Annotated in this window: 53 protein-coding genes and 2 tRNA genes (2 of these 55 cut by a window edge); 17 read left to right on the forward strand and 38 right to left on the reverse strand. The window is 71.1% G+C overall.

Features of this window, described 5'->3' with window-relative positions:
* The 5 genes from C1A17_RS05015 to C1A17_RS05035 all read right to left on the reverse strand — a co-directional run.
* On the reverse strand, positions 1–964 hold the 5' portion of the coding sequence (locus tag C1A17_RS05015; protein WP_101651298.1) for an inositol-3-phosphate synthase. The gene continues 122 nt to the left of window position 1, outside the view; the window shows 964 of its 1,086 coding nt (coding positions 1–964); its start codon is at positions 962–964; the stop codon falls past the left edge of the window.
* Positions 965–1,149: 185 nt separating this feature from the next.
* On the reverse strand, positions 1,150–2,745 hold the full coding sequence (locus C1A17_RS05020; protein ID WP_101651300.1) for a peptide chain release factor 3: 1,596 nt from the start codon (positions 2,743–2,745) through the stop codon (positions 1,150–1,152).
* A 54-nt stretch (positions 2,746–2,799) separates the two neighbouring features.
* A complete protein-coding gene (locus tag C1A17_RS05025; RefSeq protein WP_101651302.1) occupies positions 2,800–3,477 on the reverse strand; it encodes a LutC/YkgG family protein in 678 nt (225 codons plus the stop codon).
* Positions 3,474–4,967 (reverse strand): lactate utilization protein B, encoded by a 1,494-nt coding sequence (locus C1A17_RS05030; RefSeq protein WP_101651304.1) that lies wholly within the window; start codon positions 4,965–4,967, stop codon positions 3,474–3,476. The genes C1A17_RS05025 and C1A17_RS05030 overlap by 4 nt, the downstream gene beginning before the upstream one ends.
* Positions 4,964–5,794: a (Fe-S)-binding protein gene (locus C1A17_RS05035; protein ID WP_101651306.1), complete on the reverse strand. Its 831-nt coding sequence runs from the start codon at positions 5,792–5,794 to the stop codon at positions 4,964–4,966. The genes C1A17_RS05030 and C1A17_RS05035 overlap by 4 nt, the downstream gene beginning before the upstream one ends.
* Before the next feature lie 72 nt (positions 5,795–5,866).
* Here C1A17_RS05035 and C1A17_RS05040 point away from each other — a divergent pair, with 72 nt between their 5' ends.
* A complete protein-coding gene (locus tag C1A17_RS05040) occupies positions 5,867–6,238 on the forward strand; it encodes a hypothetical protein (protein ID WP_101651308.1) in 372 nt (123 codons plus the stop codon).
* A 13-nt stretch (positions 6,239–6,251) separates the two neighbouring features.
* Here the strand turns inward: C1A17_RS05040 and C1A17_RS05045 are convergent, their stop codons facing one another.
* A complete protein-coding gene (locus C1A17_RS05045; protein ID WP_180953215.1) occupies positions 6,252–7,202 on the reverse strand; it encodes an ArgP/LysG family DNA-binding transcriptional regulator in 951 nt (316 codons plus the stop codon).
* A gap of 91 nt (positions 7,203–7,293) precedes the next feature.
* Between C1A17_RS05045 and C1A17_RS05050 the strand changes: the two genes are divergently transcribed.
* Positions 7,294–7,893, forward strand: a complete 600-nt coding sequence (locus C1A17_RS05050; RefSeq protein ID WP_245873447.1) for a LysE/ArgO family amino acid transporter — start codon at positions 7,294–7,296, stop codon at positions 7,891–7,893.
* Between the two features lie 33 nt (positions 7,894–7,926).
* Here C1A17_RS05050 and C1A17_RS05055 read toward each other — a convergent pair whose 3' ends face one another.
* Positions 7,927–8,655, reverse strand: coding sequence for a DUF3418 domain-containing protein (locus tag C1A17_RS05055; RefSeq protein WP_101651312.1), 729 nt, complete (start codon positions 8,653–8,655; stop codon positions 7,927–7,929).
* Positions 8,546–11,947 carry an ATP-dependent RNA helicase HrpA gene (gene hrpA, locus C1A17_RS05060; RefSeq protein ID WP_101651314.1) on the reverse strand — a complete coding sequence of 1,134 codons (3,402 nt, stop codon included), beginning with the start codon at positions 11,945–11,947 and terminating at the stop codon, positions 8,546–8,548. Before hrpA ends, C1A17_RS05055 begins: the two co-directional genes overlap by 110 nt.
* Before the next feature lie 163 nt (positions 11,948–12,110).
* Here hrpA and C1A17_RS05065 point away from each other — a divergent pair, with 163 nt between their 5' ends.
* From C1A17_RS05065 to C1A17_RS05085, 5 genes are all read left to right on the forward strand, one after another.
* The gene (locus C1A17_RS05065) at positions 12,111–13,037 is read left to right on the forward strand and encodes an AEC family transporter (RefSeq protein WP_101651316.1); all 927 of its coding nucleotides are present in this window, start codon (positions 12,111–12,113) and stop codon (positions 13,035–13,037) included.
* 113 nt (positions 13,038–13,150) lie between these two features.
* The gene (locus C1A17_RS05070; RefSeq protein WP_101651318.1) at positions 13,151–14,290 is read left to right on the forward strand and encodes a TIGR01906 family membrane protein; all 1,140 of its coding nucleotides are present in this window, start codon (positions 13,151–13,153) and stop codon (positions 14,288–14,290) included.
* 167 nt (positions 14,291–14,457) lie between these two features.
* On the forward strand, positions 14,458–15,567 hold the full coding sequence (locus C1A17_RS05075; protein ID WP_425427273.1) for an IS30 family transposase: 1,110 nt from the start codon (positions 14,458–14,460) through the stop codon (positions 15,565–15,567).
* Between the two features lie 230 nt (positions 15,568–15,797).
* Complete coding sequence (locus C1A17_RS05080) at positions 15,798–16,103, forward strand: nucleotide pyrophosphohydrolase (protein ID WP_101651320.1); 306 nt, start codon at positions 15,798–15,800, stop codon at positions 16,101–16,103.
* A 1-nt stretch (position 16,104) separates the two neighbouring features.
* On the forward strand, positions 16,105–17,904 hold the full coding sequence (locus C1A17_RS05085) for a DUF2075 domain-containing protein (protein ID WP_101651322.1): 1,800 nt from the start codon (positions 16,105–16,107) through the stop codon (positions 17,902–17,904).
* 191 nt (positions 17,905–18,095) lie between these two features.
* On the opposite strand, the gene ppk2 is transcribed toward C1A17_RS05085, so the two are convergent.
* From ppk2 to C1A17_RS05100, 3 genes are all read right to left on the reverse strand, one after another.
* Positions 18,096–18,998, reverse strand: a complete 903-nt coding sequence (gene ppk2, locus C1A17_RS05090; protein ID WP_101651325.1) for a polyphosphate kinase 2 — start codon at positions 18,996–18,998, stop codon at positions 18,096–18,098.
* A 146-nt stretch (positions 18,999–19,144) separates the two neighbouring features.
* A complete protein-coding gene (locus C1A17_RS05095; RefSeq protein WP_101651327.1) occupies positions 19,145–21,268 on the reverse strand; it encodes a Cna B-type domain-containing protein in 2,124 nt (707 codons plus the stop codon).
* 36 nt (positions 21,269–21,304) lie between these two features.
* On the reverse strand, positions 21,305–21,535 hold the full coding sequence (locus tag C1A17_RS05100; RefSeq protein ID WP_101651329.1) for a hypothetical protein: 231 nt from the start codon (positions 21,533–21,535) through the stop codon (positions 21,305–21,307).
* A gap of 266 nt (positions 21,536–21,801) precedes the next feature.
* On the opposite strand from C1A17_RS05100, the gene C1A17_RS05105 reads away from it, so the two are divergent.
* Complete coding sequence (locus tag C1A17_RS05105; protein WP_101651331.1) at positions 21,802–22,536, forward strand: SGNH/GDSL hydrolase family protein; 735 nt, start codon at positions 21,802–21,804, stop codon at positions 22,534–22,536.
* 91 nt (positions 22,537–22,627) lie between these two features.
* Here C1A17_RS05105 and C1A17_RS05110 read toward each other — a convergent pair whose 3' ends face one another.
* From C1A17_RS05110 to C1A17_RS05120, 3 genes are read right to left on the reverse strand one after another with little or no spacing between them, the layout of a single operon-like run.
* Positions 22,628–23,431, reverse strand: coding sequence for a response regulator transcription factor (locus C1A17_RS05110; RefSeq protein WP_425427269.1), 804 nt, complete (start codon positions 23,429–23,431; stop codon positions 22,628–22,630).
* Positions 23,424–23,906 (reverse strand): sensor histidine kinase, encoded by a 483-nt coding sequence (locus C1A17_RS05115; RefSeq protein WP_101651335.1) that lies wholly within the window; start codon positions 23,904–23,906, stop codon positions 23,424–23,426. Before C1A17_RS05115 ends, C1A17_RS05110 begins: the two co-directional genes overlap by 8 nt.
* 33 nt (positions 23,907–23,939) lie before the next feature.
* A complete protein-coding gene (locus tag C1A17_RS05120; RefSeq protein WP_101651337.1) occupies positions 23,940–24,500 on the reverse strand; it encodes a histidine kinase dimerization/phosphoacceptor domain-containing protein in 561 nt (186 codons plus the stop codon).
* 211 nt (positions 24,501–24,711) lie between these two features.
* Here C1A17_RS05120 and C1A17_RS05125 point away from each other — a divergent pair, with 211 nt between their 5' ends.
* The 4 genes from C1A17_RS05125 to C1A17_RS05140 all read left to right on the forward strand — a co-directional run bounded on the left by C1A17_RS05125 (position 24,712) and on the right by C1A17_RS05140 (position 26,963).
* Positions 24,712–25,452, forward strand: a complete 741-nt coding sequence (locus C1A17_RS05125) for an ABC transporter ATP-binding protein (protein ID WP_101651339.1) — start codon at positions 24,712–24,714, stop codon at positions 25,450–25,452.
* A complete protein-coding gene (locus C1A17_RS05130) occupies positions 25,449–26,213 on the forward strand; it encodes an FtsX-like permease family protein (protein ID WP_101651341.1) in 765 nt (254 codons plus the stop codon). The genes C1A17_RS05125 and C1A17_RS05130 overlap by 4 nt, the downstream gene beginning before the upstream one ends.
* A complete protein-coding gene (locus C1A17_RS05135; protein WP_146000583.1) occupies positions 26,210–26,623 on the forward strand; it encodes a hypothetical protein in 414 nt (137 codons plus the stop codon). Before C1A17_RS05130 ends, C1A17_RS05135 begins: the two co-directional genes overlap by 4 nt.
* Before the next feature lie 124 nt (positions 26,624–26,747).
* The gene (locus C1A17_RS05140; protein ID WP_101651346.1) at positions 26,748–26,963 is read left to right on the forward strand and encodes a hypothetical protein; all 216 of its coding nucleotides are present in this window, start codon (positions 26,748–26,750) and stop codon (positions 26,961–26,963) included.
* Between the two features lie 3 nt (positions 26,964–26,966).
* On the opposite strand, the gene C1A17_RS05145 is transcribed toward C1A17_RS05140, so the two are convergent.
* From C1A17_RS05145 to mfd, 13 genes are all read right to left on the reverse strand, one after another.
* Positions 26,967–27,596: a response regulator gene (locus tag C1A17_RS05145; RefSeq protein WP_101651348.1), complete on the reverse strand. Its 630-nt coding sequence runs from the start codon at positions 27,594–27,596 to the stop codon at positions 26,967–26,969.
* Complete coding sequence (locus C1A17_RS05150; protein ID WP_101651350.1) at positions 27,593–28,759, reverse strand: sensor histidine kinase; 1,167 nt, start codon at positions 28,757–28,759, stop codon at positions 27,593–27,595. Before C1A17_RS05150 ends, C1A17_RS05145 begins: the two co-directional genes overlap by 4 nt.
* Positions 28,756–29,190: a DUF2871 domain-containing protein gene (locus C1A17_RS05155; RefSeq protein WP_101651352.1), complete on the reverse strand. Its 435-nt coding sequence runs from the start codon at positions 29,188–29,190 to the stop codon at positions 28,756–28,758. The genes C1A17_RS05150 and C1A17_RS05155 overlap by 4 nt, the downstream gene beginning before the upstream one ends.
* 80 nt (positions 29,191–29,270) lie before the next feature.
* Positions 29,271–29,344 (reverse strand) — tRNA-Leu (locus tag C1A17_RS05160).
* Between the two features lie 177 nt (positions 29,345–29,521).
* The gene (locus C1A17_RS05165) at positions 29,522–30,910 is read right to left on the reverse strand and encodes an NAD(P)/FAD-dependent oxidoreductase (protein WP_101651354.1); all 1,389 of its coding nucleotides are present in this window, start codon (positions 30,908–30,910) and stop codon (positions 29,522–29,524) included.
* A gap of 32 nt (positions 30,911–30,942) precedes the next feature.
* Positions 30,943–32,439 carry a S8 family peptidase gene (locus C1A17_RS05170; RefSeq protein ID WP_101651356.1) on the reverse strand — a complete coding sequence of 499 codons (1,497 nt, stop codon included), beginning with the start codon at positions 32,437–32,439 and terminating at the stop codon, positions 30,943–30,945.
* 1 nt (position 32,440) lies between these two features.
* Positions 32,441–33,403, reverse strand: coding sequence for a Ppx/GppA phosphatase family protein (locus C1A17_RS05175; protein WP_101651358.1), 963 nt, complete (start codon positions 33,401–33,403; stop codon positions 32,441–32,443).
* 37 nt (positions 33,404–33,440) lie between these two features.
* The gene (locus C1A17_RS05180; protein WP_101651360.1) at positions 33,441–33,938 is read right to left on the reverse strand and encodes a DUF501 domain-containing protein; all 498 of its coding nucleotides are present in this window, start codon (positions 33,936–33,938) and stop codon (positions 33,441–33,443) included.
* Complete coding sequence (locus C1A17_RS05185) at positions 33,935–34,555, reverse strand: FtsB family cell division protein (protein ID WP_180953217.1); 621 nt, start codon at positions 34,553–34,555, stop codon at positions 33,935–33,937. Before C1A17_RS05185 ends, C1A17_RS05180 begins: the two co-directional genes overlap by 4 nt.
* Positions 34,556–34,702: 147 nt before the next feature.
* Positions 34,703–35,983, reverse strand: coding sequence for a phosphopyruvate hydratase (eno, locus tag C1A17_RS05190; protein WP_101651364.1), 1,281 nt, complete (start codon positions 35,981–35,983; stop codon positions 34,703–34,705).
* Positions 35,984–36,063: 80 nt separating this feature from the next.
* On the reverse strand, positions 36,064–36,843 hold the full coding sequence (locus tag C1A17_RS05195) for a tyrosine-protein phosphatase (protein WP_101651366.1): 780 nt from the start codon (positions 36,841–36,843) through the stop codon (positions 36,064–36,066).
* Positions 36,840–37,640 carry a MazG nucleotide pyrophosphohydrolase domain-containing protein gene (locus tag C1A17_RS05200; RefSeq protein ID WP_180953218.1) on the reverse strand — a complete coding sequence of 267 codons (801 nt, stop codon included), beginning with the start codon at positions 37,638–37,640 and terminating at the stop codon, positions 36,840–36,842. Before C1A17_RS05200 ends, C1A17_RS05195 begins: the two co-directional genes overlap by 4 nt.
* Position 37,641: 1 nt before the next feature.
* The gene (gene mfd / locus C1A17_RS05205) at positions 37,642–41,250 is read right to left on the reverse strand and encodes a transcription-repair coupling factor (RefSeq protein WP_245873449.1); all 3,609 of its coding nucleotides are present in this window, start codon (positions 41,248–41,250) and stop codon (positions 37,642–37,644) included.
* An 82-nt stretch (positions 41,251–41,332) separates the two neighbouring features.
* Between mfd and C1A17_RS05210 the strand changes: the two genes are divergently transcribed.
* The gene (locus C1A17_RS05210; RefSeq protein WP_245873451.1) at positions 41,333–42,022 is read left to right on the forward strand and encodes a rhomboid family intramembrane serine protease; all 690 of its coding nucleotides are present in this window, start codon (positions 41,333–41,335) and stop codon (positions 42,020–42,022) included.
* Positions 42,023–42,047: 25 nt separating this feature from the next.
* Here the strand turns inward: C1A17_RS05210 and pth are convergent, their stop codons facing one another.
* The 5 genes from pth to C1A17_RS05235 form a co-directional block, all read right to left on the reverse strand.
* A complete protein-coding gene (gene pth / locus C1A17_RS05215) occupies positions 42,048–42,653 on the reverse strand; it encodes an aminoacyl-tRNA hydrolase (RefSeq protein WP_101651372.1) in 606 nt (201 codons plus the stop codon).
* Between the two features lie 121 nt (positions 42,654–42,774).
* On the reverse strand, positions 42,775–43,467 hold the full coding sequence (locus C1A17_RS05220) for a 50S ribosomal protein L25/general stress protein Ctc (protein WP_101651374.1): 693 nt from the start codon (positions 43,465–43,467) through the stop codon (positions 42,775–42,777).
* A 244-nt stretch (positions 43,468–43,711) separates the two neighbouring features.
* Positions 43,712–44,683 (reverse strand): ribose-phosphate diphosphokinase, encoded by a 972-nt coding sequence (locus C1A17_RS05225; RefSeq protein WP_101651375.1) that lies wholly within the window; start codon positions 44,681–44,683, stop codon positions 43,712–43,714.
* Positions 44,684–46,132 carry a bifunctional UDP-N-acetylglucosamine diphosphorylase/glucosamine-1-phosphate N-acetyltransferase GlmU gene (glmU, locus tag C1A17_RS05230; RefSeq protein ID WP_101651376.1) on the reverse strand — a complete coding sequence of 483 codons (1,449 nt, stop codon included), beginning with the start codon at positions 46,130–46,132 and terminating at the stop codon, positions 44,684–44,686.
* Between the two features lie 54 nt (positions 46,133–46,186).
* A tRNA-Gln gene (locus C1A17_RS05235) sits at positions 46,187–46,258 on the reverse strand.
* Positions 46,259–46,316: 58 nt separating this feature from the next.
* Between C1A17_RS05235 and C1A17_RS05240 the strand changes: the two genes are divergently transcribed.
* Complete coding sequence (locus tag C1A17_RS05240; RefSeq protein WP_101651377.1) at positions 46,317–46,736, forward strand: hypothetical protein; 420 nt, start codon at positions 46,317–46,319, stop codon at positions 46,734–46,736.
* Positions 46,737–46,886: 150 nt separating this feature from the next.
* Positions 46,887–49,298 (forward strand): DNA helicase PcrA, encoded by a 2,412-nt coding sequence (gene pcrA, locus C1A17_RS05245; protein WP_101651379.1) that lies wholly within the window; start codon positions 46,887–46,889, stop codon positions 49,296–49,298.
* A gap of 79 nt (positions 49,299–49,377) precedes the next feature.
* Here the strand turns inward: pcrA and C1A17_RS05250 are convergent, their stop codons facing one another.
* The 4 genes from C1A17_RS05250 to purN all read right to left on the reverse strand — a co-directional run bounded on the left by C1A17_RS05250 (position 49,378) and on the right by purN (position 52,457).
* On the reverse strand, positions 49,378–49,575 hold the full coding sequence (locus tag C1A17_RS05250; protein WP_101651380.1) for an antitoxin: 198 nt from the start codon (positions 49,573–49,575) through the stop codon (positions 49,378–49,380).
* A gap of 172 nt (positions 49,576–49,747) precedes the next feature.
* Entirely contained in the window at positions 49,748–49,972 is a 225-nt protein-coding gene (locus C1A17_RS05255) for a hypothetical protein (RefSeq protein WP_245873453.1), read from the reverse strand.
* 208 nt (positions 49,973–50,180) lie between these two features.
* Complete coding sequence (gene purH, locus C1A17_RS05260; RefSeq protein WP_101651383.1) at positions 50,181–51,767, reverse strand: bifunctional phosphoribosylaminoimidazolecarboxamide formyltransferase/IMP cyclohydrolase; 1,587 nt, start codon at positions 51,765–51,767, stop codon at positions 50,181–50,183.
* Positions 51,768–51,791: 24 nt separating this feature from the next.
* Positions 51,792–52,457: a phosphoribosylglycinamide formyltransferase gene (purN, locus tag C1A17_RS05265; protein ID WP_101651385.1), complete on the reverse strand. Its 666-nt coding sequence runs from the start codon at positions 52,455–52,457 to the stop codon at positions 51,792–51,794.
* Between the two features lie 27 nt (positions 52,458–52,484).
* Between purN and C1A17_RS05270 the strand changes: the two genes are divergently transcribed.
* The gene (locus C1A17_RS05270) at positions 52,485–52,937 is read left to right on the forward strand and encodes a hypothetical protein (protein WP_245873455.1); all 453 of its coding nucleotides are present in this window, start codon (positions 52,485–52,487) and stop codon (positions 52,935–52,937) included.
* A 38-nt stretch (positions 52,938–52,975) separates the two neighbouring features.
* On the opposite strand, the gene C1A17_RS05275 is transcribed toward C1A17_RS05270, so the two are convergent.
* The gene (locus tag C1A17_RS05275) at positions 52,976–54,187 is read right to left on the reverse strand and encodes a cell division protein PerM (protein WP_180953219.1); all 1,212 of its coding nucleotides are present in this window, start codon (positions 54,185–54,187) and stop codon (positions 52,976–52,978) included.
* Between the two features lie 124 nt (positions 54,188–54,311).
* Between C1A17_RS05275 and C1A17_RS05280 the strand changes: the two genes are divergently transcribed.
* The gene (locus tag C1A17_RS05280) at positions 54,312–55,631 is read left to right on the forward strand and encodes a zinc ribbon domain-containing protein (RefSeq protein WP_101651391.1); all 1,320 of its coding nucleotides are present in this window, start codon (positions 54,312–54,314) and stop codon (positions 55,629–55,631) included.
* Positions 55,632–55,756: 125 nt separating this feature from the next.
* On the opposite strand, the gene C1A17_RS05285 is transcribed toward C1A17_RS05280, so the two are convergent.
* Positions 55,757–56,519, reverse strand: the 3' portion of a protein-coding gene (locus tag C1A17_RS05285; protein WP_101651393.1) for an amidase. It continues 668 nt past the right edge of the window; the window shows 763 of its 1,431 coding nt (coding positions 669–1,431); its start codon lies beyond the right edge, outside the window; its stop codon occupies positions 55,757–55,759.

Genomic DNA, 56,519 nt, shown 5'->3' on the forward strand with positions numbered 1-56,519 from the left:
CCCGGTCGAGGCCGATCTTCGCAGCGCGCACGGCATCGATGATGACGCCGGCGGAGTTCGGGGAGTCCCACACCTCGAGCTTGTACTCGAGCGACACCGGGGCATCGCCGAAGTTGCGCCCCTCGAGGCGGACGAAGGCCCACTTGCGGTCGTCGAGCCAGGCGACGTAGTCGCTCGGGCCGATGTGGACGTCGCGCTCGGTGAGCCGGGCGGAGGTGTTCGACGTCACGGCCTGCGTCTTCGAGATCTTCTTCGACTCGAGCCGGTCGCGCTCGAGCATGTTCTTGAAGTCCATGTTGCCGCCGACGTTGAGCTGGTAGGTCCGGTCGAGGATGACGCCGCGGTCCTCGAACAGCTTCGCCATGACGCGGTGGGTGATGGTGGCGCCGATCTGGCTCTTGATGTCGTCGCCGACGATCGGCACCCCGGCGGCGCGGAACTTCTCGTCCCACTCCTTCGTGCCGGCGATGAACACCGGGAGCGCGTTGACGAAGGCGACCCGGGCGTCGATCGCGGCCTGCGCATAGAACTCGGTGGCGTCCTGCGATCCGACCGGCAGGTAGCACACGAGCACGTCGACCTCGCGCTCGCGGAGCACCGCGGCGACGTCGACCGGCTCCGCGGTCGACTCCTCGATCGTCTCCCGGTAGTAGCGGCCGAGGCCGTCGAGGGTCGGCCCCCGCTGCACCTCGACGCCGGTGGTCGGGACCTCGGCGAGGGTGATCGTGTTGTTCTGGGATGCGCCGAGCGCGTCGGCGATGTCGAGTCCGACCTTGGCCGCGTCGACGTCGAAGGCGGCGACGAACTCGAGGTCGCCGACGTGATAGTCCCCGAAGTTCACGTGCATGAGTCCCGGGATCTGCTCATCGGCGGACGCGCCGCGGTAGTACTCGACGCCCTGGATGAGCGAGGTCGCGCAGTTGCCCAGACCGGCGATCGCGACACGGATCGGATGGTTTGCCACTTGGTCGAACTCTCCTTCTCGGACCTGCACGGATGGGGTGCAGCGCATGGTTGGGGGACCCGGTGCGGGGCCCGGCCGCCGAGCTCCGCACACTTCACGAGGGGGTCTCAGGCACGACACCCCATCCTAGCCCTCCGCGCGCACGCGGACAAAAGGTGTCCGCGTGCGCGCGGACGGCCCCGGGATCAGGACACGACGAGCGGCTCGAGCACGAGGTCGGGGTGGTCCCGTTCGACCCCGGCGAGCCGCCAGCGGTCGGAGAACAGCGCGAGCAGTTCGCCGTCGGAGCGCGACAGCACCTCGACGGAGCGCTCGCGGGCGAGCGTGCTCACGCACTCCGGCGTGGTGCGGCGGGCGAGCGAATACCCCAGCCGCTCGAGCGTGCACGGGGCGTTGAACTCGCCCGCCATCCGGTCCTCCGCGACCTCGAACTGCATGGGGCCGACGGCGCCGACGACGGGCGCCTGGTCCCCCCGCAGATCCGACCGGAGCACCTGCACGACGCCCTCGTGGTCGAGCTGCTCGATGCCGCGGCGGAACTGCTTGTACTTCGAGGAGTCCTTCGCGCGGATGACCATGAAGTGCTCGGGCGAGAACGTCGGGATCTCGGGGAACTCGACCTTCTTCTCGAGGTAGAGCGAGTCGCCCACCCGCAGCGCGGAGGCGTTGACGAGGCCGACGACGTCGCCGGGGTAGGCGCGGTCGATGACCTCGCGGTCGCGGCCGAACACCTGCTGGGCGTACTTCGTCGCGAACGGCTTGCCGGTGGTGGCGTGGGTGACGACCATGCCGCGCTCGAACACCCCGGAGCACACGCGGATGTAGGCGAGGCGATCGCGGTGGTGGGTGTCCATCCCGGCCTGGACCTTGAACACGAAGCCGGAGAACGGCGCGTCGACGGGGCGCGGCTCACCGTCGCGGTCCGGGCGGGCCTCGGCCGCCGGGGCGATGTCGACGAGGGTGTCGAGGAGCTTGTGGACGCCGAAGTTGAGGACCGCCGAAGCGAACATCACCGGGGTCGTGCGACCGGCGAGGAACGACTCCTGGTCGTGGTTCTGCTCCTCGAGGTCGAGCAGCTCCGACTCCTCGACGGCAGTGGTGAACGCCTCGCCCTCGGACTCCTCGGCCGCCTCCGGGTCGAGGGTCTCCTCGCCGGCGATCGTCGCGCCGCCGTCGGTGCGGGTGAATCGGGTGAAGGTGCCGGCCTCCCGGTCGAGCACCCCCCGGAAGTCGCCGGACTGCCCGACCGGCCAGGTGAGCGGGGTCGGGGTGAGCCCGGTGCGCTCGAACACCTCGTCCATGAGGGCGAGCGCGTCGAGGCCCGGACGGTCCCACTTGTTGATCACCGTGATGATCGGGATCCTCCGGTGGCGGCACACCTCGAACAGCTTCATCGTCTGCACCTCGAGGCCCTTGGCGGCGTCGACGAGCATGACGGCGCAGTCGACGGCCGACAGCACCCGGTACGTGTCCTCGGAGAAGTCGGCGTGACCGGGGGTGTCGAGGAGGTTGATCACGGTGTCGCGGTACTCGAACTGGAGAGCGGCCGAGGAGATCGAGATGCCGCGGTCCTGCTCCATCCTCATCCAGTCCGACACCGTGGCCCGCCGTCCGCCCTTGCCGTGGGTGGCGCCCGCCTGCCCGATCACCCGGGCGTGGAGCGCGAGCGCCTCGGTGAGCGTCGACTTGCCGGCGTCGGGGTGGGAGATGACGGCGAAGGTGCGCCTGCGCGCCGCCTCCGCCCGGACGGTCGTGTCATTGATCTGGGCACCGGAATTCACCGGACCAGTGTACGCGCTGCGACGCGCACCCCGCTTCCGGAGGCGGTCGCACGCTCAGTCGTCGATGAGGATGACGTCGAGCGTGCGGGGGCCGTGGACGCCGGCGACTCGCTCGAGCTCGATGTCCGAGGTCGCCGAGGGCCCGGACACCCAGGTCTGCGGCGCCTCGACGAGCCCGCGCTGTTCGATGATCCCCACCGCGGCGGGCACCCGATGGACGATGTCGGAGGTCCGGACCAGGCAGATGTGCCGGTCGGGGACGAGGGTGATCGCCCGCCTGCCGCACTGCGGACCGCTGAGCACGATGGTCCCGGTGTCGGCGACCGCCGTGGTCGAGGCGGTAAGCACCGCGTCGGCCGCGTCGAGGACCTCGACGGCGAGCGGGCGGTCGGCGGAATCGCGCAGCACCTCGGCGTCGACCGCGGCGACGAGGGACTCCTCGAGGTCGGCGGGCACGACGACGCTCCGCGCCCCGGCGAGGAGCGCGGCGATCCGGGCGGGGACCTCGGCGGCGGGCAGGAGGTCCACCCGGGCGTCGTAGTCGACGAGGCGATCGGTGAGCAGCGCGATGAGCTCCGCGCGGTCGAGGTGCGGGCCGGGATCTGCCGGCGCCTGCGCACGGGGCGCAGCGGGTGCGGCGGGCACGACCCCGGAATCGTCGGGGGCGCCGGTGCGGCCGAGGGAGGAGGCGATGCGCGCGAGGACCTCCGCGCGTGCGGACTGCGGGCTCATCGGTCGCCCCTCTCCTTCTTCCACCACGAGCGGAACGACTGCGCCGGCGGCTGCGGCAGCGTGCGCGAGCCGGTCCACTTCCCCGCGATGCCCGGCAGGCTGCGGATGCCGTCGGACCCGGTGAGGAGGTGGACGAGCGGGAGGCTCTTCTCCGCGACCGCCATCCGACGCCCGTCGGACATCACCCAGGAGGCCGCGGTGAGCGCGGCGTCGAGCTGGCCCCGCGGCAGCCGGGTCCGGCGCTCCCTGACCTCGCTGTCCTCGTTGCGCAGGCGCACGAGCAGCTGCGGGATGTCGATCTTCACCGGGCATGCGTCGTAGCACGCGCCGCACAGGCTCGAGGCGTAGGGCAGGGTGCCGTTGGCCCCGGCATCGGTGCCGGTGAGGAGCGGGGACAGGATCGCGCCGATCGGTCCCGGGTACACCGAGCCGTAGGCGTGCCCGCCGGTGCGCTCGTAGACCGGGCAGACATTCATGCACGCGGAGCACCGGATGCAGTGGAGGGCCTGGCGGCCGTGCTCGTCGGCGAGCGCCCGCGTGCGGCCGTTGTCGAGGAGCACGACATGGACGTTCTGCGGGCCGTCGCCGGGGGTGACGCCGGTCCAGAACGAGGAGTACGGGTTCATCCGCTCCCCCGTCGAGGAGCGCGGGAGGAGCTGCATGAACGTCCCGAGATCCGCGTAGCGCGGGAGGATCTTCTCGATGCCCATGACGGTGATGAGGGTCTCCGGCAGCGTGACGCACATCCGTCCGTTGCCCTCGGATTCGACGACGGACAGGGTGCCGGTCTCCGCGATGCCGAAGTTCGCCCCGGACACCGCGACCGGGGTGGACAGGAACTTCCGGCGCAGATGCCTCCGACTCGCCTCGGCGAGCGCGCGCGGGTCGTCGGTGAGGCCGGGGTCGACGTCGTCCATCTCGCGGAGGAAGATCTCGCGGATCTCGCGCCGGTTGCGGTGGATGGCGGGCACGAGGATGTGGCTGGGGCGGTCGTGGCCGAGCTGCACGATGAGCTCGGCGAGGTCGGTCTCGTAGGCGTCGATGCCGATGTCCTCGAGGTGCTCGTTGAGCCCGATCTCCTGGGTGGCCATCGACTTGACCTTGATGACCTCGCGGCGGCCGGAGTCGAGCACGGGCGCATGCTCGGCGATGAGGTCGGCGACGATCGCGTTCGCCTCGTCGGCATCGCGCGCCCAGTGGACGTGCCCGCCGCGGGCGACGACGTTGGCCTCGAACTCGACGAGGAGCTCCGGCAGCCGGTCCATGACCTCGGTCTTGGTCGCCGAGCCGTGGTCGCGCAGCTCCTCCCAGTTCGGCACCTCGGCCACCCGGGCGAGCCGCTTGCCGCGGATCGTCGAGGTGGCGCGGGCGAGGTTCGTCCGCATCTGGATTTTGCCGAGCTCGAGCTCGGCGACCTCGGGGAACGGCGAGTGCTCGACGATGTTCCCCTTGCCGGGAACGGTGGGCATGCCGAGGTGGGTGAGGCTCATCGCAGCGCCGCCTTCCCCTGGACCGCGGGTGTCTCCGACAGGTCGAGGATGAGGGGGTCCTCCCGTGTCGAGGCGAGGATCTGCGCGAGATGGAGGGTCCGCGGGACTCCGGCCTGGGCGGGCATGAGCTCACGGGTGCGGGCCAGCCCTCCCCCGATGTGCATGAGGCACGAGGCGTCGCCGCCGCTGCACACCGACGCCCCCGTGGTGACGAGGGCGGCGACCTTGTCGCTGAGCATCGCGGTGGACACCTGGGGATCCTTCACCGAGAAGGTGCCGCCGAACCCGCAGCACGAGTCCGGGTTCTCCGGCTCGACGACCTCGGCGCCCTCGACGGAGCGGAGCAGGTCGAGCTGGCGCGCGCCCAGGCGGAGCAGCCGCATGCCGTGGCAGGAGTTGTGATAGGCGATCGAGTAGGGGAAGTACGAGCCGAGCTGGGCGGCGGCATCGGTGACCCCGAGGACGTCGGTGAGGAGCTGGGCGAGCTCATATGTCCGGGACGCGACGTCGGCGGCGCGCCGACCGAGCTCGGGATCCCCGTTGTGCTCGGCGATCATCGGGTGCTGGTGCCCGAGGCTCGCGACGCAGGATCCGCTCGGCGCAACCGCGCAGTCCCACTCCTCGGCCTCGAACGCCTCGACGTGGTTGCGCACCACCGGATAGGCCTGCCGGAACTTCCCGGAGTTGATGTGCATCTGCCCGCAGCAGGCCTGGCCCGCGGGGAAGATCACCTCGTGCCCGAGGCGCTCGAGGATCCGGACGGTGGCCCGTCCCACCTCGGGATACATCGCATCCACGATGCAGGTGGCGAACAGTGCGATCCGCACGGAGTCCTCCTCGCTGTCGACGACCAGGCGTGTACAGCACACTATACCGCGGAGACGATACTGTGGGCGCTGATGGACGAGACCGAGTACTCCCGCGTCGCGCGCGACCGCGGCGCCCCCGACCGCTGGCTGCGCAGGCTGCCGCTCATCGCGGCGGGGCTCGGCGCGCTCCCCCTGCTCTGGCTGTCGATCCGGTTCTCGCTGCTCATCGGGCAGATCGGCTTCTACGTCGTCGCGCTCGACGCCGACCCGTGGACGATCACCGGGCTCGTCCTCCTCACCCTCGCCGGGTTCGTCAGCCTGCTCGGCACCCTCGTGTGCCTGTGGGTCGGCTCCCGGCGGAGCACGTGGCGATGGCGCATCGGGTGGGCGGCCGGCGCTCTCGCCTGCGCCGCCCTGCTCCCGGTGAGCTGGCTGCTGTTCGGCCTCACCGGACCCGCCTGAGAGCGGCGGCCCCTCAGCTGCCGGCGTGAGCCGGGCCCAGCGGTCGCAGCGCCTGCGCCGCGTCGACGATCGCGGCCTCGAGCCGGTCGAGCGCAGCTGAGGGCATCTTCCACCGGTGCCAATGGATCGGGACGTCGATGTGCGCGCTCCCCTCGACCGCGAGCGGGACGAGCGGCGAATCGCCGGAGGCGAGCTGGATCTCCGGGAGCATGCCCCAGCCCAGGCCCGCCTCGACCGCGCACCGGAACTCCTCGGAGCTCGGGACGAGGGTGCGCCGACGCGGCCGGGCTGCTCCCCAGAGGGCAAGGAACCGCTCCTGCAGCCGGTCGTCGGGCCCGTAGTCGACCATCGGCATCCGGGTGAGGTCGACTCGCAATCCCGCCGGCGCGCCGGGAACGGCGGGAAACCGCGCGAGCAGCCCGGGAACGGCGACCGCAACGTAGCGCATCGCCCCCAACGGGGTCACCCGACATCCGTGATGCGCCCGCGCGCGGGACGAGGTCGCCCCCATCGACTGCGCCTCCGCGACCGCGCGGTCGGCCCGGTCCTGGTCGGCGATGTCGATCCGGAGCACGGCGTCGGACCAGCCCGCAGCGGCGCGGAACACCGGTCGGAACCACGTGGCGAGCGAATCGGCATTGACGGTGATCCGCAGTTCGAGCACGGCACCCTCGAGCTCACCATCGTCCGCGGCCGCACCGGTGGCGAGGCCGGCTCCCGGCAGGCGCGAGAGCGCCTCGGTCTCCAGCAGGTCGATCTGCCGGGCGAGGCGGAGGATGACCTGGCCGGCCTCGGTGACCGCGACCGGCAGCGAGCGCAGGACGAGGACGCTGCCGACCCTCGCCTCGAGGGTGCGGATCCGCTGGCTCATGGCCGACGGGGTGATGTGGAGGGCCCGGGCTCCCGCCTCGAAGGACCCATGGTCGACGACGGCCCGGAGGGCGGCGAGCTGATCGGCGTGCATGGCACCAGTCTGCACCCATATGAAGCAGATGTGCATTCTGATGATTTTCTTGCGCTTCCCTTCATTCCTGCTCAGCCCTAGAGTCGGGTCCGTGCTCACCCATCTCGTCACCGGTCTGCTCACCGGCTGGTCCCTCATCATCGCCGTCGGCCCCCAGAACGCCTTCGTGCTCCGGCAGGGGATGCGCCGGGAGCACGTCGGCCTCGTCGTCCTCATCTGCTCGGTCGCCGACGCCCTGCTCATGGTCCTCGGCACCCTGGGGATCGGCGCCGTCGTCGAGCGCGCTCCGATCCTCCTCGAGCTGCTCCGCTGGGGCGGAGCGGCGTACCTCCTGTGGTTCGCCTTCACCGCGTTCCGGTCCGCGGCGAGGCCGGAGGGTCTCGCCGCGGGGCGCGGTGAGGTGCGCCTGCGGACGGTGATCCTCACGACGCTCACCCTGACGTTCCTCAATCCCGGGGTCTACATCGACACGATGCTCCTCATCGGGACGCTCGCCAGTCAGCTCGGCGGGGACCGCTGGGCCTTCACCGCCGGAGCGATCCTCGGGTCTCTCACGTGGTTCGCCGCGATCGGCTTCGGAGCCCGCGCGCTCGCACCCTACGCCGCCCGACCGCGGGTGTGGCAGATCGTCGACATCGCGATCGGCATCGTCATGGTGCTCATCGCCCTCCGACTCATCATCGGCCACTGAGACGGTCCTCGCGGACCGCCGGGCGGTCCCGCCTCAGAGCTTCGCGAGCGCCTTCGCGATCCGCTGCTCGGAGACCTTCCCGGCGGTGCCCACCGACGGCGCGAACAGACCCACCCGCAGCTCCTCGGAGGCGAGCAGCACGGCGTGCCATTCCTCTCCCACGGCGCCCAGCCTCTCCGCCCGGCCGAGGTCCGCGACCGCGGGCTCCCTCTTCGTGAGCTTCGCGAGCACCGCGGACTCGCTGCCGCGCACCCGGTCGAGGAGCTGGGTGTCGCGGGAGGGCGCGTCGACGAGGGAGTCGACGCGTGCGCGCGCCGCCCGCACCCACTGCGGCAGCCGCTGCAGCGCCTGCGGGCTCATCCCCGCGATCGCCGCCGGGGTGCCGAACGCGGTGCGCCAGTCCCTGATGTCGGCGAGGTTCGCGAGGATCGACAGCGAGGATGCCTGGGAGACCGCGGAGTCGAGCCCGCTCATCCCGCGGAGCGCCTCGACGAGGGAGGGCAGGAGCGCCTCGGCGCGCGCGGGCAGCCCCGCCTGGACCCTCCGCTCGACGGCGGCATCCGGCGGGGCTCCGGCGACCTGCCCGCTCGCGTCCATCCCCGCGGCCTCGAGCTCGCCGAGCGCGGCCACCCGGAGGAGGGATCGGAGCAGCTCATCGGTGCGCTTCTGGTGCGCGGCGAGCACGAGCTTCTCCTCGGTCCTCAGGTGCCCGCGGACGAAGTCGAGGGCGTCCTCGGCTCCCTCGGCGATGCGGGCGGCCACCGTCCGCCGCGGGGTCGGCGCCTCGGCGGCGGACGAGGGTTCCGCGGCCCGCCCCCCGCCGCGGGGTCGGCGCCTCGGCGGCGGACGAGGGTTCCGCGGCGGGGGGCGGGGTGGGCCCCGGCGCCTGCCGTCCCCGACGCCCGCGCGGGGCGGCCGGACGCGCGGCCTCCGCATGCTCCCGCTGGAGCGCACGGAGGTCGGCGGTCGCCGGACCGACCCGGTCGCCGTGGGCCACCGCGAACTCCATGACGAGGTGGGACGGGATGCGCGCGCGGTCGAAGTCGCCGGCGGTGATGGTGATGGGGACGAGATCGGTGAGCTCCCCTCCCCCGGCGCGGGCGCTGAGCTCGGCGGCGAGGACCTCGGCCATGTCCCCCTCGTAGGGGGTGACGCCGGCGAGGACGGCTGCGGCGACGTCGGGGGCGGGCACGAAGTACCGGCGCTTGGCCTTGGGCAGCGAGCGGATGAGCGCGGTGACGAGGTCCCGGCGCAGTCCGGGGACCTGCCAGGTGAAGGCGTCGGGGTCCGCGGCCGCGAGGCCCGCAGCCGGGATCTCGACGGTGACCCCGTCGGCCGCCGAGCCGGGGTCGTAGGCGTAGCGCAGCCGGGCGGGAGTGCCGTCGGGCAGCTCCCAGTCGAGGGGGAAATCGTCCGCCGCCCGGGAGGACAGCTCAGCGGAGTCGTCGCTGAGCAGGGCGTCGACGCCGATGTCGAGGAGATCCGGCTCGGTGCGGCGCTGGGCCTTCCACCACGCGTTGAAGTGCGCTCCGGACACGACGTCGGCGGGGATCCGGGCGTCGTAGAAGTCGAAGAGCACCTCGTCCTCGGCGAGGAGGCGGCGGTTGCGGACCCGGGAGGCGAGCTCCTCGGCCTCGGCGACGGCGGCCGCGTTGCGGTGGAGGAACGGGTGCCGCTCTCGCCATTCCCCATCGATGAGCGCGTGGCGGATGAACAGCTCGCGGGACGCGGCGGGGTCGATCCTCCCGTAGCCCACCCGCTGATCGCTGATGAGCGTGACCCCGTAGAGCGAGATCCGCTCGTAGGCCATCGCGGAGCCCGAGCGCTGCGACCAGTGGGGCTCGCTGTGCTGGCGCACCGCGAGGGGGCCGGCCGCCTCGACGATCCACTCCGGTTCGACGGCGGCGACGGTGCGCGCCCACAGCCGCGAGGTCTCGACGAGCTCCGCGGCCATGACGACCTCGGGCCGCGCCTTGAACAGCCCCGAACCGGGATAGATCGCGAACCGGGTGCCGCGGGCGCCCTGGTACTCGCGACTCTGCGACCGGCGATCGCGACCGGCGGGCCGGCCCGCCCCGGACCTCTCGCTCCGGCCCTGCTCGGTCCGCACGCCGATCATCGACAGCAGCCCGGTGAGGAGTGCGCGGTGGATCTGGACGGCCTCGTCGTCATAGGGAGGCGGCTGCTTCGGGTCCTTCTCCGTCGGTTCGAGGGGTCGCCAGCTCGATCGTTCGATGTGCACCCCGGCAGAGCCGAGGAGCGAGCGCAGCTGGCTCACGAGGTCCTGCCATTCGCGCACCCGGACGAAGTTGATGAACTCCGCTCTGCAGAGCTTCCGGAACTTCGACGACGACAGGCTCGCCGCCGAATCCTGCAGGTGGTTCCACAGCGTGAGCAGGGCGAGGAAGTCGCTGCGGTCGTGGCGGAACCGGGCGTGGAGGGCGTCGGCCTCGGCCCGGACCTCGGTGGGCCGCTCGCGCGGGTCCTGGATCGAGAGGGCGGCGACGATGACGGCGACCTCTCCCCCGCACCCGGCCTCGGCCCCGGCGAGCAGCATGCGCGCGAGGCGGGGGTCGATGGGCAGGCGGGCGAGCGTGCGGCCGATGCCCGTGAGGCGGATCGCGTCCCCGTCGCGGCGCAGCGCACCGAGCTCGCCGAGGAGGGTCCGGCCGTCGCGGACGGCCTTGGGATCGGGCGGGGTGAGGAACGGGAAGCCGGTGATGTCGGCTTCGCTGCGGGCGAAGCCGAGCGCGCACATCTGGAGGATGACGCTCGCGAGGTTGGTGCGGAGGATCTCCGGGTCGGTGAACTCGGGCCGGGAGTCGAAGTCCTCCTCGGAGTACAGGCGGATGCAGATCCCGTCGCTCGTGCGACCGCAGCGCCCCATCCGCTGGTTCGCGCTCGCCTGCGAGATCCGCTCGATCGGCAGCCGCTGGACCTTGGTCCGGTGGGAGTAGCGGGAGATCCGCGCGGTCCCGACGTCGATGACGTACTTGATGCCGGGCACGGTGAGCGAGGTCTCCGCGACGTTCGTCGCGAGCACGACGCGCGGGTGGGCGTGCGGGGCGAAGACCCGCTGCTGCTCGGCCGAGGACAGCCGGGAGAACAGCGGGACGACCTCCCAGCTGCTCGTCCGGGGGCGCCGGGCGAGGTGGCTGCCGAGCGCCTCGGCGGTGTCGCGGATCTCCCGCTCGCCGGAGAGGAACACGAGGATGTCCCCGGGCGGTTCGGCGAGGAGCTCGTCGACGGCGGCGAGGATCCCCTCGGTCTGGTCCCCGGCGCCGGCCTCGTAGTCGCCGTCCGGCCCCGGGCCGTCGGTGTCGTCGTCGGCGGGCGGGGCGTCCTCGACGAGGGGCCGGTAGCGGACCTCGACGGGATAGGTCCGTCCCGAGACCCGGATGATCGGGGCGTCGTCGAAGTGCGCGGCGAAGGACTCGGGGTCGATCGTCGCCGAGGTGATGATGAGCTTGAGGTCCGGCCGCTCCCGCAGCAGCCGCGCGAGTGAGCCGAGCAGGAAGTCGATGTTGAGGCTGCGCTCGTGCGCCTCGTCGATGATAATGACGTCGTAGGCGGACAGGCGGCGGTCGTGCTGGAGCTCAGCGAGGAGGATGCCGTCGGTCATGACCTTGACGCGCGTGCTGTCGGCGACGTGCGAGGTGAAGCGCACCTGGTAGCCGATCCCGGTGCCGAGCTCGACGTCGAGCTCGTCGGCCACGCGCGCGGCGACGGCGCGGGCGGCGATCCGCCGCGGCTGGGTGTGGCCGATCATCCCGTCGATGCCGAAGCCGAGCTCGAGGCAGATCTTGGGGATCTGGGTCGTCTTGCCCGACCCGGTCTCCCCGGCGATGATGACGACCTGGTTCTCCCGGATCGCGGCGGCGATGGTCTCCCGGTGCTCGCTCACCGGCAGCTGCGGCGGGGAGGAGATCTGCGGGGCGATCGTGCGGCGCGCGGCCCGCAGCCGGGCGGCGCTCTGCGGGGAGGGCCGGTTCGCACGGCCGCGCGAACGGGAGCCGCGGCGGCGGGAGGAGGGGCGCTTTCGGTTCTCGGTCATGTCGGGTCCAGACTACCGTCGGGTCGGCCGTCCCCCGGAGCTGCGGTGTGCTCGCAGGTCGAGCGGCCCGCGCCGCGGGCGCGCCGCGGGTCTAGGCTGGGTCGCGTCGCAGGGGCGCGCCGGCACGGCCGCCCGGGGTCAGCAGTGGACAGGGGGTCGCTTCGTGATCGGGGTGCTCGAGGGGTTCGGCGTCATCACCGTCGTCGTGCTCACCGGCCTGATCCTCGGCCGCAGCGGCGTCCTCGGCCCGTCCGGCCAGCAGGTCATCGCCAAGCTCGTGTTCTACGCCGCGACGCCCGCGCTGCTCTACGTCACCCTCGCCGAGACCGATGTCGGGATGATCTTCTCCTCGGCCCTGCTGGCGACCGGCGGCTCGGCCGTCCTCGTCGCGGTCGTGTGCTTCGCGGTGACGCGATGGCTGCGGCGGCGCTCGCTCGGCGAATCGACGATCAGCGCGATGTCGGTCGGCTACGTCAACATCGGCAACCTCGGGATCCCGATCGCCACCTACGTGCTCGGCGATCTGAGCTACGTCGCCCCGGTCCTCCTGTTCCAGCTCGTCGTCCTCGCCCCGGTGAGCATGGCCCTCCTCGACGCCACCCGGCCCGGCGCCGCCGGCGAATGGTGGAAGGCGGTCCTCGTCGTCCTCCGGAACCCCATCGTCATCGGCGCGGCGGTCGGCGTCGTCTGCTCGGTGGCCGATGTCCGGCTGCCCACCGTGCTCCACGAACCCCTCGGGATGCTCGGCGCGATCGCCGTGCCGGGAGCGCTGCTCGCCTTCGGGATCTCGCTCAAGGACGGCTGGTCGCTGCCCGCACCCGGATCGCGCCGCCAGCTCACGCTCGTCACCGTGCTCAAGCTCCTCGTCCAGCCCGCGATCGCCTGGGCGGTGGGCGGGCCGCTGCTGGGCTATTCGGGCCTCGACCTGCTCGGGATCGTCGTGACCTCCGCGCTGCCGACGGCGCAGAACGTCTACATCTACTCGATGCAGTACAAGCAGTCCGAGCGGCTGGCCCGCGATGCGGTGTTCATCACCACGATCCTCTCGGTGCCGACGATGATCCTCGTCGCGATCCTGCTCGGCGGCTGAGCCGGGGACCGGGACCGGTCGCACACGACCCCGACTCTGCGGAAAGCGGGGCAGTTCGGTCCGCGTGCGTGTCGGTCCGCCGTCCCGCGAGGCCGGGAGCGAACAATGGTGGGGTGGCTACCGATGACTCGAAGAACTCCGATGACCTCCTGTCGCGACGTCTGAGCTCGGGGACGGGACCGTCCTCCGCCGCGTCCGCTGACGATCGGTCATCCGGTTCGCACCTCGAGGACACGCAGGCCTTCGACACCTTCCACGACGATCCGGGCCCCACCCGTGAGACCCCGGTCCGCTCTACCTCGGCACCGGACTCCGCCGGCGCTGCGGCGGGACCCGGCGGCGCGGATCGCGCCCCGGCGGGGTCCGAGAAGCCGTCGCTGCTCTCCGACGAGGAGTGGGCGCTGCTCGGCGGCGGGACCGCCGCCGGCGCGGGCGCCGCTGCCGGAGGTGCGACGGCGACCGCCGGCACGAAGGGTGCGAAGACGAAGAAGGGTCGCTCCGCCGGTGATCCCGACCGCTCGCGCGACGTCGACGTGCCCGGTCGCAGCCGATTCGGCGTGCTCGACGTCATCGGGACGATCTGGATCACGCTCGCCGTCCCCTTCGTCCTCGCCGCGCTCGCGGTGCGCTCCGTGGCCTCGGGCCTGTTCCTCCTGTTCGAGTACCGCTACCGCCCCGGGTTCCCGGCCGACGACTACGGCTTCACCGCCGACGATCGGCTCCACTACGGCTCGTACGCGGTCGACTACCTCAACAACATGGACTCGAGCCGGTACCTCGCCGACGTCGTGCTCCCCAACGGGGTGCCGCTGTTCGCACCGGAGGAGATCGCGCACATGGCCGACGTCAAGTCGCTCATCTCCCTGCTCTACCTCGTCGGCGTCATCGCCGCGATCGTCGGAGTGGTCTTCGCCCTCTACCTCTCCCGGCGCACGGGACCCGGCATGCGCCACGGGATCCGCTGGGGTGCGACGCTCACCCTGCTCGCCGCCGCCGTGCTCGCCGTCCTCGCGGTGCTCGGCTGGGACCGGTTCTTCACCGGCTTCCACGCGCTGTTCTTCGAGCAGGGGACGTGGCAGTTCTACCTCGACGACGCGCTCATCCGCCTCTTCCCGGCCCAGTTCTGGATGGATGCCGGGATCGCGGTCGGCGCGATCATCCTGCTCGCTTCGCTGCTCCTCCTGCTCCTGAGCTTCATCGGGGCCGGATCCCGCCGGAAGGCCAGGAAGGCCGAGCGCGCCGACACCCGCTGAGGGCCCACCGCACGTGGGGTCGGGTGACTTTCCCCTGTCACCCGGCCCCGTCCTCTTCTCTCCCCCGAGAATGCAATTTCCGGCGGTTCCTGTGGGTGGTTTCATACGGTTGTTGCAACGGTGTCCCTGAGTGGCGGGGATGGCTTTGATGATCGTGGGTGATCGAGGTGCCTGGACCCAGATTGACAGTGACGGAACGTGCGCAGATCGAGGTGCTCTTCGGGCAGGGATTGTCCTTCCCGCAGATCGCTGCTCGGATCGGCCGGGACCGGTCCACGGTATGGCGTGAGGTCGCACGCAACAACGCCTACCGGGGCAACAGCCTCGCGGGTGCCGGTTCCCGGCATCCGCGGGGATCGCGTGCCGGCGCACCGGGCTGGGGCGGGGCATATCGGTGGGTGTACTCACACGCCCATGCCCACCGACGGGCGCTGAAACGCGCACGCCGACCACGCGCGATGAAGCTGCGTCCCGGTTGGGGCAAACCCTACCCCGCGCTGTGGCACGTGGTGGCCGAGAAGCTGCGGTGCCGGTGGTCGCCGCAGCAGATCAGTGCTTGGCTGAGGACGCAGTATCCCCAGCAGCCGGAGAATCACGTGTCCCACGAAACGATCTACCAAGCGATCTATTACCAGGCCAGGGGCGGGATGCGTCAGGAACTCGCCCGGCAGGTCGCGCTGCGTACCGGTCGCGGTCAGCGCCGGTCGCAGTCCCGGGAAGCCAAGGCCGGGCGCGGGGCGAAGCCCTGGACGGTGGACTTCACCATCTCTTCCCGCCCGGCTGAGGCCGCTGATCGGGCGGTGCCCGGGCACTGGGAAGGCGATCTCGTGCTCGGGGCGCGGGGGTCCTCGGCGATCATCACGCTGGTGGAACGTTCCACCCGGTTCGTGATGCTCGGCAGTCTGCCGTCCTCGCGGGTCAGTCAGGAGGTGATCCGGGTCCTCATCGAGTTGATGGGACAGCTGCCGGAACACCTACGGGCATCGTTGACCTGGGACCAGGGAGCGGAGATGTCTGCCGTGGCTGACTTCCGGATCGCTACCGATTGCGAGGTGTATTTCTGTGACCCGCATGCGCCCTGGCAGCGTGGGACGAACGAGAACACCAACGGGCTGCTGCGGCAGTACTTCCCCCGCTCGACCACGGACTTCCGGGCTATCAGCCAGGCCGAGCTCGATGCTGTCGCCGCCGAGCTCAATGCCCGCCCCCGCAAGACTCTGAAATGGAAAACCCCAGCTCAAGCCCTGAACGAACACCTCGTTGCAACAACCCCTTGACACCAAGGTGAACGGAACCGCCGGAAATTGCAATGTGAGCTGGCCTGAGCGGCCTGGTTCCACGGCCGAGGTCGCCGCTCCGCGATCGACGGTCCCGCTCTGGGGCCCAGGAGTCAACGCGACAGATACCGCGCAGCTCGGATGTGGATCGGCCCGGGACTATGGTCGAGAGGCGGATAGGCTTGTCGCAGTGAGCCGCATGTGAAGTATCTCCCGGGATCGAGGAAGAGATGAGTGAGAAGTCCCTGATGCGCGACCTTCGCGCGTTCACCGACGACCGCGACTGGGATCGCTTCCATAGCCCGGAGAACCTATCGAAATCGATCGCTATCGAGTCAGCAGAACTTCTGGAGTGCTTCCAATGGGGCCATGAACCTGACCTGGTCCATGTGCAGGAAGAACTGGCGGATGTGCTGACCTATTCCTATCTCCTGGCCGAGAAGCTGGGGCTCGAACCGGAGGCCATCGTCCGAGCGAAGCTCGAGAAGACCGCAACGAAGTATCCAGCGCCGCAGAGCGCGCCGTCATCGGAGTGACATGGCCGAGTTCAGCATCGAGCGGCACCGCTTCACGGGTACCGAGGTGGAACGCTTGGCACGCGTCGATAAGCGTTACACGAACTGGCCGGTGGTCTACATCCTCAATGACGACGCTTCAGTCTATGTGGGCGAGACGATCAACGCAGTCAACCGGATGAAGCAGCACCTGATGTCGGACTCCAAGAAGAGCCTCGACGTCATGAGGATTCTCGTCGACGCCTCGTTCAACAAGTCGTCGTGCCTTGACCTCGAGTCGTATCTCATCCGACTCTTCGCAGGGGACGGGAACTTCGCGGTCCTCAACCGCAATGAGGGCATAATCGACTCCGACTACTACGACAGGCGTCGTTACCAGGAGACCTTCGAGCAGATCTTCCAGGAACTGCACACACAGGGCCTCTTCGGTCAGTCGATACCGGAGATCGTGAACTCCGATCTGTTCAAGCTCTCCCCGTTCAAATCACTCAACTTCGAGCAGGCTCGCTCGGTCGCACGACTTCTTGACGAACTCTCCGCCGATGTCGACGGATCGAGCGAGAGCACCTTCGTCATCCAGGGCGATCCCGGAACCGGGAAGACGATCATCGCGATCTACCTCATCAAACTCCTCCGCGACATCCAGAACTACAACCCTCTTGATGACGTCGATGCCGATTCGATCTTCTCCCGGTTCTTCACTGAGGAATCCAGAGATCGCCTGGACGATCTCTCGATCGGATTCGTCGTACCACAGCAATCCCTGCGAAGCTCCGTGATCTCCGTCTTCAAGAAGACCCCATACCTCGATCACACGTGTGTCCTCACTCCATACGATGTGGGAGACGCAGAGGAGGATTTCGATCTTCTCATCGTCGATGAAGCACATCGGCTGAATCAGCGTGCGAGCCAATCATCAGGAATGCGCAATCGAGATTTCGCGAGGATCAACACCCAGCTGTTCGGTGAAGACGATAAATCCCTCACACAGCTCGATTGGATTCTCAAACGCAGCCGGCACCGGATGTTCCTCCTCGATCCGTCTCAGTCGGTGATGCCGGCGGATCTTTCCTCCGCTCGAACATCCCAGCTCATCAATGAGGCCCGCTCGACCCGCCACTATGTGCAGCTGCACTCACAAATGCGTGTGAGCGGAGGTCATGACTACATCGAGTACGTCGGCGAGATCTTCTCCTCAGATCCACCACGAAGAAGGCACTTCGGAGAGTACGACCTCCGTCTGTTCACCAATTTCACCGATATGGCTGATGAGCTTGATCACCGCGAAGCCGAGTCGTCGCTCGCTCGCCTGGTCGCCGGTTACGCCTGGAAGTGGAAGACACGCGGTGTCAGTCCGAAGAAGGAGCCCCACGCGCACGATTTCGTGCTGGATGGACTGCCGCTGCGGTGGAACTCCACTCCCAAGGACTGGGTGAATTCCACGGTGTGGATGACCTCTTCGGATTCGGTGCTCGAGAAGACATTCGTGAGGGAGGTCGGATCGATCCACACCGTACAGGGATACGACCTCAACTACACGGGCGTCATCATCGGCCCCGACCTCCGATTCGATCCGGTGAAGAAGCGCCTGTACGTCTCCCGAGAGAACTACTTCGACACCAAGGGCAAGCAGAACAACAACATGCTCGGCATCAACTACACCGACGACGACCTGCGCGCTTTCATCATCAACATCTACCGGGTGCTCATGACGCGCGGTATTCGCGGGACCTATGTCTATGCGTGCGACGAGTCATTGCGCGACTACCTGTCGCAGTTCCTGCCGACTTGGACCTCGGAGGAGCACAGGCCCACCGTGTGAAGGCACTTGGCTAGGGAACGGAGGGGCTCGCACCGAGAGTGCGCGGAGGTGCCACGCTCGCACGCTGCACCTCCGCGTTGACGCGAACTGCGCGGTATCCGTCAAGTCACGCGCAATAGCGCGCAGACCGATAGATACCGCGCAGTTCGCGGGCGGGTGCACCGGGAGCAGCGCCTCCGCCCGCCGGGAGTTCAGTCGCCGACGGCGTCGCGTCCGCGCTGCACGAGCTTCTCGTCCGCCGGGTACACGACCGAGTCGTCGCGCCCCTCGTACTCGAACTGGTTGAGGAAATAGCGCATCGCGTTGAGGCGCGCGCGTTTCTTATCGTTCGACTTGATCGTCACCCAGGGCGCGTAGTCGGTGTCCGTCCGGAGGAAGGTCGCCTCCTTCGCCGCCGTGTACTCCTCCCATTTGTCGAGGGACTCGAGATCCATCGGCGAGAGCTTCCACTGCCGCACTGGGTCGAGCTGGCGGATCGCGAAGCGCGTGCGTTGCTCGTGCTGGGTGACGGAGAACCAGAACTTCGTCACGTGGATGCCGGAGTCGAGGAGCATCTGCTCAAACACCGGCGCCTGGCGCATGAACGTCTCGTACTCCTCGTCGGAGCAGAATCCCATGACGCGCTCGACGTTGCCGCGGTTGTACCACGAGCGATCGAACAGCACGATCTCGCCCTCGGTGGGCAGGTGCTGGACGTAGCGCTGGAAGTACCACTGGCCCTGTTCGCGGTCGGAGGGCTTGTTGAGCGCGACCACGCGCGCGGCACGCGGATTCAGATGCTCGGTGAAGCGCTTGATCGTGCCGCCCTTGCCGGCGGCGTCGCGGCCCTCGAACAGGAGCACATGGCGCAGACCGTTGTCCTGACCCCAGTACTGGAACTTCAGCAGCTCGATCTGGAGCTTGTACTTTTCCATCTCGTACGACTCGCGATCGAGCCGCTCATCGTAGGGGTATCCCTCGCGCCATGTCTCGACGGCCTTGCCTCCGGGATCGATGAGATCCGGGTCAGCGGTGTGCCCCTCCTGGACCGTGTACCCCTCGAGGCGCAGCTTGTCGATGTACTCGCGCAGGTTCTCACGCTGGTGCGGATGCATGATTCTCCTTCGAATAGCCGTACCACCAGTCTATTCACCTGGATGTGAACTCCGCATGAACCGCCGGAGTGTGAACGCAGGGATACCGTCGAGCACACCCGGGCGGCCGCAGGACGGGAGCCCCGGGCCGCTCGGGTGGAGGCGGGTCAGCGCTCCGAGCGCCTGCGCTGCAGGAGCAGCAGAGCAGTGCCGAGTGCGACGGCCCCGAACCCGAGGCCGAGGCCGGCAGCGATCCCGGCCCCCGTGCGCGGAAGCGGATCGCCGGACCCATCGCGATCACCGGGCCCCGCGACGGAGTCGTCTCCCTCGCTGTCATCCGGGCCTTCGCCCGGACCGGGGGCCGACGGTTCAGGAGCTGGAGATCCCGGAGCGGACGGATCCGGTGACGGGCTGGAATCCGCCGTGGAGGTGGGTTCATCCGTCGCCGTGGGTTCCGGTGTCGGACCAGGCTCGTCGGTGGCCGTGGGTTCCGGTGTCGGACCGGGCTCCTCAGTCGCGGTCGGGTCCGCGGTGGGGGTGGGATCGTCCGTCGGCTCCGGCCACGTGTTCGTCACCGTGACGGAATGCTCTCCGTCTCCGCCGGCGATCACGGAGATCGAGACCGTCCAGTCCCCGGCGTCGCTCTCGCTCACCGCGAAGACCTCGGAATAGTCGATGGGATCCCCGTCGATGTCCGTGGTCGGCAGGCCGGTGAGGGTGGTCCGCCACCCGTCCTCCGCTCGCACCTCGAACTCGTCGATGACGAACTCCCGACCGTCATGGGTGCGGACGAGCTGCATCCGCACCGACTCCGGGATCTCGACGCCGTCCGGCACGTTCTCCCAGGCCTTCTCCACCTCGATGCTCGCTTCCCCGGGTTCCCCGAAGCGCAGCCCGCCGTTCGTCCCCACTCCGCCTCCGCGCGGAGCGGAGTTCCCGGTGATCGTCAGGCGCGCCTTCGCCGCGGCGAGGGCGGGGCCGTCTGCCTCGAGGTCGTTGTGCAGAGCGGATTCGTCCGCGAAGGTGAGCTCCTCGAGAGCCTGCGGGTCGGCCGGATCGAAACGCGGTCGATCGTCCATCCCGCCGACCGCCCCGTCGTGCGCCCAGCCGTTCGCGGCGCCGCCGAGCGCGCGTTCGGAGAAGGAGAACGTGCTGGTGAACTCCGGGGTGCGCCCCCAGATCTCAGAGACGAAGTCGTCGCCGGCGGTGGCCGCAGCATTCGTGTGCACCGCCGTCCCCTGGTTGACGAACATCTCGATCTCGCCCGTCGGGCACGACCAGATCCCTCCTCCGTAGCCTCCGGAACCGCCGTCCGCTGTCGCGGTGTTCTCGGTGATGAGCGAGTTGTTGATCTGTGCTGTGTAGGGCACCGTGGTGACGTAGACGCCTCCGCCCTGGAGCTTCGCGGAGTTGCCGGAGATCGTCCCCCCGGCGAGGGTGACGTTGTCGGACACGATGTTGATGCCGCCGCCGGTGGAGGAGGCGGTATTGTCGGTGATCTCCCCGCCGGTCAGGGTGAATTCCCCCGCGTAGAGGTTCCGCCAGTCCTCGAAGTCGATCCCGTAGTGCGCGCAGTAGAGATCGGTGCGAGCACCGCTGGCATCTCCGGCGTAGCACAGGTCCCAGACGTTGACCCCGCCGCCGCCCCGGGCGCTGTTGCCGCTGATCGTCCCGCCGCTCATCGTCACGTGGGCATTGCCCATCACGGACACCCCACCGCCGCCGTTGCTCGCAGTGTTGCCCTCGATCGTTCCGCTGAAAATCTCGAACCGCGCGGCCTTCGCCGCCCGCTCCTCCGGACTGCTCACATCGAAGCGGTCGAAGGAGACGACATTGACGCCGGCTCCGTTCGGGCTCGCGTTGCCCGAGATCACCGTGCCGTCGAGTACGCCGGAGCCGCCGGGCCCGATGAGCACGGCGCCGCTGCCGTCGCCGCCTCCGGTCCGGGCGGAGTTGTCCCGGATGACACCGCCGAGGAGCTCGGCCCGACCACCGGTGTCGACCTTGAGGGCACCTGCTGCTCGACCGGCCTGGCGGTGCGAGTGGTTGTCCCGGATCTCTCCTCCGCGCATGACGAACGTCGCCCCCGCGCCCGAGACGTGGATCGGGGCGTTGTTCGTCGTGTAGTTCGTCGCGTCGCGCACGGTCGCGCCGTCGAGCATCACCAGTGCGCCCTGGACCTCGATGAGGGTGTAGGAGAGGTTCGCCGTGGTGGTGCCCGCGATCGTGAGGCCCTCGCCCAGGGTCGCCCGCGCGCCGGCGGGAACCGTCAACGGTGCTGCCGAGAGCACCGATCCGCTGCTGCTGACGAGGGTGATGTCGCCGTTCTACGGGATGGTGAATCCGCCCCGGATATCGGCGCCGACGTCGATGGTGGTCGCGTCGGTGCCTGCTTCCGCGAGGGCACTCCGCAGCTCGTCGGCGGTCGAGACCGTGACGGTGGCGGCGAACACCGGGAGCGGCTGCAGGAGGAGCAGGAGCACCGCGATGAGACCGGCGACTGCACTCCGGATGGATGAACGGGGGTCGCGCTCGGCGATCCGAGGGTCTGCGGACATCAAGGGCACCTCGCTGCTCTTCCGGCCGGATCCGTCCTCGACCGGGAATATCAACAAAGATACACCTGACGAACAAGTAACCGAACGACTGACATTCCGAGCAGCCCCCTCGGCGCTCTGCCGTCGGCGTGCGTGCGGCGCGTCTGTCCGAGTTCCTCGAGCATCGATCGTTCCTCGAGCAGCCACCGCCCTCCCCGGAGCCCGGGTGGCCGAACGCGCCTGCGAGACTGGAGGCGTCCCGAGCCCCGACACGGAGGAACTGCCCGATGCACCCACGTCGACCGCTCCGCCTCCCTCTCGCGACCGCACTCCTCATCGCCTCGCTCACCGCGTGCACACCCGCTCCTCGCGCGGTCGACGAACCCCGCGCCGGCGCGCCCACCGGCGACCCGACCGCCGCGCACGGCTGCGCCGCCGATCCCACTGCGGTATTCATGGGGGATTCGTTCACCGTCGGCGCCGGCGTCGACACCGAGGCCGAGCGCTGGTCGACGATCGTCGCCCGCCAGCAGGGCTGGGACGAGATCAATATCGCGGTGAGCGGTTCGAGCTATGCGATGAGCAACAGCGTGCGGCCGAACACCGCCTATGTCGACCGGGTCGACGAAGCGATCGATGCGGCACCGGACATCGTCGTCGTGTCGACGGCGGCGAACTCCGCCGATGCCGATCACCGGACGGCGATCGACACGACGTTCACCGGTCTCCGCGAGGCGCTCCCGGAGACCCCGATCGTCGCCACCTCGCCGTTCCACCGGGACGATGTCTCTCCGGAGCGGCTCGACGAGCTCGGCGGGGAGATCCGGACCGCCGCCGAGGCGCACGCAGTGGAGTACCTCGATCTCGGCTATCCGCTGCGGGGCACCACCGACACGCTCGCCGACGGTCTCCACCCCAACGCCGAGGGCTACGCGATCATCGCCGGGGCGTTCCTCGCCGCGTACTCCGCCCACGAACCCACCGGGCCGGCATTCCCCGACTGCTCGGAGATGCAGGGCTGAGCCGACTCCCGCACCGCGGCCCCGGTCTGTGCGACGCCCGGTGCGACAGAACCTCCGCCGGGCACGGGTGCGCACCGGTGCGTCCACCGCATCATCCACCGAGGCCGAGGCGGTGGCCGAGGATCACCGCCTGCACGCGATCGCGCAGCTGCAGCTTGGCGAAGATCGTGTTGACGTGGGACTTCACCGTCGACGGCGCGAGGTGGAGAGCCTCGCTGATCTCCGCGTTCGTCGACCCGCGCACGATCGCCCGGAACACCTCGTGCTCGCGGGGGCTCAGCACATCGAGGACCGCGGGATCCGCCGCCGCATCCCCCGGGCCTGCGGCACGTGCCGTATCCGCCCGCTCCCCGACCTCTCCCCGTCCGCTCTCGGCGGCGAGGAAGTGATCGATGAGCCGCGCGGTGAGACGGGGATCCACGACTGCGGCACCGGAGGCGACGACGGTCACCGCCTCGACGAGCGCCTCCGGGGTGGTGCTCTTGAGGAGGAAGGCGCTCGCGCCGGCGCGCAGGCTGCCGTACGCGTACTCGTCGAGGTCGAAGGTCGTGAGGACGAGGACCCGGGTCCCCGGATGGGCGGCGACGATCCGGCGGGTGGCCTCGATTCCATTCATCACCGGCATCCGCACGTCCATGACGACGACCGCGGGACGCAGCCGATCGACGAGGTCGACCGCCTCCCGTCCGTCGCCGGCCTCGCCGACGACCTCGATCCGGTCGTCGGAGTCGAGGATGAGGGCGAGGCCCGTGCGCTCGAGCATCTGATCGTCGACGACGATCACCGGCAGCGGCCCTGCTCCCTCCGTCGCGCTCTCCGGGACGCTCCGAGCTCCGAGCGCGTCGTCCGCCGCGCTCCCACGAGCGTGCGTGCGCTCCGCTCCGGCCTCACCCACGACGGCCGCCTCCATCCACCGGCAGCACGACGTGCGTGCGCCATCCGCGCGGAATGGAGGCCTCACCCGGCACCGGGCCGGCCTCGAACCGACCGCCGAACGCCTCGGCCCGCTCCCGCATCGCGCGCAGACCCACTCCGGCACCCACCCGCACGGGCTCCGGCCGACCACGCCCGTCGTCGGTCACCGTCACCGTGAGCTCCTCCCCCACCCGCGCGATGACGACCTCGACGCGGGTCGGCCGCGCTGCGTGGCGCAGGGTATTGATGAGCGCCTCCTGCACGATCCGGTGGACCGTCGTGCGCAGGATCGGATCGTCCGGGATCTCGTCCTCGCCGCCGGTGAGCGTGACGGGCAGGCCGGCGGCGCGGAACACCTCGACGACGGAGTCGAGCGGTTCGAGATCGGCCCCGGAGTTCTCCAGCGCGGGTGCGCCGTCCGCATCCCCGCGCATGACCCGCAGGATGCGCTCCATGTCCGCGAGCGCCTGCGCCCCGACTCCCCCGAGCTACGCGAGCGCCGCGCGCGACCGCTCCGGATGCTTCTCCCAACCCGCACGCGCGCCCCCGGCGAGCGCGATCATCACGGTGAGCGAATGGGCGACGACGTCGTGCATCTCCGCCGTGATGCGCGCCCGCTCGGCGGCCGCGGCCTGCTCCTCGTGCACCGCGATCGCCTCGGCGATGGCCTCCCGGCGCAGCCGGTTCGCCCGCACGGCGATGCCCAGGCACAGCGCGATGAGCGCTCCCGGCTGCCAGGGGACCGTGGGCGGACCCTCCCGTGCGCCGAGGAGCACGAGGCCACCGGTGACATTGAGGATGATCGCCTCGCAGACGAGGTACCCGATCACCGCAATGAGCGGCCGGGCACGGACGGCGAGGCCGACCCCGGCGACGCACAGGTAGCCGATCCAGGCGTGAGCGGGAGCGGCGACGGGGAGGCCGGCGAGGGCGGGGACCGTGCACAGGAGGATCGCCGCAATATCACCGACCCGGGGGTGCGCCGCGCACCAGCGCACGAACCGCGGGCGCCGCAGCAGCGGATCCTCGAGCACGGATCTCGTGAACACGCCGGCTCCTTCCTCCCGTCCTCTCCACTCCCGACGATAGGCGCGCGCATCGGATCGGACCACCACCCCTGGGTGGAGACCGCGGTCCCACCGGAGCGCAGAGCTCCACCCGCAGGTGGTATCGGAGCAGGAAGGGCGCTTCCTAGCGTGGATGGCAGGTGGAACGCCCACCGTCGATCACCAGAGCGTGATCGCAGGAAAGGACACGACGATGACGACCGGAACCCGACGCCGAGCCACCCCGGCCGCTGGACCGGGACCCGCCCAGCAGACGCTCCTGCGAGCCGAGTCCGCCTCGCGATCCTTCGGCGAGGTCCGCGCGCTCGTCGACGCGGACTTGACGATCGACGGCGGTGAGTCGGTGGCGATCATGGGACCGAGCGGTTCGGGCCAGACGACTCTCCTCCACGTGCTCGCCGGCATCAACACCGCCGATCGCGGGCGGGTCCTCCTGCGCGGCCCGCACTCCGAGGACTGGGACGACATCGCAGCGCTCTCCGACGACGAGCGGTCGGCGCTGCGCCTCCGCCGCTTCGGATTCGTCTTCCAGCAGGGATTCCTCCTCCCCGAGCTCACCGCCGAGGAGAACGTCGCCCTCCCGCTCCTGCTCACGGGCGCAGGCCGGGCGCCGAGCCGCGATGCGGCTCTCGCCGGGCTCGACGCGGTGGGCCTCGGCGGTCTCGGGAACCGACGGATCGGTCGGCTGTCCGGCGGGCAGGTGCAGCGGGTCGCGATCGCGCGCGCCCTCATCGCCGACCCGAGCATGGTGTTCGCCGACGAGCCCACCGGCTCCCTCGACTCGCACACCGCCGCGTCCGTGCTCGATCTTCTCCTCGACGCGGCCGCCACCCCGGGCCGGGCACTCGTCGTCGTCACCCACGACCCGCAGGTCGCCGCCCGCTGCGACCGGGTCGTGCGCCTGCGCGACGGTCGGATCGAGGAGTCGTCATGAGTCCCGTCGCCCTCTGGATCCTCATCCGTCCGCGCCCCGGCGAGGCCGCGCTCGGTAGGCTGCAGCTCCTCGCCACGACGATGACCGCGGTGTTCTCCTTCACCGTCGTCATGCTCTCCGCCGCCGCGCTGCGCGCCCCCACCGACGAGGTCGGGTACCTGCTGCTCGCCGCCGCGCCGCCGGCCGTCCTCCTCGTCCCCCTCCTCGGCCTCGGCACCGCCTCGGCGCGGCTGACCGCGCGCAGTCGCGAGGAGCGGCTCGCCGGTCTGCGGCTGCTCGGTGCCCGCAGCGCCGCAGTGCGCGCGATCGCCGCCGCCGAGGTGCTCGTCACCGCCGTGCTCGGCACGCTCCTCGGCGCGGCGATCGCGTTCCTCCTGCCGTACCCGCTCGCTCTGCTCTCCCTCCACGGAGCACCTCTCACCCCCGAGCTGCTCCACCTGCCGTGGTGGGTCCGGGCCGCCGTCGTCGCCGTCCTCGTCGGACTCGCGGCGGTGATGACCGCACTCGGGCTCGCCGGCCCGTTCGTCATCGCCCGCGTCGCCCGTCGTCGGGCGGCCCGCACCTCGGACGCCGTGCACCTCGTCGCCGCCCGCAGCGTGCTCGACGACCCGCGCGAGGCGTGGCGGCAGGTCTCGACGACCCGCGCGAGGCGTGGCGGCAGGTGTCCGCGCTCGGGCTCGCCGCGTTCGTGCTCATCCCCGCCGGCTGTCTGCTCGGCTACCTGCAGGTCATCGAGAACAGCGAGAGCCGCGCGATCATGACCGCCGATCAGCTGCTCGTGTTCGGCGATGCCCGCACCCTGCTCGCGCTCCTCGTCCTCATGGCGTTCCTCGTCGTCGCCTGCCAGGTGGCGATCACGCAGACCGCCGCGGTGCTCGAGCGCCGGGAGCTCTACGTCGCCCTCGACCGGATCGGGATGCCGCGGCGGGAGCTCGAGCGGGCGAGGCGCGGGCGCGTGACGATGCCGGCGATCGTGGCAGTGGTCGGCGCGGCGACCGCGGCGTCGATCGTGGGCGTCGTCCTCGTGTTCGTCGCCCTCGTCATGGCGCCGGGGCACGTCGCGGGCATCGTCGTGATCCTGGGATTCGGACTGCTGCTCGTCCACGGCGGAGTGGTGGTGGCGACCCCAGTCACGCGCAGGGTGCTCGCAGCCCCGGACCGCGGAGAATGAGCTCGGCGGGGGCACCCGACCCGCCGCCGGCGCTGTCCCGGTGAATCGACAGCGTCGGCTCCACCCGCCCGGGCACGCACAGGGCTAGGGTGGACTCACCATTGCGGCCACGAGAGGGGACGGCATGTCCGGGATCCGACGACGTCCCTGGGCCGTGTGGGTCACCATCGGGGTGCTCACCGCGCTCGGAGCATGGCTGGTGATCGGCAGCCTGTTCGGGACGACCGCGAACTCCCCCATCGCCGGAGGCGGTCAGATCGTCGTAGCGATCATCGGAGCGCTCGCCCTTCTCGCGGCGGCCGCCCTCACCTGGCGGGTCATCGCACGCACCCGGCGGTGATCCTCACCCTCCATCGCCCAGCAGCCCGTGCCGCCGGGCTGCGGCCACCGCGGCAGTGCGCGACTCGACTCCGAGCTTGCCGAACGCATGGACGAGGTGCGTCTTCACCGTGGCCTCCGAGACGAACAGCCGGCGGGCGATCTCCCTGTTCGCCAGACCCTCGGCCACGAGGCGGAGCACGTCGAGCTCCCGGTCGCTGAGCTGGGGCACCCCGGCGGCCATCCGGTCCACCACTCGGCGTTCGAGGTCGGGGGCCAGCACCAGTCGTCCGGCGGTCGCGTCGACGATCCCGGCGACGATCGCCGACGACTCGGCATCCTTGAGCAGGTATCCGGCGGCGCCGGCGAGCACCGCCCGGGCGATGTCGGAATCGTTGTCGTACGTCGTGAGGATGAGCACCGCCGGCCGCGGGCCGCGCTGCCGCAGCGCACGGGTGACGCCGACGCCGTCGATGCCCTCGCCCAATCGCAGGTCGCACAGCACGACGTCCGGGTCGAGCTCCGCGGCGAGCTCGATCGCCTCGGCACCCGAGCTCGCCGTCCCGACGATCGCCAGTTCGGGCTCGCCGCCGAGCAGCGCGGTCAGTCCGCTGCGCACCACCGGATGGTCGTCGACGATGAGGACGGTGATCATCCCTCCCCCTCGATGTGCAGCGGCAGGTGGGCCGACAGCGCGGTGCCGGCGCCGGGTTCGCTCTCGACCGCCAGCCCGCCGCCGAGGTCGGTCAGCCGTTCGCGCAGAGCGCGCAAGCCGTAGCCGCCGGCCGGTCCCGGCGCCCGGACCCGGCCGGGGTCGAACCCGACCCCGTCGTCGACGATGTCGAGCCGCACGGTGTCCCCGGCCCGGACGAGCGCCACATGGAGTTCGGTCGGACGGGCATGCTGCCGCACGTTCGCCAGCGCCCCCTGCGCGACCCGCAGAAGCGCGACCTCGACACCGGTCGGCAGCGCCGGCAGCTGCGGATCGACGTGGACCGTCGCCGCCGCGCCGTTCGCCGCGGCGGTCTCGTCCGCCAGCCGGCGCAGCGGCTCGGCGAGACCGCCGGCGGCGACGTCCGGCGGAGCCAGCGCGTACACCACCCGGCGGGCCTCGGCGAGCTGGTCGGCGGCGGTGGTCTCGATCTGCTCGAGCAGCTCCGCCTCGCGATCGCGGTCCTCTGCACGTCGGGCCGCCCGGGCCAGCAGGACGATCGAGCTGAAGCCCTGGGCCAGGGTGTCGTGGATGTCGTGGGCGAGCCGGGCCCGCTCGGCCTGGACGCCGGCCTCCCGCTGGGCCCGGTCGGTGGCCTCCTGGGCGGCGAGCACCTCGTCGAGCAGCCGGGCGTGCTCGGCGGCCTCGTACTCGAAGCGCAGCGCCGCCCGCGCGATGCCGATCGCGACGGACGCGCCCACCAGGGGCCCGAGCACCGCGCCCGGTGATTCGTTGCCTCCCATCGCCAGGGCGGTGACGATGGCGGCCAGGGTGACCGCGGTGAGCACGAGGGCGGTGAGCAGGGGCAGCACCGCCGCCGCGAGCAGCCAGAGCGGGAAGGCGACCCAGAGGAACTCCGGGGCGTGGAGGATGAGGAACACCACCCCGGCGAACAGCGCGCCGATCCAGGTCGCCAGACCGACGCGACCCAGCCGCGGATGCAGGACGAGCCCCGAGAGGAACACCGCACCCACCACGGCGGCGACTGCCACGACGGGCCACGCCGCCCCACGGACGACGGCGAGCACGGTGGCCAGACCGAGCAGTCCGATGAACAGCACGGCCTGGCCCAGACGCAGCCACTGCGAGGCGGACCAGCGGGTCACACGGCCACGCCCTCGGGGACCTCGGCGGTCTTCAGCGCCCGCCGCACGATGACGAAGAGGAACACGAGCGCGCCGGCGGTGATCATGTGCCCGAGGCCGGCGATGCCCGACCACATCGGTGAGGCGGCGAACTCCACGCCGAAGGCCTGGAGGCTGCCCTTGACGATCATCACTCCGAACGTCAGGCCGACGCCGACGTTCCACAGGATCACGAACAGCGTCGTGCGCTTCTCGGCGGTTCCGAAGACCTTCGCGATGCTCAGCACGACGAGCAGGATGGTCATGCCCAGAGCCAGGGCGTGGGTGTGAGCGGTGGACAGCTGGGTGGCTCCGTCGTACTCGGCGAACTTGGTGACCTCGCGCCAGTAGACTCCGGACGCGAGTCCCAGGATCGCCCAGACGACTGCGGAGCGGAAGATGATTCTCAACATGTCTTCACCCTAGGAATGCGGCCTGCCGACCGGCGACCGCGCGACATCCATCGTTCGGTGGATGCGATCTGCCGAAGGGGTGCCCCCAGCGGGACTCGAACCCGCACTGAACCGATTTTAAGTCGGCTGCCTCTGCCGATTGGGCTATAGGGGCGCATACTCCCGGGGTGCACCGTCGCGCACCGAGCCGGTGGTTTCAGCCTACACAGGGACTCGATTCCGCGTCGCGACCGCGACCGGGTCCGCCGCCGCCGAATGCACTGCGCCCCGCCTCGGAGGTCCGAGACGGGGCGCAGCGGCTGCGGTCACCAGGACCGCGTGCCGAGAGCGATCAGTGCGCCGGGGCCGGGATCGGCTTGTCGGCCTTTTTGGGCGCCGGCTTCGAGTTCGCGGCCTCGACGAACGCCTTGCGCGGCACATCGAGATCCTTGAGCGGCATCGAGTCGCGTCCGAACACGAGGTTGAGCGCCCAGTTGCCGAAGACCCGGGCCTTGCGATCGACGGTCGGGATCGCGTAGCCGTGGTAGCCGCGGTGCATGAGCCAGGCGAGCAGTCCGCGCGCCTCGAAGTTGCCCATCTGCGACACGCCCTTGTACGGGCCGAGCCCGGCGACCGAGCCGATGGTCTTGTGGAAGTACTGCTGGAACTCGGTCTCCCCGCGCAGCGCGGCGAGCAGGTTCGCGGCGAGCACCGGAGCCTGGCGCACCGCGTGCTGGGCGTTGGGCACACAGAATCCGCCGACGCCGCCGCCGGACAGATCCGGCACCGCGGCGTTGTCGCCGGCGGCCCAGGCGCCGTCGACGACGCCCTCGTCACCCTCGACCCGGAGGTCGGCGCGCACCGTGACCCGGCCGCGCTCGTCGAGCGGGAGGTCCGAGTCGACGAGGACCGGGTTGGCCTTGACGCCGGCGCTCCACACGATGGTGTCGGCGTCGAACTCCTCGCCGTTCGAGAGCTTGCAGTGCTTGTCGGTGCAGTCCTCGAGGAAGGTCTCGAGGTAGACGTCGATCCCGCGCTCGCGCAGGTGGTCGACGACCCAGCGGGCCTGGGCCTCGCCGACCTCGGGCATGACGCGGTCCATCGCCTCGACGAGGACGAAGCGGACGTCGGCCTCGGTGAGGGTCTCGTACTGGCTCACGGCGGCGCGGGCGAGGTCCTCGAGCTCGGCGAGGGCCTCGATGCCGGCGAAGCCGCCGCCGACGAACACGAAGGTCAGCGCGCGACGACGCTCGTCGTCGTTCTCCATGAGGGAGGCCTCGCCGATGCGGTTGAGGACGTGGTCACGCAGCGCGACGGCCTCCTCGATGCGCTTGAGGCCGATGGCCTCCTCGGCGACGCCCGGGATCGGCAGGGTGCGGGCCACGGATCCGGCGGCGAGCACGATCTGGTCGTAGTCGAGCTCGAACGGCTCGTCACCCTCGGGCTCGACGACGACGAACTTCGCGGCGTGGTCGATGCGGGTCACCGCACCGGTGATGACCTCGGCGCCCTTGAGGTTGCGGCGCAGCGGCACGACGGCGTGGCGCGGCTCGATGTTGCCGCCGGCGACCTCCGGCAGGAAGGGCTGGTAGGTCATGTACGGGTTCGGGTCGACGACGGTGACCGTCGCCTCGCCCCGCCCAAGGTTCTTGAGCAGGTTCTGAGCAGCGAGCAGGCCCACGGAGCCGCCGCCGACGATGAGGATACGAGGACGCAGTTTGCTGTTTCTGATCAAAGCCATAACCTCATGCTATCGCTCTGTGAAAAGTTTCACTACCGCGTCCCGGGGGCGTCCCCGCCGGTGCCCTCCGGGTCGTCGGGAGGCTGTCGCACCGCCTGCGCGGAGTCCTCCTCCGGGTCCGCCGGGTCCGGATCCCCGGCGTCGGGCGGGCCCGCGTCCGAGGTGCCCGCCGCCGCGGCGACCGGCGCAACGCGGGCGGCCCGCCGCGCGCGGACGAGGCCGCTGCCGAGCAGTCCAGCCGCGACCGCTCCGCCGAGGACGAGCACCACAGGTCCGAGCACCGGGCCGCGCGGACTCGCGACCGCGGCGGACTCCTCGGCGGCGCTGGACTCCGCGGTACCGGACGGGCCGGCCTCCGCCGCGTCCTCGGGAGCCGGGGCGCGCCGGTGCATCTCCACCCAGTCGGCGAGCGCATCCGCCGCGACCGGCACCTCGGGGGGCGGACCGGATTCGAGGGCGGTGACCGGCTGCACGCGGCCCCACCCGACGATCGGGTCGGGTGACCCCGGGGTGCTGCGGCCGTCGTGGCCGGGCACCGCGGTGGCCGTCGAGGTCAGGGCGGCGACGACCTCGTCCGCGCTGAGATCGGGATCCGCGCTGCGCAGGAGCGCGACGATCCCGGAGATCACCGGGGCGGCGAAGGAGCAGCCGGCCGCCTGGGCGTAGCCGCCGGTGTAGTACGGCACGGGGATGTCCTCGGCCGGCCCCATGAGGTCGACGGCGGTGCCCGGCGCGGTGGACGGCGGTCGGATCCGGCCGTCCTTCCCGAGGCCGCCGACCCCGACGACCCCGGGGACCGTCGACGGCGACCACGCCTGGGTGGCGCCCTGCGAGCTGTTGCCGACGCACGCGACGACGACGACGTCCTTGCTGTAGGCGTACGCGAAGGCCTCGTCCCACGCCTCCGGCCACGCCGGATCGTCCCAGCCGAGCGACATGTTGATGACCTGCGCACCGTTGTCCACCGACCACCGGATCGCCTCGGCGGCCTGCTCCCGCGAGGACCGGGCGCCCTCGGGCAGACCGGAGCCGAGCCACATCGACGCGGAGAGGATCTCGGCGTCCGGGGCCACCCCCGTCGGGCCGGTTCCGTCCCCGGTGCCGGCGATGACCCCGGCCACCGCGGTTCCGTGATGCCGGTTCGCCTCGGGCCCGATCGGCGTGCGGCCGTCGGTGCCCGACCCGCTGAAGTCCTGGGACGCGCGGACGACGTCGGTGAGGTTCTCGTGCGAATCGTCGACTCCCGAGTCGATGACGGCCACGGTCACGCCCTCGCCGGTGGTGCGGTCCCACAGCGCGTCGATCCCGTACTCCTCGATGAACCACTGCCCCGGTCCGGCCGCCGGGCCGTCTGCGGGCTCTGGCCCGGCGGTGTCCGCGGGGCTCGGCGCGGGGTCGACGGGCGGGCCGACCTGGGCATGCCCCGCCGTGGGCGCGCCCCACGCGAGCGCGAGCGCGCACGCCCCGGCGATCACCCCGGGGAGCCGGGAGCGGCCGGTGCCGCGCCGCTGCGGTCGTCCCGTCCGCATCTCAGCCGGTCGCACCCGCTGGGCGCGCCTGGCCGAGCGCGATGCCGTCGAGGATGTCGGTCTCGCTCGTGAGGATGCGCAGGGAGCCGCCCGCCTGCGCGACCCGCTCGCCGATGCGCTCGACGAGGCGCGCGTAGATCAGGGCTCCGGCACCCATGACGTCCGCACGGCCGGGGTGCATGAAGGGCAGCGCGATCCGCTCGTCGCGGGTCATCTCGACGAGCCGGCGGGCGGTCGCGGCGACGGTGTCCGCGGTGAGCTCCGCACCGTGGATCGCCGCGCGGTCGTAGGCCGGCAGGTCGAGGGCGGCGGCGGTGATCGTCGTGATGGTCCCGGCGACTCCGACGAGGGTGCGGGCGCGCGCGACGTCGACGACGCCCGCCGCCTCGTCGAAGGCTGCGTCGATGTCGCGCACCGCGGCCGCGATCTCGGACTCCGTCGGCGGGTCGGTGCGGATGTGCCGCTCGGTGAGCCGGACCGATCCGATGTCCATGCTGAAGGCCTGCTCGACGGTGTCGGTGCCGAGCACGAGCTCGGTCGACCCGCCGCCGAGGTCCATGACGAGATAGGGGGCCTCGGTGGTGTCGTCGGACGCGCCGCTCACCGCTCCGAGGTAGGACAGCTCGGCCTCCTCGCGGCCGGTGATGACTTCGGCCTCGACCCCGAGCCGTTCCCGGACCCCGGCGAAGAACGCGTCCCGGTTGCCGGCGTCGCGGCTCGCCGAGGTGGCGACGAAGCGGCGGGAGTCCGGTGCCAGGCGGTCGACGATCTCCGCGTACTCCTCGCACACCGCAAAGGTCCGCTCGAGCGCCTCGGGAGCGAACTCGCCGGTCGCGTCGACGCCCTGCCCGAGCCGCACGATGGACGTCTCGCGCGCGAGCTCCTCGATCCTGCTGTCGGCGATGTCGGCGACGAGGAGGCGCAGGGAGTTGGTTCCGCAGTCGAAGGCAGCTACTCGAGTCATGCCCTCAACTCTAGGTCAGGACGCGCGGGAGCGCGGTTCAGGCGGGACGCGGGACGGAGTCGAACAGATCGAGCGCGCGGTCGCCGATCGGGTTGACGCCGCGGCCTGCGGCGAGCGCGTGGCCGACGAGCGCGTGGAGGCACTTGACCCGGGTGGGCATGCCGCCGGCGGAGAAGTCGCTGATCTCCTCGACCTCGGCGAGTCCGGCGTCGCGACCGATCCGCGAGCGGTCGGCGAGGTACGCCCGGTGCGCCCTCCGGTAGGCCGCGGCGAGCTCCTCGTCGGCGGCGACCTCGGCGGTCCATTCCGTCATCACGCCCGAGGCCTCGAGCCGGGAGCACTCGGCGACGTAGTCCGGGTGGGTGAGGTAGTAGGTCGTGGGGAACGGCGTGCCGTCCTCGAGGCGCGGAGCGGTGGCGACGACGAGCGGCTCCCCGGCCACCGATCGCGCGGCCACTCCGACGACTCCGCGCGGCATCCGCCCGAGCTGCTCGCGGATCGTGGCGGTGTCGGCGGTGGTGCACGGGGTGATCATTCGGTGTCCTTCGGCGAGTGGTCCTGGGCGGGCTCCGACGCGTCCGCGTCGCGGTCGAGGTCCTCGGGCGGCGCGGTCTCCTTCGTCGCATAGCCCACCGAGGTGAGCGATTCGACGAGCTCGATGTACCACGGACGATCGCGCACCGGCCGCTCGACACGGTCGCCCGCGGAGTCCGCGGCCGTCCCCTCGGCGGTGGTGTCCGGCGCCGTGTCGTCGACGACGATGTACGCCTTCTCCCCCGGCCGCACGTAGAACTGCTCGGCGCGGGCGACGCGCTCGATGTACTCCGGGTCGTGCAGCTGCTCCTGCTTGTCGGCGAGCTGCTCGACCTCCTGCTCGGTGGTCGCGATGTCCTGCTCGAGCGCGGAGATCTGCTGCCACTGCCGGATGCCGGTGCTGATGCTCGGGGCGAACATCGCGATGAGCACGATCGCGACGGCGATGAGGGCGAGGGTGCGTCCGGACAGGCGGCGCCCGGCGACGGTGCTGTCGACGGAGTCCGGGTCGACCGCGGCCACGGGTGCGGGCCGGGTGGTGCGGAAGGTGCCGGTGCGGGTGCGCGAGGGCGCGGCGGTGTCCGGCCTGGACCTGGCTCGCCTGCGCTGACTGCTCATGACACCTCGGGAATCGCACATAGGGGAAGGGAGGGCGCGACACCTCCAGTGTGCCCTGCCCTCCCTTCCCCGGTGCTCATTGAGCGCGGTGTGTCCGCCCGATCCGGTCGGATCGGTGCCGGCGCACGCCGCGTGCGGGGGCGTCGGTCAGACGCTGAACCGCGGGAACGCGCTCCGCCCGGCGTAGCGGGCGGCGTCGCCGAGCTGCTCCTCGATGCGGAGCAGCTGGTTGTACTTCGCGACGCGCTCGGAGCGGGCCGGCGCACCGGTCTTGATCTGTCCGGCGTTCGTCGCGACGGAGAGGTCGGCGATCGTCGTGTCCTCGGTCTCGCCGGAGCGGTGCGAGATCATCGCGGTGTACTGATGGGTCTGCGCGAGCGTCACGGCGTCGAGGGTCTCGGTGAGCGAGCCGATCTGGTTGACCTTGACGAGGAGCGAGTTCGCCGCACCGGACTCGATGCCGCGCTGCAGGCGCTCCGGGTTGGTGACGAAGAGGTCGTCGCCGACGATCTGCACCTCGGTGCCGAGTTCGTCGGTGAGACCGATCCAGCCGTCCCAATCGTTCTCGTCGAGCGGGTCCTCGATCGACACGAGCGGGTACTTCTCGACGAGCTCGGCGTAGTACGCCGTCATCTCCGCAGCGGTCTTCGAGCCGCCCTCGAAGGAGTAGGAGCCGTTCTCGCAGAACTCGCTCGAGGCGACGTCGAGGGCGAGCGCGATGTCCTTGCCCGGCCGGCGGCCGGCGTTCTCGATCGCCTCGAGGATGAGGTCGAGGGCCGCGGCGTTGGAGTCGAGGTTCGGGGCGAAGCCGCCCTCGTCGCCGAGTCCGGTCGACAGTGCGCGCTTCTTGAGCACCGACTTGAGCGCGTGGTAGACCTCGGCGCCCCACTGGAGCGACTCGCGGAAGGTGGCCGCGCCGATCGGCGCGATCATGAACTCCTGGATGTCGACGTTGGAGTCGGCGTGGGAGCCGCCGTTGAGGATGTTCATCATCGGCACCGGCATGACATGGGCGTTCGGTCCGCCGAGGTACCGGTAGAGCGGCAGGTCCGCCGACATCGCGGCCGCGCGGGCGACGGCGAGCGAGGCGCCGAGGATCGCGTTCGCGCCGAGCCGGGACTTGTTCTCGGTGCCGTCGAGGTCGATCATCACCTGGTCGACGAGGCGCTGGTCGTCGGCCTCGATGCCGGCGATCGCGTCGTTGATCTCGTCGAGCACCGCGTCGACGGCATTGCCGACGCCCTTGCCGAGGTAGCGCTCCGGATCGCCGTCCCGGAGCTCGACTGCCTCGAACTCTCCGGTCGAGGCGCCCGAGGGCACTCCGGCGCGGCCCACCGAGCCGTCCTCGAGCAGCACCTCCACCTCGACGGTGGGGTTGCCGCGGGAATCAAGAATCTCACGTGCATTGGCTGCGATGATTTCGGCCATGCCAGCTCCTCTGTCGCGTTCGCTTTCGACGGCGGAGTACTCCACCACCGCCCACCTTAGTGCAGGCGGAACCGGGTCGCTCACCCGTCCGTCAGGCAGACCTCGCGCAGGGCGTGGATCTCGGTCGCGCGGAGGCCGTGGTCGGTGACATAGGCCTCGACCGAGCCGTAGTCGCGGTCGACCCGGTCGAGCAGCGCGTCCATGTACGCGCGCGGCGCCTGGGTCGCGGTGTGCGAGAGGTTCGCGACGATCCCGGCCTCGGCGAAGTTGCGGCTGATCGCCTCGAGGAAGTCCGCTCCAAGGTAGCGCTCGGTCGTCTGGTAGTCGGTGAGCACGTCCTGCCGGGGCACGCCGAGGAGGGTGAGGACGAACGCGGACACGATGCCGGTGCGGTCCTTGCCGGCCGAGCAGTGGTAGAGCACGGGGTCCCGGGCGTCGGCGAGCAGGCGGAGAGTGTCGGCGATCCGGGTGCCGCAGTGCTCGACGACCGCGGCGTAGATCGAGGGCAGGGAGTGGTCGGGCAGGACGAGCCGCTCCGGGTGGTCGGGCTCGAGCGGGTAGTAGCGGTCGCCGAACAGCGGCAGTCGGACGTGCTCGGTGACGGCGGCGCTGAGCCGGTCCGGCGCGGTCCGCGCCTCCCTCGTCTCGCGCAGGTCGATGACGGTGCGGATGCCGAGGTCCTCGATCATCCGGTGGGATTCCGGGGTGAGGTGCGCGAGCCCGTCGGAGCGGAACAGGCGGCCCGGCGCCACGATGCCGTCGGGGGTGCGCCAGCCGCCGAGGTCGCGGAAGTTGAACGTGCCGGGGACGGGGATCCGGGCGGGCACGCCCTCCGGACGGGCCGACGCGTGCTCGGTCATCGGCGCTCTCCTCCTCCGGGGCCCTGGGCGGAGGAGCGGATCGCGGCCTCCTCCACCTCGGAGGTTATCGCACGGAGCGCGGCCTCCGCGTCGATGCCGGCGGCGTGCGCCCGCCGGGCGATCGCGAACAGCTCGCGCCCGATCGCCCGCTCCTCGGCGGACGCCGCGGCGCCGGGCGCGCGCTCGGGGACCGCGGGGACGGCGAGCTCGAGCCGGTCCATCCGGCCGAGCACGGAGTGGGCACGGGTGAGCGCGGGCAGGGTCACCGGGACCGAGGCGAACGAGGCGCGGGCCCGGCCCGCGCGGTCGGCGGTACGGGAGTCGGCCCGCTCGGCGGCCTTGACCTCCTCGTAGCGCCGCTCGACCTCGACGATGTCGACCGGCCCGTCGGAGTCGAAGACGTGCGGGTGGCGGCGGACGAGCTTCGCGGCGAGCCCGGAGACGACCTCGGCCATCGCGACGGGCGGATGCGGTTCGGCCCGGAGCTCGGGTGCCGTGCCCGGGGTGCGGTCGGCGGATCGGCCCGCCGGTCCCGCGTCGTCGCTGTCGAGGATCGCGGCGTGGAAGAGCACCTGGTAGAGCACGTCGCCGAGCTCGCCGACGAGCTCCGCCCGGGTCGCCTCCGAGGGGTGGGCCGCGTGGCCGTGGAGGGCGGCGATGAGCTCGTGGGTCTCCTCGAGGAGGTACTTCTCGAGGCTCGTGTGGGTGTGCCCGGCGGCCCAGGGGCAGCGCGCCCGGATGAAGCCCATGATCTCCTCGATCGTGAGCTCGTCGGGATCCGGGCGCTCCCAGTCCATGTCAGGCGGCACCCGTCCGGGCGGCATCCGCCGCATCCGCGCTCGGCTCCGCGGCGGCCGGCGGATCGGGCACCGGGAAGATCACATCGAGGAAGCGGCTGACCCACTCGATGAGCGCCGAATCGGTCATGTCGCGCTTGTCGAAGCCGGTGCCGGCCTGCGGCTTGGGCACGAGGATCGACCGGATCGCCGGCTTGACGAGCGACTTCGGGTACAGCCGCTTGAGCCGCACCACCTGCGAGTCCTCCGGCTCGACCGGCGCGAAGCGGATGAAGTTGCCCTGCGCGACGATCTCGGCGACCCCCGAGGCCCGGGCGCGGATCCGCAGCCGTGCGATGTCGGCGAGGACCTCGACGGACTGCGGATAGGGGCCGTAGCGGTCGGTGAGCTCGGCGAGCACCTCGGCGATCCGGGACTCCTCGGTCGCCGCCGCGAGCTTGCGGTAGGCCTCGAGGCGGAGCCGCTCGTGGGAGACGTACTCGGTGGGCAGGTGGGCGTCGATCGGGAGCTCGACGCGCATCTCCGGCTCCTCGACCGCACCCTCGCCGCGGAAGTTCGCCACCGCCTCGCCGACGAGGCGGACGTAGAGGTCGAAGCCCACGCCCTCGATGTGGCCCGACTGCTGACCGCCGAGCAGATTGCCGGCCCCCCGGATCTCGAGGTCCTTCATCGCCACCTGCATGCCCGCCCCGAGCTCGGTGTGGGAGGCGAGCGTCTGGAGGCGGTCGTGGGCGGTCTCGGTGAGGAGGGTCTCCGGCGGGTAGAGGAAGTACGCGTAGGCGCGCTCGCGGCCGCGGCCCACCCGGCCGCGGAGCTGATGGAGCTGGGACAGGCCCATGCGCTCGGCGCGGTCGACGATGAGGGTGTTGGCGTTCGCGATGTCGATGCCGGTCTCGACGATCGTCGTGCACACGAGCACGTCGAACTTCTTCTCCCAGAAGTCGACGATGACCTGTTCGAGGCGCTGCTCGCTCATCTTGCCGTGGGCGACGGCGATCCGCGCCTCGGGCACGAGCTCGGCGAGGTGACCGGCGACCCGCTCGATGTCCTGCACCTTGTTGTGGATGAAGAACACCTGCCCCTCGCGCAGCAGCTCGCGGCGGATCGCGGCGGTGACCTGCCGGTCCTCGTAGCGGCCGACGTAGGTGAGCACCGGATGGCGCTCCTCCGGCGGGGTGGCCAGCGTCGACATCTCGCGGATCCCGGTGACGGCCATCTCGAGCGTGCGCGGGATCGGGGTCGCGCTCATCGCGAGCACGTCGACGTTCGTCCGCAGCGCCTTGAGGGTCTCCTTGTGCTCGACGCCGAACCGCTGCTCCTCGTCGATGATGACGAGGCCGAGGTCCTTGAACCGCACCTCGCCCGACAGCAGCCGGTGGGTGCCGATGACGACGTCGAGAGTGCCCGCGGCGAGATCGTCCTTGACCTTCTGGCTCGCGGCCGGGGTCTGGAACCGCGACAGCGCCCCGACGCTGACCGGGAACCCGGAGTAGCGCTCGCTGAAGGTCTCGAAGTGCTGCTGGACGAGCAGGGTCGTCGGCACGAGCACGGCGACCTGCTTGCCGTCCTGGATCGCCTTGAAGGCCGCCCGGACGGCGACCTCGGTCTTGCCGTAGCCCACGTCGCCGCAGATCAGGCGATCCATCGGGATCTCCTTCTCCATGTCGGCCTTGACCTCGTCGATCGTCGTGAGCTGGTCCGGGGTCTCGACGTAGTGGAACGCGTCCTCGAGCTCCCGCTGCCACGGGGAGTCGCCGGAGAACGCGAAGCCGCGGGTCGCGCGGCGCGCGGAGTAGAGGCGGATGAGCTCTCCGGCGATCTCCTTGACCGCCTTGCGGGCCCGCGCCTTCGTCTTCGACCAGTCGGAACCGCCCATCTTGTTGACGCTCGGGCTCTCCCCGCCGACGTAGCGGGTGACCTGGTCGAGGGCGTCGGAGGGGACGTAGAGGCGGTCGCCGGGCTGGCCGCGCTTCGAGGGCGCGTACTCGATGACGAGGTACTCGCGGGTGTGGGCGGCCTCGCCGCGGCCGGCGGTGCGCTGGACGAGCTCGACGAAGCGCCCCACGCCGTGCTGCTCGTGGACGACGAAGTCGCCGGGGCTGAGGTCGAGCGGGTCGACCTGGTTGCGCTTGCGGCGCGCGGGCAGCCGGCGCATGTCCTTGGTCGAAGCGGCCGCCGCCCGGCCGAGGACGTCGGCCTCGGTGAGGACCGCGAGCTTCGCGGACTCGATGACGAAGCCGCCGAACGCCGCCGCCGTGGTCACCGTCACCGTGCCCGGGGTGCCGGGCGCGGTGAGGTCCTCGGCGAGCGCGGCGGGCACCTCGGCCTCGGTGAACACCTCGACGAGGCGGGCTCCGGGACCGCGGCCCTCGGTGAGGACGTAGACGCTCCACTGCTCGTGGGTGAGGGCGCGGACGTCGGCGAGGATCGCCTCGACGTCGCCGGAGTAGCCGCGGGGCGCGCGGGCGTCGATGTCGACGACGACGTCGGATTCGCCGACGAGCTCGGAGTCGACGGCGAATCCGCCGATCTCCCACCACGGCAGGCCGATGAGCCCGGCCGCCTCGCGGGTCTGCGTCAGCGTCCGGAAGCTCGCCGCCGACAGATCGATCGGCGACTCTCCCCCGCCGGCGGCGCCGGTCCAGGCGGCGGCGAGGAACTCCTCGGTGGTGGCGACGAGGTCCTCTGCGCGCGCGGTGACCTTCTCCGGCGCGGTGACGAGGATCCGGGTGTGCTCCGGGAGGCAGGCGAGCAGCGGCTCCATCCCGTCGGCGAGGACGGGGGCGAGGGACTCCATGCCGTCGACGGCGATGCCCTCGGCGATCTTCTCGAGCATCTCGCGGGCCGCGGGCAGGGTGTCGACGAGGCCGGCGGCGCGCTCGCGGACGGTCGGGGTGAGGAGCACCTCGCGGCACGGCGGCGCCCAGAGCTCGAACTCGGCTCCGTCGGCGACGGGCAGCGAGCGCTGATCGGCGACGCCGAACGGACGGATCTCGTCGACCTCGTCGCCGAAGAACTCGAGACGCAGGGCGTGGTCCTCGGTCGGCGGGAACACGTCGAGGATGCCGCCGCGCACCGCGTACTCCCCGCGCCGGGACACCATGTCGACGCGCGAGTAGGCGAGCGCGGAGAGCTGTTCGGCGAGCGCGGAGAGCTCAGCGGTGTCCCCCGTGCGCAGCGCGACGGGCTCGAGCTCGCCGAGCCCCTTGACGAGGGGCTGGAGGAGCGCGCGCACCGGGGCCACGACGACGGACAGCGCGGAGCCGGGCTGCGGATGCGCGAGCTTCCGGAGGACGGAGAGCCGGCGGCCGACGGTGTCGGAGCGGGGCGAGAGCTTCTCGTGGGGCAGCGTCTCCCAGCTCGGGAACATCGCGACCTGCGCGGCCGGGAGGTGGTCGGCGAGGGCGGTCTCGAGCTCCTCGGCCTCGCGTCCGGTCGCGGTGACGACGAGGACGGTGCCGGTGCCGGCCGCCTCGGCGACGAGCGCCGGCCACAGTCCCTTGACGGCGTTGACGGTGCCGTGGAGGTTCGTCGTGTCGCCGAGCGCGGTGACGGCGTCGGCGAAGGTCGGGTGGGCGCGCAGCGTGGTGGTGATTCCGGTCAGAGACACGCGCTCCAGTCTACTCGCGGGCACGGACCGGCGGCATGCGGACTCGGATCGCCCGTCCAGGCCCGTCTGCGACACTGGATGCATGAGTCGGATCCAGCACTCCCCGTCCTCCGGGACCGATCTCGCCGCCGACCTCGGCCGGTCGATGACCCGCTTCCTCCACCCCGTCGTGCTGCTCGGCCTCATGTGGCTGATCCGCGCGGCGGACTTCGTCCTCCCCGGCACGTTCACCACCTACGGCATCCGGTCGTGGGACGTCACGAGCGCCTTCGGACTCGTCCTCGCGCCGCTGCTCCACTCCGGCTGGGGGCACCTCGTCGCGAACTCGGTGCCGTTCCTCGTCCTCGGCCTGCTCGTCGCCGCCGAGGGGGCGCGCCGGTTCTGGCTCGTCACCGCGACGATCGCGGTGGTCGGCGGGATCGGCACGTGGCTGGTGAACCTGCCGGGCACGGTGACGGTGGGTGCGTCCGGGCTGGTGTTCGGCTGCTTCGGCTATCTGCTCGTCCGCGCCTTCGTCGTCCGGTCGCTCTCCCACCGGATCGGTTCGGTCGTCGTGGCGGTCATCGTCGTCATGGCGTTCGGCGCCTCGATGCTCACCGGCGTCCTCCCGCTCTATCCGGGGATCTCCTGGCAGGGGCATCTGTTCGGGGCGCTCGGCGGCGGGCTCGCCGCCGTCTGGCTGGGCCGGGCGGACAACCGTCGCGCGGCCCGGCGGGAGGCCCTGCGCGCTCGGACCGCCGACCCGTACGGGCTGCGCGAGCTCGGTCTCTGAGGCTCCCCCGGCCGGGGGGTCCCGCTCAGCCGTCGGCGAGGCGCCCGTGGAAGCGCTGCTGGGCAGCCTCGAGCCCCTCTGCGACGAGGATCTCGACCGCATCCGCAGCGTCCTCGACGAGGATCGGCAGCGTCTTCTGCTCCTCGGCGGTGAAGGGCTTGAGCACGTAGTCCGCGGTGTCCATCCGGCCGGGCGGACGGCCCACCCCGGCCCGCACGCGCAGGTAGTCCTTGGTGCCGAGCGACTGCGTCATCGACCGCAGACCGTTGTGGCCGCCCTCTCCCCCGCCGCGCTTGAGCTTGATCGAGTCGAAGGGCAGGTCGACGTCGTCGTGGACGGCGATGATGCGCTCGGGGGTGATCGAGTGGAACTGGGCGAGCTGCGCGACCGGCGGACCGGAGACGTTCATGTAGGTCAGCGACTGCATGACGACGACGCGGGGGCCGGGCAGTCCGCCGACGATCCCCAGACGTCCGGTCGCGGCGATCGCCTTCGCCTTCGTGCTCGTCAGGGTGCCGCCGATCCGCTCGACGAGCGCCTCGGCGACCATGTGGCCGATGTTGTGGCGGGTCCGGGCGTACTTCCGCCCCGGATTGCCCAGCCCGATGATGAGCCAGGTGTCACCGGCCATCGCTCCCCCTTCGTCGCTCACGGCGTCCTGCGCCGGATCCACTGTACCGGCCGCCAGAACGCCGCAGGGGCGCCGACCCTTCCGGATCGGCGCCCCTGCGGGATGCGGCGCGGTGCGCGGATCAGTCCTCGGACTTCTCCTCGTCGCCTTCGCCCTCGCCCTCGGAGTCGCCCTCGTCCTCGGCATCCTCGCTCGGCTCGGCACCGGTCGAAGCGGCGACCTCCTCGTCGACGGCCTCGGACTCGAGCTCGGCCTCGAGCTGCTCCTCGGAGAGTTCGGCGGAGATGTTGACGACGAGCATCTCGGGATCGGCGACGAGCTCGGTGCCCTGCGGCAGGGTGACGTCGGCGGCGAAGATGTGCTCGCCGACATCGCGGCCCTCGACGGAGACCTCGAAGTACTCGGGGATGTGCGTCGCCTCGGCGAGCACGAGGAGGGTCTGGTTGTCGACCGACACGATGGTGCCGGGTGCGGCCTCGCCCTCGACGTGGACCGGGACGTCGACCTCGATCTTCTCGCCGCGCTTGACGATGATGAGATCGACGTGCTCGATGATGCGGGTCACGGGGTGGACCTGGACCTCACGGGCGATCGCGAGCTCGTTCTTCGTCGCATCGGGGTTCTCGATCTCGAGCAGCGCGTTCGAGGTCTTGAGCGCCATCATCGTGGCGTGGCCCTCGAGGGTGAGGTGGATGGGGTCCTGGCCATGGCCGTAGAGGACGGCGGGGATACGATCGGCGCGGCGGATCCGGCGGGCTGCGCCCTTGCCGAACTCGGTGCGGCGCTCTGCGATGAGTTTGGCGTCGACTGCCATGTGAAGCTCCTTCTCGGTGGTGTGGACACCACGGCGAACAATCCTCGTGGTGCCGACTCCCGGAGCCGTGCACGTGAAGACCGCGTCGATAACGGAGTGCCGGGACACCGGCCTCCCTCGCCGAGGCAACCAGACAAGCATAGGCGCCCGCGGCCCGGGTCGCCAATCCGCCCCCGCCCGGAGGAACGCCCGCGGCGCCCGCCGACCGGTGTCGACGGGCACCGCGGGAGCGAGCGGGTGCCGCTCAGAGATTGAACAGGCTGGTGACCGAGCCGTCCTCGAACACCTCGTGCACCGCCCGCGCGAGCAGCGGGGCGATCGAGAGCACGGTGAGCTTGTCGAACTTCATGTCTTCGGAGAGCGGCAGGGTGTTCGTCACGATGACCTCCTTGGCCACCGAGTCGCGCAGCCGTTCGACGGCAGGGCCGGAGAACACCGCGTGCGTCGACACGATGACGACGCCGGTCGCACCGGCCTCCATGCAGGCGTCGGCGGCCTGGACGATCGTGCCGCCGGTGTCGATCATGTCGTCGACGAGCACCGCGGTCCGGCCCTCGACCTCGCCCACCACGCGGTTGGCCTTGGTCGAGTTCGGCCGCGAGATGTCCCGGGTCTTGTGGATGAAGGCGAGCGGGACCCCGCCGAGGCTGGCCGACCAGTTCTCGGCGACCTTGATCCGGCCGGCATCCGGGGAGACCACCGCGAGCTCACCGGGGTGGTTCTCCTTGACGTAGTCGGCGAGGATCGGCAGCGCGACGAGGTGATCGACCGGGCCGTCGAAGAAGCCCTGGATCTGCGCGGTGTGGAGGTCGACGGTGATGATGCGGTCGGCGCCGGCGGTCTTGTACATGTCGGCGACGAGGCGCGCCGAGATCGGCTCGCGGCCGCGGTGCTTCTTGTCCTGCCGGGCGTACGGGAAGAACGGGGCGATGACGGTGATCCGCTTGGCCGAGGCGCGCTTGAGCGCGTCGACCATGAGGAGCTGCTCCATGAGCCAGTCGTTGATCGGCGAGCAGTGCGACTGCATGACGAACACGTCGGTGCCGCGCACGGACTCGGAGAACCGCACGTAGATCTCGCCGTTGGCGAAGTTGTAGACGTCGGTGGGCAGCAGCTCGGTGCCCAGGCACTCCGCGACCTGCTCGGCGAGCTCCATGTTGGCCCGGCCGGTGACGAGGACGAGCTTCTTCTCCCCGGCTGTGGTGATCGAGTTCACTTACTCCGACTCCTTCTGCGCCTGCGCGGCCGCCTGCGCTGCGGGTGTGCCCGGTCGCTGTTCGACGACCCAGTTCTCAACATTACGCTGTGGCGCCACGGTCATCGCGAGCGCACCCGGGGGAACGTCCTTCCGGATCACCGTCCCGGCCCCCGAGTAGGCGCCGTCGCCCACGGTGACGGGGGCGACGAACATCGTGTCCGAGCCGGTGCGGACATAGGACCCCACCGTCGTGTGGTGCTTCTCCACGCCGTCGTAGTTGACGAACACCGACGAGGCCCCGATGTTCGAGTACTCCCCGATCGTGGCGTCGCCGACGTAGCTCAGGTGCGGGACCTTCGAGCCGGTGCCGATCCGCGCGTTCTTCGTCTCGACGAACGTGCCGATCTTGCCCTCGGCCCCGAGCTCGGTGCCCGGGCGGAGGTAGGCGAACGGCCCCACCGACGCACCGGCGCCGACGACCGCGAGCTGGCCGTGGGTGCGCACGATCTGGGCCCCCTCCCCCACCTCGGTGTCGGTGAGGGTGGTGTCCGGCCCGATCACCGCGTGCGCGGCGATGTCGCAGGCGCCGTGGAGCTGGACCCCGGGCAGGAGGGTGACATCGGGCTGCAGGGTGACGTCGGAGTCGATCCACGTCGTGTCCGGATCGACCACCGTGACGCCGGCGCGCATCCAGTCCTCGACGATGCGGCGGTTGAGCTCCTTGCCGAGCTGCGCGAGCTGCACGCGGTCGTTCGCACCCTCGACCTGCCACACGTCCTCGGTGGTGAGCGCGGCGACGCGGGCACCGGTGGCGCGCGCGATCTGGATGACGTCGGTGAGGTACTTCTCCCCCTGCGCGTTGTCGGTGCCGACCTGTGCGAGGGATTCGCGGAGCACGGCGGCGTCGAAGGCGTAGATCCCGGAGTTGATCTCGGTGATCCGCTTCTGGTGCTCGTCGGCGTCCTTCTCCTCGACGATCCGCTCGAGGTCGCCGGCCGCGTCGCGCACGATCCGGCCGTACCCGCGCGGGCGGGCGACCTGGGCCGACAGCACGGTGACGGCGTCCTGCTGGGACTCGTGGTACTCGACGAGCGTGCTCAGCGTGTGGGCGGTGAGGAGCGGCACGTCGCCGTAGGTCACCACGACGGTGCCGGTGAGGTCGTCGGGCAGCTGGGTGAGCGCGCACTCGGTGGCCCGCCCGGTGCCCGGGATGTCGTCCTGGTCCGCGACGAGGACCGTGCGGTCGATGACCTCGGCGATGCCGGAGACGTGCTCGGCGACCTGCTCGCGCGCGTGCCGGAGGACGACGACGAGGTGCTCCGGGGCGGTGCCTGCGGCGGCGCTGATCGCGTGGTGGAGCAGCGAGCGCCCGCCGATCGGGTGGATCACCTTGGGGGTGACCGACTTCATCCGGGTCCCCTCGCCGGCGGCGAGGACGATGACCGCTGCGGGTCGGTGCTGGGTCATGGGGGTGAACTCCTCTGCTGCGGGAATCGGGCCGCGCGGGCTGCCGGGGCGTCGCTCCGCCCCTAGGACTCGAACCTAGACTGCACGGCTCCAAAGGCCGGCGTGCTGCCATTACACCAGGGCGGATCGACACGGCTGCGACCCCGTGCCGGCACGCCCCAATCTTGCCACTAAGGTGGAACCTATGGAAATTCTCCGCGACGTCCTCGTCTTCATCCACCTCCTCGGCATGGCGATCATCATCGGCGCCTATTTCGCCAACATGCGCGCCCCGCGCGTGGTCGCCGGAATGCTCCACGGAGCCTACCTCCAGCTCGCCACCGGGCTGCTGCTCGTCACCGTCCTCGAGTTCACCGAGGGCGTCGAGGTCAACCACATGAAGATCGGCATCAAGCTCCTGCTCGCGATCCTCGTCGCGGTCTTCGCCTTCCTCGGCCGCCGCCAGGAGAAGAGGGCGGGCACCGCCGCGTCCGCCGCCGCGCGCGCGGACGGCTACGCCGGGGACACCGCGCCGAGCGCCCCGGTCGCCCACTCGTCCGCGACGATGGCCCACCTGACCTTCGGCGCGGCCGTGCTCGCGGTCCTCGTCGCCGTCTTCGTCTGATCGGCGCCCGACCTCGACGACCCCGCCGGGTCTTCGGACCCGCACCCCGGCCGGCGACCGCTCCTGCGGTCGCCGGCCGGACCGCTTCCCGTCCCGGACCGGACGCCCCGGACCGGCGCGTCCGCACCTCCAGGTAGATTGCGTGTCACCATGACCTCACCCTTCGAATTCCTCAACGAGCCGCCCACCCGCCGCGATCCCGCCGCGGATCGCGCAGCAGACACCGCGGCGACCGCATCGGCACCCGCCCGCAGCGGCACCGGCCCCGGGCCGGGGGCCTCGGCGAGCGCGCTCCTCGAGGGGCTCAACGCCCAGCAGATCGCCGCGGTCGAGCACAGCGGATCCCCGCTCCTCATCGTCGCCGGCGCAGGTTCGGGCAAGACCACGGTGCTCACCCGCCGCATCGCCCACGCCCTGCGGACCGGGCGCGCCCACCCCGGTCAGGTGCTCGCCATCACCTTCACGAACAAGGCCGCCCGGGAGATGGTCGAGCGGATCACCGAACTCGTCGGACCGCCCGCCCGCAGCATGTGGATCTCGACCTTCCACTCCGCGTGCGTGCGGATCCTCCGCCGCGAGGCGAAGGCCCTGGGGATGAAGTCGAACTTCACGATCTACGACTCCCAGGACTCGCTGCGCCTCGTCACCCAGTGCGTGCGCGAGGCCGGACTCGATTCGAAGAAGTTCACCCCGCGCTCGCTCCAGCACCGGATCTCCAATCTCAAGAACGACCTCCTCACCGCGGACGACTTCAGCTCCCGGGCACAGGAGAACAACCCGTCGGAGCAGGCGCTCGCGGAGGTCTACCGGCGCTACTCGGAGCGCCTGCGGCTGGCGAACGCCTTCGACTTCGACGACCTCATCATGGAGACGGTGCACCTGCTCGACGCGTTCGACGACATCGCGGCGAACTACCGGGCCCGGTTCGCCCACATCCTCGTCGACGAGTACCAGGACACCAATCCGGCGCAGTACCGGCTCATCCGGGCGCTCGCCGGGGCTGACCTCCCCGCTCCCACCGCCGAACTCACCGTGGTCGGCGACGCGGATCAGTCGATCTACGCCTTCCGCGGCGCCACGGTGCGCAACATCGTCGAGTTCGAGGAGGACTTCCCGCAGGCCCGGGTCATCCTCCTCGAGCAGAACTACCGGTCGACCCAGAACATCCTCACCGCGGCCAATGCGGTGATCTCCCACAACGACGATCGCAAGGACAAGCGCCTGTGGACCGACGCCGGTCCCGGGGAGCCGGTGACCGGCTGGGTCGCGGAATCGGAGCAGGCCGAGGCCCGCTTCATCACCGAGAAGATCGACGCGCTCATGGACGAGAGCGGCCTGACCTACGGCGACTTCGCGGTGTTCTACCGGACGAACGCCCAGTCCCGCGCGATCGAGGACGCCCTCATGCGGGCGGGCATGCCGTACAAGGTCGTCGGCGGCACGCGGTTCTACGAGCGCAAGGAGATCAAGGACGCCCTCGCCTACCTCCGAGTCATCGCGAACCCGGACGACGACGTCAACCTGCGCCGGATCCTCAACGTCCCCAAGCGGTCGATCGGCGACCGGACCGAGGCCTTCATCGGGGCGCTCGCGGAGCGGGAGCGGATCAGCTTCGCCGCCGCGCTCGACCGCGCCGAAGAGGCACCCGGCCTGTCGAGCCGCTCGCTCGGGCCGATCGCCCGCTTCCGCACGCTGCTCGCCGACCTCCGGACCACCGCCGAGGGCGCCCCGGTGTCCCGCATCCTCGAATCGGTCCTCGAGCAGACCGGCTACCTCGCCGAGCTCCACGCGAGCACGGATCCGCAGGACGAATCGCGCGTCGACAACCTCGCCGAGCTCGTCGCGGTCGCCGAGGACTTCGGACGGACGCACGAGACCGGCACCCTCGACGAGTTCCTCGAACAGGTGTCACTGTCCTCCGACGCCGACCAGATCCCCGACCAGGACGTCGGCGAGGTCACCCTCATGACGCTCCACACCGCCAAGGGGCTCGAGTTCCCCGTCGTGTTCCTCACCGGCCTCGAGGACGGCACCTTCCCCCACCAGCGCTCGTTCAGCTCGAGCACGGAGCTCGCCGAGGAGCGGCGGCTCGCCTATGTCGGCCTCACCCGGGCCCGGAAGAAGCTGTTCCTCTCCCGCGCGGAGACCCGCAGCATGTGGGGCCAGCCCGCGTACAACCCTCCCAGCCGGTTCCTCAGCGAGCTCGGAGAGGGACTCGTCGACTGGGAGAGCACCGGCACGCTGAGCTCCGGCGGGCCAGCGGACCGGGCGTTCGGCTCTGCATGGAGCCCCGGCTCCCGGGCCGGGAGCTCCGGCCGCGGCGGACGGCCGGGCGGTGCGCGCGCCGGCACCTCGCCGGGCGGGTTCCCCAATCGCATCCGGCCCAATCGGGAGGTCCCGCAGGTGGAGCCGGGCGATCGGGTGTCCCACGATGCGTTCGGCCTCGGCACGGTGACCGAGGTCGCCGGGGCCGGCGATAAGACCGTCGCGACGGTGGACTTCGGCTCGGAGGGGACCAAGCGGCTCCTCATGCGCTACGCCCCGGTCGAGAAGCTCGACTGAGCCCGGACAGCATGCGGGGCCGACACCGTCCGGTGTCGGCCCCGCGTCGCGCTCACGGGCGCATCTCAGCGTTTCGGGATCATTTCTCGCCGGCGCCGTCGTCGCCGACCCGCTGGTCCGCGGCGTCGCGGCCCTGCTGGACCTGGTCGTCGAACTTGCCGCCGCCGACGCCCGAGGCGGCGTCCTGCGCCTTGTCGAGGCCCTGATCGCTGACCTGCTCGCCCTTCTCGCTGTTGAGGGCGTCCTGGGCCTTGTTGCCGAGATCTCCGAAGCTCATGGGTTTCTCCTTCACAGTGGGATCGGACGGGCTGGTCCCGTCCCTGCTCCCATCCTGACATCGCCACCCGGCGGTGTAAACGGCAGACGTTCGGGACCTGTGCCCGCATCTCGGCACGGGCGGTGAGCCCTCCTCAGCCGCCGGGCACGGCCTCAGCCGCCGGGTGAGGGGTTCAGCCGCCGGGCACGGTCAGACTCAGGGTGAGGAGCAGCGCCGAGACGAACACCATGGTGAGCATGTCGGTGCCGCGTGCGCGGTTGACCCAGATGTCGCCCCACGGGGAGGGCAGCGCGCGGAGCACGGCGAGCGCCAGCGGGCACGCGGCGAGCGCGATCCCGCCGAGCCGGAAGTCGATCACGGCGAGCGCCGCCGACGCGAGGATCCACAGCAGGCACACGAGGAGGAGCCAATCCCGCCTCGTGGGGTTGGAGTACCGGCGCTTCCAGTAGATCCACCGCTTGGAGATCGGGTTGCGCCCCTTGGAGGTGCGCCGCAGGTCCGGGCGGGCGCGCCCGGCGGCGTGCCGTCCGCGCGGGCGGCGGTCCGCGCCGCCGACGACCCGGCCCCCGGCCGGACGGCCGGGGGCGGGTGGTGCGGACTGCGGATCAGTGGAAGAAATGTCGGGTACCCGTGAAGTACATCGTCAGGCCGGCCGCTTCGGCGGCCGCGACGACCTCCTCGTCGCGGATCGAGCCGCCCGGCTGCACGACGGCGGTGACGCCGGCGCGGATGAGCACCTCGAGCCCGTCGGCGAACGGGAAGAACGCATCGGAGGCCGCGACCGCACCGCGTGCGCGCTCCTCGCCGGCCCGCTCGACGGCGAGGTGCGCGGAGTCGACCCGGTTGACCTGTCCCATTCCCACGCCGACGGCGGCGGAGTCCCGGGCGAGCAGGATCGCGTTCGACTTCACCGCCCGGCAGGCGCGCCAGGCGAACGCGAGGTCGGCGAGGGTCCGCTCGTCGGCGGCCCGGCCGGCGGCCAGGGTCCAGTTCTCCGGTGCGTCCCCGGCGGCCTGGAACACGTCGCGGTCCTGGACGAGCAGACCGCCGGAGATCTGGCGGTACTCGGTCTCCGGGGCGGCCGGCTCCCCGAGCTCGAGGAGACGGAGGTTCTTCTTGCGCCGGAGCACCTCGAGCGCCTCGGGAGCGAACGCCGGTGCGGCGACGACCTCGGTGAAGATCGGGGAGATCGACTCCGCGAGCTCGACGGTGACCTCGCGGTTGACGGCGATGACGCCTCCGTAGGCGGACACCGGGTCGCACTCGTGGGCCTTGCGATGCGCCTCGGCGACGGTGTCCCCGGTGGCGATGCCGCACGGGTTGGCGTGCTTGATGATCGCGACCGCCGGCTCCGCGAAGTCGTAGGCGGCCCGGATCGCGGCGTCGGTGTCCTGGTAGTTGTTGTAGGACATCTCCTTGCCGCCGAGCTGCCGGGCGTTGGCGATGCCCCCGGCGCCGGGCGCGGCGTACACGGCCGCCGACTGGTGCGGGTTCTCCCCGTAGCGCAGGTCCGCGGCCTTCTCCACGGCGAGACCGAAGAACCCGGGCTGCCCTGCTGCGGAATCGTGCTCGGCGCCGGCGGAGGCCTCCTGCGCGGCCGCATCCTGCTCGCCGAACCACGTCGCGACGGCGACGTCGTAGGCGGCGGTGTGCTCGAAGGCGGTCTGCGCCAGCCGGCGCCGCGCGGCGAGGTCGAATCCCCGGCCGGAGGCCGCTTCGACGACCTCGGCGTAGCGGCTCGGATCGGTGACGACGGCGACGCTCGGGTGGTTCTTCGCCGCTGCGCGCACCATCGAGGGTCCGCCGATGTCGATCTGCTCGACGCAGTCGTCGAATCCGGCGCCCGAGGCGACGGTCTCGCTGAACGGGTAGAGGTTGACGACGACGAGGTCGAACGCCTCGACGCCGAGGTCGGCGAGCTGCGCGACGTGGTCGGGCTTCCGGGTGTCGGCGAGGATGCCGGCGTGGACCCGGGGATGGAGGGTCTTGACGCGGCCCTCGAGGCATTCGGGGAAGCCGGTGAGCTCCTCGACCGGGGTGACGTCGACCCCGGCCTCGGCGATCCGCGCGGCGGTCGAGCCGGTCGACACGATCGTCACCCCGGCTGCGGCCAGCCCGGTGGCGAGTTCGGTGAGTCCGGTCTTGTCGTAGACGCTGATGAGCGCGCGACGGATGGGCCGTACGGCTTCCACTGGTTCTCCTTCGTTCGGTGCGGTTCAGCTCCCGGCCGCAGCGGTCGGCAGGTAGCCGGTGACGCGGCGGTCGGCGATGTGCAGGGGGTGTTCGGCGAGGAAGGCGAGCAGGTCGACGATGGCGGTGCGCTCGACGGCGCGGATCCGCTCGTGCAGCGTGTCCTCGGTGTCCTCGTCGTGCACCGCGAGAGGGAACTGGGCGATGATCGGCCCGGTGTCCACCCCCTCGTCGACGAGGTGGATCGTCGCCCCGGTGACCTTGACCCCGTGCGCGAGGGCGTCGCGGACGCCGTGCGCTCCGGGGAACGACGGGAGGAGCGCGGGGTGGGTGTTGATGATGCGCTGGGAGTAGCGGGCGACGAACTCCGGGCCGAGGATGCGCATGAATCCCGCCGAGACCACCCAATCGGGCTCGAAGGCGGCGACGGCGGCGGTGAGCGCGCTGTTCCACGCTGCGCGGTCGGGGTGCTCGCGCGGGGCGACGACGAAGGTCTCGACGCCGGCGGCGCGCGCCCGGTCGAGCACTCCTGCGGCGGGGGTGTCGGAGCCGACGGCGACGATCTCGACGCTCCGCCGGGCGGCGTGCGAATCGTGCGCGCCGGGGTCCGCAGCGGGATCGCGGACGACGAACGCGTCGAGCACGGCCTGGGTCAGGCTGCCGGATCCGGAGGCGAGGAGAACACAGCGCACCCCGCCATTCTATGCCAGACTGATCGGGTGAGCCCCGTGGACCAGGAACCCCGCACCGACTCGACCGCGACCGACGAGGAGACCGCGCGCCGGGCGGCCGCCCGCAACCGCGAGGGCACGATCCTCGCGCTGCTGTTCGGCGGTGCGCTGCTCGCCACGACGCTCCCGCTCCCCTACCGGATGGCGGCCGGGGTGCTCGCGATCGCGGCTCTCGTCTGGGTCGTGCGGTACTTCATCGCCGGAGCGCGCACGAAGCAGAAGGGCAACTGGATCCTCCTCGGCGTGCTCGCCGCGCTCAGCTGCCTCTACATGCTGCTCTCGACCCTCGGGACGCTCGCCATCTGGCCGGTCCAGGCGGAGTACGAGTCGTGCCTCCGCGAGGCGATCACCCAGCAGGCGACGGTGGGCTGCACCACCGAGTACAACACCGGGCTGTCCTCGTGGTTCGAGGAGATGACCGGTCAGCCGTTCCCCGGCTGATCCCCGAACTCCGCTGAGCCGGCGGCCAGGTCGCGCCGTCAGGAACGGTCGTCCGGCTCGGGGCGTCCGGCGAGCTGCAGCATCCCCCAGCCGATGAGCGCGCCGCACCCCGTCCCCGCCGCGAGCGCGCCGGCGAGGAGCAGCGGGCGGACGCCGAATTCCGCGAGTCCGCCGGGGCCGATCGCACCGGTGGCGAACAGTCCGACGAGAAGCGCGCAGACGGCGATCTCCACGACGAGGACGAGGACCGCGCGCAGGTCGGTGACGTGCCAGGCGGGCCTGCCGATCACGGCGACGAGGCCGCAGAGGAGGACGGCGAGCGGCGCGACGACCGCCCAGGCCGGCGGGTCCTGGGGCACGACGGCGAGGAGGGGGAAGCCGGGGAGCGGCACCTCGACCGCGGTGAATGGCGAGGCGAGCGCCCCGTCCGCGAGCATGATCCCGGCTCCGGACACCCAGGACAGCCCGAGCACGAGCACCGTCGGGGCGAACAGGAGCTGGACGACGGCGAGCCCGATCCCCGCGGCGGTCGGGTCCGAATAGAGGCCGACCACGGCGGCGGCGCGGTCCCACCCGAATGCGAGAGCGGCCAGGACGGCGAGGGCGCCGACGATGAGCAGTCCGAGGCCCGCGCGACGGAACGCCGCATGGCCCGAGCCGAGGGCGGCCTCCCACCGGGGTCCGCCCGCGCTCCTCATCCCGTCGCGCACGGCGTCGGCGATCGCGTGCCGACCGAGGCCGACGCCGATCGCCGTCCAGAGGACGAGCACGGTCCGGAGGAGTCCGAGGACCCCGGGGGCGATGTCGCCGAGGACGAGGGCGGGGACGAGGATCCCGAGCCCGAGGACCCCGCCGAGAGCGATTCTGGCGACGTTCCGCGGACGGGCGGCACCCGTCGCCGCCGGAGCGCCGAGCGCGGCGTCGACGTCGAGCGCGTGCCGGGTGCGGCGGGCGGCGTGGTGGACGAGGAGCCAGACCGCGAGGGTGAGCGCGGTCGGCGGCAGCAGATGGACATGGGTCTCGGTGCGTCCGCCGAGGCCGTGGACCACCCCGAGTCCGGTGGCCGCCCAGGCGGTGATGGCCGAGAGCGGACGCTGCTCGGCGATCCCGATGAACCACGCGAGGGTGGACAGGGCGAGGGCTGCGGGGACGAGGACGAGGAGTGCGCGTGCTCCCTCGGCGGCTCCGATGACGGCCGGGTGCCGCCCGATCCCCCGAGCCCGCCGGGGGGTGTCCGCTGATCTCTCCACCCGTGCCATGATGCCCGATCCGCCATCGCATGTGGCCGGTTCGACACACCCGGGGATCGGCCTCCGTGATAATTTTGGTGCCGTACGCACAGTGCGACCCATCGACGACGAGGAACGATTCCCCATGAGCTCCGGCAGCAATCTCCCTCCCGGCTCCGCGGGCGATCCGCGCGGCCCGCAGGGCTGGCAGCAGCCCCCGGCAGGCGGCTCCGGCGACGTCCCGCCCCCGCCCGGCTACGCCCCCGGCGGCGGCTGGGGCGGGCAGCTGCAGGGCACCCCGCCGCCGGCCTATTCGGCCTCCGGACCGCAGCAGGGCACCCCTCCCCCGGCGTACTCCGCCTCGGGCCCGGCCATGAGCACCGGCGGACAGACCCCGCAGCCCGCCCCGGCACCGGGCTACGTCCCGCCGGCGCAGCAGCAGGGGAAGAAGAAGTCGAAGATGCCGCTCATCCTGTCGCTCGCGGCGGTCGGTGTGGTCCTCCTCCTCGTCATCATCGGCGCGGTCGTGGTGAACTCGGTCAACCGCTCGCAGTACGGCCCGGACACCGTGGCCCAGGAGTACCTCACGGCGCTCGAGAACCAGGACTTAGCGGCGGCCAACGAGATCGCGGCGCCCACCGTGCCGAACGGCGCGAACGAGATGCTCCTCGACCCCAAGTACGCGGCGAACTCGCAGGAGAAGATCGCCGACGCCCGGGTCGAGGACACGACGATCAACGGCGACACCGCGACGATCCAGGCGAGCTACACGCTCGGCGGACAGCCCCACGAGCTCACCCTCAACGCGAACAAGGAGGGGCGACAGGGCCTGTTCTTCGACAACTGGGTGCTCACCGGTCCGGTCCTCCAGACCATCGCGATCGAGCTGCCCAAGATCGAGGGCGCGACGATCAACGACCAGGAGTTCGTCGCCGAGGATGCCGGCCGCACCGAGTACGCGGTGATGCCGGGCACCTATGCGGTGGCCACTCCGGACAACAAGTACGTCCAGGCGGGCTCCGACCAGGTCACCGTGGGCTTCTCCCCCACCGAGCAGCCCCAGCCGGCGTCGATGAACATCACCGTCGAGCCGACCGACGCCTTCCAGACCGACGTGCAGAAGGCGGTCGAGGACGCGATCAACGAGTGCGCGAAGAAGAAGGATCTCGAGCCCGAGGGCTGCCCGTTCGGGATCGGCGGGACCGATCAGCGCACCGGGGTCAATGCGATCGACGACGGCGTGGACGGAACGGTGAAGTACACCATCACCAAGCAGCCCAGGGTCTCCGCGTCGATGAGCTCGGACCTCTCGGCTGGCTCCTTCTTCACCTCGTCGGTGGGCAAGATGGAGTTCACCATGGATTCCGAGACCCAGGGCAGCGGAGCCTGGACCGGCAGCGGTGATCTCAGCGTCTCCGGGTCGGTGACCATCGAGGGGGATTCGGTCTCGATCGAGTTCTTCTGACGAGCTCCGCCCGCCGCGTCCGACGGCGCCGACCGCACGGTCGGCGCCGTCTCGCGTATCCGGCCCCACGGCCGGCAGATCCGAGTCCGCGGCGCCCGCTGGGCCCGCCTGCCGGGCGCGGGAGCTCAGCCCACCGTGCGCACGGGTGCGGGCACCCGGGCCGTCGCCTCGAACCAGGCGGCCGCGGCGAGCACCCCGGCGTCGTCGAAGCGGCGCCCGGCGATCTGCAGTCCGATCGTGCGTCCGTCGCCGGTGTACCCGGCGTTGACGCTCGCGGCCGGCTGCTCGGACATGTTGTACGGCACGGTGTAGGAGATGTGCCCCATCGGCTGATCGGGATCGTCGAACGGCATGGGGCGCTCGGCGGGGAACGCGGCGACCGGGGCGACCGGCGACAGGACGAGATCGAACCCGGCGGTCGCGCGCACGGTGACCTGCCGCATCGTCTGGATGCTCTGGTAGCAGCGGAGCACCTCGGACCCGGCCACGTCCGCCCCGGCCGTGCACCACCGGGCGACATAGGGGAGGATGCGCCGCTGGTCCTCGATGCCGAGGGCGCTGTAGTCGACCCAGGAGCGCACCCTCCAGAAGCGGTCGACGTCGGAGAGGAGGCCCTCGTCCATGAAGGGCTCGATCCGCTCGACCTCCGCGCCGGCGGCGGCGAACCGCTCGGCGGCGGCGTCGACCGCCGCGGCGACCTCGGGATCGGTGCCCATCCCGCAGCCGGCCGTCGTGTGCACGGCGATCCGCAGCCCGGCGGGATCGAAGCCCGACGCGGTGTAGTCCCCCTCGTAGGGCGGCAGCTCGGAGTAGTCGCGGTCGTCGGGCCGGCCGATCACCGTCATCGCCCGGCGGAGGTCGTCGACCGTCCGGGCGAGCGGGCCCGCA

Origin of the sequence: Brevibacterium ihuae, from assembly GCF_900184225.1 — a bacterium.
GTDB classification, from domain to species: Bacteria; Actinomycetota; Actinomycetes; order Actinomycetales; family Brevibacteriaceae; genus Brevibacterium; species Brevibacterium ihuae.

What these genes read in the sequence shown, in the direction of transcription:
- C1A17_RS05135 (WP_146000583.1), top strand. Translation starts at nt 26,210, where the DNA reads ATGACCGCCGATCAGCTGCTCGTGTTCGGCGATGCCCGCACCCTGCTC.
- pcrA (WP_101651379.1), top strand. Translation starts at nt 46,887, where the DNA reads ATGACCTCACCCTTCGAATTCCTCAACGAGCCGCCCACCCGCCGCGAT.
- C1A17_RS05280 (WP_101651391.1), top strand. Translation starts at nt 54,312, where the DNA reads ATGAGCTCCGGCAGCAATCTCCCTCCCGGCTCCGCGGGCGATCCGCGC.
- C1A17_RS05105 (WP_101651331.1), top strand. Translation starts at nt 21,802, where the DNA reads ATGCACCCACGTCGACCGCTCCGCCTCCCTCTCGCGACCGCACTCCTC.
- C1A17_RS05045 (WP_180953215.1), bottom strand. Translation starts at nt 7,202, where the DNA reads ATGCACGCCGATCAGCTCGCCGCCCTCCGGGCCGTCGTCGACCATGGG.
- C1A17_RS05115 (WP_101651335.1), bottom strand. Translation starts at nt 23,906, where the DNA reads ATGGAGCGCATCCTGCGGGTCATGCGCGGGGATGCGGACGGCGCACCC.
- glmU (WP_101651376.1), bottom strand. Translation starts at nt 46,132, where the DNA reads ATGACCCAGCACCGACCCGCAGCGGTCATCGTCCTCGCCGCCGGCGAG.
- C1A17_RS05145 (WP_101651348.1), bottom strand. Translation starts at nt 27,596, where the DNA reads ATGATCACCGTCCTCATCGTCGACGACCATCCGGTGGTGCGCAGCGGA.
- C1A17_RS05240 (WP_101651377.1), top strand. Translation starts at nt 46,317, where the DNA reads ATGGAAATTCTCCGCGACGTCCTCGTCTTCATCCACCTCCTCGGCATG.
- C1A17_RS05140 (WP_101651346.1), top strand. Translation starts at nt 26,748, where the DNA reads ATGTCCGGGATCCGACGACGTCCCTGGGCCGTGTGGGTCACCATCGGG.
- C1A17_RS05080 (WP_101651320.1), top strand. Translation starts at nt 15,798, where the DNA reads ATGAGTGAGAAGTCCCTGATGCGCGACCTTCGCGCGTTCACCGACGAC.
- C1A17_RS05195 (WP_101651366.1), bottom strand. Translation starts at nt 36,843, where the DNA reads ATGACCGAGCACGCGTCGGCCCGTCCGGAGGGCGTGCCCGCCCGGATC.
- C1A17_RS05040 (WP_101651308.1), top strand. Translation starts at nt 5,867, where the DNA reads ATGGACGAGACCGAGTACTCCCGCGTCGCGCGCGACCGCGGCGCCCCC.
- pth (WP_101651372.1), bottom strand. Translation starts at nt 42,653, where the DNA reads ATGGCCGGTGACACCTGGCTCATCATCGGGCTGGGCAATCCGGGGCGG.
- C1A17_RS05155 (WP_101651352.1), bottom strand. Translation starts at nt 29,190, where the DNA reads ATGTTGAGAATCATCTTCCGCTCCGCAGTCGTCTGGGCGATCCTGGGA.
- hrpA (WP_101651314.1), bottom strand. Translation starts at nt 11,947, where the DNA reads ATGACCGAGAACCGAAAGCGCCCCTCCTCCCGCCGCCGCGGCTCCCGT.
- C1A17_RS05025 (WP_101651302.1), bottom strand. Translation starts at nt 3,477, where the DNA reads ATGAGCCCGCAGTCCGCACGCGCGGAGGTCCTCGCGCGCATCGCCTCC.
- C1A17_RS05250 (WP_101651380.1), bottom strand. Translation starts at nt 49,575, where the DNA reads ATGAGCTTCGGAGATCTCGGCAACAAGGCCCAGGACGCCCTCAACAGC.
- C1A17_RS05210 (WP_245873451.1), top strand. Translation starts at nt 41,333, where the DNA reads ATGAGTCGGATCCAGCACTCCCCGTCCTCCGGGACCGATCTCGCCGCC.
- C1A17_RS05170 (WP_101651356.1), bottom strand. Translation starts at nt 32,439, where the DNA reads ATGCGGACGGGACGACCGCAGCGGCGCGGCACCGGCCGCTCCCGGCTC.
- C1A17_RS05030 (WP_101651304.1), bottom strand. Translation starts at nt 4,967, where the DNA reads ATGAGCCTCACCCACCTCGGCATGCCCACCGTTCCCGGCAAGGGGAAC.
- eno (WP_101651364.1), bottom strand. Translation starts at nt 35,983, where the DNA reads ATGGCCGAAATCATCGCAGCCAATGCACGTGAGATTCTTGATTCCCGC.
- C1A17_RS05130 (WP_101651341.1), top strand. Translation starts at nt 25,449, where the DNA reads ATGAGTCCCGTCGCCCTCTGGATCCTCATCCGTCCGCGCCCCGGCGAG.
- C1A17_RS05220 (WP_101651374.1), bottom strand. Translation starts at nt 43,467, where the DNA reads ATGGCAGTCGACGCCAAACTCATCGCAGAGCGCCGCACCGAGTTCGGC.
- C1A17_RS05125 (WP_101651339.1), top strand. Translation starts at nt 24,712, where the DNA reads ATGACGACCGGAACCCGACGCCGAGCCACCCCGGCCGCTGGACCGGGA.
- C1A17_RS05180 (WP_101651360.1), bottom strand. Translation starts at nt 33,938, where the DNA reads ATGATCACCCCGTGCACCACCGCCGACACCGCCACGATCCGCGAGCAG.
- C1A17_RS05085 (WP_101651322.1), top strand. Translation starts at nt 16,105, where the DNA reads ATGGCCGAGTTCAGCATCGAGCGGCACCGCTTCACGGGTACCGAGGTG.
- C1A17_RS05165 (WP_101651354.1), bottom strand. Translation starts at nt 30,910, where the DNA reads ATGGCTTTGATCAGAAACAGCAAACTGCGTCCTCGTATCCTCATCGTC.
- C1A17_RS05175 (WP_101651358.1), bottom strand. Translation starts at nt 33,403, where the DNA reads ATGACTCGAGTAGCTGCCTTCGACTGCGGAACCAACTCCCTGCGCCTC.
- C1A17_RS05185 (WP_180953217.1), bottom strand. Translation starts at nt 34,555, where the DNA reads ATGAGCAGTCAGCGCAGGCGAGCCAGGTCCAGGCCGGACACCGCCGCG.
- C1A17_RS05100 (WP_101651329.1), bottom strand. Translation starts at nt 21,535, where the DNA reads ATGTCCGCAGACCCTCGGATCGCCGAGCGCGACCCCCGTTCATCCATC.
- C1A17_RS05200 (WP_180953218.1), bottom strand. Translation starts at nt 37,640, where the DNA reads ATGGACTGGGAGCGCCCGGATCCCGACGAGCTCACGATCGAGGAGATC.
- ppk2 (WP_101651325.1), bottom strand. Translation starts at nt 18,998, where the DNA reads ATGCATCCGCACCAGCGTGAGAACCTGCGCGAGTACATCGACAAGCTG.